Annotated in this window: 51 protein-coding genes (1 of these 51 cut by a window edge); 28 read left to right on the top strand and 23 right to left on the bottom strand. The window is 73.1% G+C overall.

The window, feature by feature from the left end; genetic code table 11:
* Positions 1-605: the 3' portion of a hypothetical protein gene (locus K2224_RS29710; RefSeq protein WP_260693558.1), read on the top strand. Its footprint begins 82 nt before the window's first position; only the last 605 of its 687 coding nucleotides appear in the window; its start codon lies beyond the left edge, outside the window; it ends in the stop codon at positions 603-605.
* A 199-nt stretch (positions 606-804) separates the two neighbouring features.
* A complete protein-coding gene (locus tag K2224_RS29715) occupies positions 805-1,494 on the top strand; it encodes a pyridoxamine 5'-phosphate oxidase family protein (RefSeq protein WP_221910282.1) in 690 nt (229 codons plus the stop codon).
* 171 nt (positions 1,495-1,665) lie between these two features.
* Here K2224_RS29715 and K2224_RS29720 read toward each other — a convergent pair whose 3' ends face one another.
* Positions 1,666-2,367 carry a TVP38/TMEM64 family protein gene (locus K2224_RS29720; protein ID WP_221910283.1) on the bottom strand — a complete coding sequence of 234 codons (702 nt, stop codon included), beginning with the start codon at positions 2,365-2,367 and terminating at the stop codon, positions 1,666-1,668.
* A 235-nt stretch (positions 2,368-2,602) separates the two neighbouring features.
* Here K2224_RS29720 and K2224_RS29725 point away from each other — a divergent pair, with 235 nt between their 5' ends.
* The 3 genes from K2224_RS29725 (at position 2,603) to K2224_RS29735 (ending at position 5,431) form a co-directional block, all read left to right on the top strand.
* Positions 2,603-2,758 carry a hypothetical protein gene (locus K2224_RS29725; RefSeq protein WP_221910284.1) on the top strand — a complete coding sequence of 52 codons (156 nt, stop codon included), beginning with the start codon at positions 2,603-2,605 and terminating at the stop codon, positions 2,756-2,758.
* Between the two features lie 160 nt (positions 2,759-2,918).
* The gene (tuf, locus tag K2224_RS29730) at positions 2,919-4,094 is read left to right on the top strand and encodes an elongation factor Tu (protein WP_221910285.1); all 1,176 of its coding nucleotides are present in this window, start codon (positions 2,919-2,921) and stop codon (positions 4,092-4,094) included.
* Positions 4,095-4,507: 413 nt separating this feature from the next.
* A complete protein-coding gene (locus K2224_RS29735; RefSeq protein ID WP_221910286.1) occupies positions 4,508-5,431 on the top strand; it encodes a spermidine synthase in 924 nt (307 codons plus the stop codon).
* 347 nt (positions 5,432-5,778) lie between these two features.
* On the opposite strand, the gene K2224_RS29740 is transcribed toward K2224_RS29735, so the two are convergent.
* A complete protein-coding gene (locus K2224_RS29740; protein ID WP_221910287.1) occupies positions 5,779-7,116 on the bottom strand; it encodes an MFS transporter in 1,338 nt (445 codons plus the stop codon).
* 328 nt (positions 7,117-7,444) lie between these two features.
* Here K2224_RS29740 and K2224_RS29745 point away from each other — a divergent pair, with 328 nt between their 5' ends.
* Positions 7,445-7,903 carry a DUF4442 domain-containing protein gene (locus K2224_RS29745; protein WP_221910288.1) on the top strand — a complete coding sequence of 153 codons (459 nt, stop codon included), beginning with the start codon at positions 7,445-7,447 and terminating at the stop codon, positions 7,901-7,903.
* A gap of 423 nt (positions 7,904-8,326) precedes the next feature.
* Entirely contained in the window at positions 8,327-8,989 is a 663-nt protein-coding gene (locus K2224_RS29750) for a DedA family protein (protein WP_221910289.1), read from the top strand.
* A 188-nt stretch (positions 8,990-9,177) separates the two neighbouring features.
* Here K2224_RS29750 and K2224_RS29755 read toward each other — a convergent pair whose 3' ends face one another.
* Positions 9,178-9,387 carry a hypothetical protein gene (locus tag K2224_RS29755; RefSeq protein ID WP_221910290.1) on the bottom strand — a complete coding sequence of 70 codons (210 nt, stop codon included), beginning with the start codon at positions 9,385-9,387 and terminating at the stop codon, positions 9,178-9,180.
* Between the two features lie 145 nt (positions 9,388-9,532).
* A complete protein-coding gene (locus K2224_RS29760; RefSeq protein WP_221910291.1) occupies positions 9,533-11,464 on the bottom strand; it encodes an AAA family ATPase in 1,932 nt (643 codons plus the stop codon).
* 294 nt (positions 11,465-11,758) lie between these two features.
* Between K2224_RS29760 and K2224_RS29765 the strand changes: the two genes are divergently transcribed.
* The 8 genes from K2224_RS29765 to K2224_RS29800 all read left to right on the top strand — a co-directional run bounded on the left by K2224_RS29765 (position 11,759) and on the right by K2224_RS29800 (position 19,588).
* Positions 11,759-12,772 carry an esterase family protein gene (locus K2224_RS29765; protein ID WP_221910292.1) on the top strand — a complete coding sequence of 338 codons (1,014 nt, stop codon included), beginning with the start codon at positions 11,759-11,761 and terminating at the stop codon, positions 12,770-12,772.
* A 712-nt stretch (positions 12,773-13,484) separates the two neighbouring features.
* Entirely contained in the window at positions 13,485-14,699 is a 1,215-nt protein-coding gene (locus K2224_RS29770) for a sensor histidine kinase KdpD (protein ID WP_221910293.1), read from the top strand.
* On the top strand, positions 14,696-15,109 hold the full coding sequence (locus K2224_RS29775) for a roadblock/LC7 domain-containing protein (protein WP_221910294.1): 414 nt from the start codon (positions 14,696-14,698) through the stop codon (positions 15,107-15,109). The genes K2224_RS29770 and K2224_RS29775 overlap by 4 nt, the downstream gene beginning before the upstream one ends.
* Complete coding sequence (locus K2224_RS29780; RefSeq protein ID WP_018543287.1) at positions 15,106-15,486, top strand: DUF742 domain-containing protein; 381 nt, start codon at positions 15,106-15,108, stop codon at positions 15,484-15,486. Before K2224_RS29775 ends, K2224_RS29780 begins: the two co-directional genes overlap by 4 nt.
* Positions 15,461-16,051, top strand: a complete 591-nt coding sequence (locus K2224_RS29785; protein WP_221910295.1) for an ATP/GTP-binding protein — start codon at positions 15,461-15,463, stop codon at positions 16,049-16,051. The genes K2224_RS29780 and K2224_RS29785 overlap by 26 nt, the downstream gene beginning before the upstream one ends.
* 10 nt (positions 16,052-16,061) lie before the next feature.
* Complete coding sequence (locus K2224_RS29790) at positions 16,062-17,426, top strand: cytochrome P450 (protein WP_221910296.1); 1,365 nt, start codon at positions 16,062-16,064, stop codon at positions 17,424-17,426.
* A gap of 237 nt (positions 17,427-17,663) precedes the next feature.
* Entirely contained in the window at positions 17,664-18,827 is a 1,164-nt protein-coding gene (locus K2224_RS29795) for a cytochrome P450 (RefSeq protein ID WP_260693560.1), read from the top strand.
* Positions 18,824-19,588 (top strand): enoyl-CoA hydratase/isomerase family protein, encoded by a 765-nt coding sequence (locus K2224_RS29800; RefSeq protein ID WP_221910298.1) that lies wholly within the window; start codon positions 18,824-18,826, stop codon positions 19,586-19,588. The genes K2224_RS29795 and K2224_RS29800 overlap by 4 nt, the downstream gene beginning before the upstream one ends.
* 74 nt (positions 19,589-19,662) lie before the next feature.
* On the opposite strand, the gene K2224_RS29805 is transcribed toward K2224_RS29800, so the two are convergent.
* On the bottom strand, positions 19,663-20,229 hold the full coding sequence (locus tag K2224_RS29805) for a gamma carbonic anhydrase family protein (protein WP_221910299.1): 567 nt from the start codon (positions 20,227-20,229) through the stop codon (positions 19,663-19,665).
* Between the two features lie 144 nt (positions 20,230-20,373).
* Here K2224_RS29805 and K2224_RS29810 point away from each other — a divergent pair, with 144 nt between their 5' ends.
* Positions 20,374-21,117: a DapH/DapD/GlmU-related protein gene (locus K2224_RS29810; protein ID WP_221910300.1), complete on the top strand. Its 744-nt coding sequence runs from the start codon at positions 20,374-20,376 to the stop codon at positions 21,115-21,117.
* Between the two features lie 58 nt (positions 21,118-21,175).
* Here K2224_RS29810 and K2224_RS29815 read toward each other — a convergent pair whose 3' ends face one another.
* Complete coding sequence (locus K2224_RS29815; protein ID WP_221910301.1) at positions 21,176-22,045, bottom strand: DMT family transporter; 870 nt, start codon at positions 22,043-22,045, stop codon at positions 21,176-21,178.
* Positions 22,046-22,162: 117 nt separating this feature from the next.
* Between K2224_RS29815 and K2224_RS29820 the strand changes: the two genes are divergently transcribed.
* Entirely contained in the window at positions 22,163-22,735 is a 573-nt protein-coding gene (locus tag K2224_RS29820) for a helix-turn-helix domain-containing protein (protein ID WP_221910302.1), read from the top strand.
* A 42-nt stretch (positions 22,736-22,777) separates the two neighbouring features.
* Here K2224_RS29820 and K2224_RS29825 read toward each other — a convergent pair whose 3' ends face one another.
* Positions 22,778-23,185: a CoA-binding protein gene (locus K2224_RS29825; protein WP_221910303.1), complete on the bottom strand. Its 408-nt coding sequence runs from the start codon at positions 23,183-23,185 to the stop codon at positions 22,778-22,780.
* 167 nt (positions 23,186-23,352) lie between these two features.
* Positions 23,353-24,126, bottom strand: coding sequence for a type VII secretion system-associated protein (locus K2224_RS29830; protein WP_221910304.1), 774 nt, complete (start codon positions 24,124-24,126; stop codon positions 23,353-23,355).
* 234 nt (positions 24,127-24,360) lie between these two features.
* Between K2224_RS29830 and K2224_RS29835 the strand changes: the two genes are divergently transcribed.
* Entirely contained in the window at positions 24,361-24,987 is a 627-nt protein-coding gene (locus K2224_RS29835; RefSeq protein WP_221910305.1) for a YigZ family protein, read from the top strand.
* 78 nt (positions 24,988-25,065) lie between these two features.
* Here K2224_RS29835 and K2224_RS29840 read toward each other — a convergent pair whose 3' ends face one another.
* Together K2224_RS29840 and K2224_RS29845 are read right to left on the bottom strand one after the other, a co-directional pair.
* Complete coding sequence (locus K2224_RS29840) at positions 25,066-25,410, bottom strand: hypothetical protein (protein WP_221910306.1); 345 nt, start codon at positions 25,408-25,410, stop codon at positions 25,066-25,068.
* A 59-nt stretch (positions 25,411-25,469) separates the two neighbouring features.
* Positions 25,470-26,444 carry an MBL fold metallo-hydrolase gene (locus K2224_RS29845; RefSeq protein WP_221910307.1) on the bottom strand — a complete coding sequence of 325 codons (975 nt, stop codon included), beginning with the start codon at positions 26,442-26,444 and terminating at the stop codon, positions 25,470-25,472.
* A gap of 295 nt (positions 26,445-26,739) precedes the next feature.
* On the opposite strand from K2224_RS29845, the gene K2224_RS29850 reads away from it, so the two are divergent.
* Positions 26,740-28,275, top strand: coding sequence for an APC family permease (locus tag K2224_RS29850; protein WP_221910308.1), 1,536 nt, complete (start codon positions 26,740-26,742; stop codon positions 28,273-28,275).
* 49 nt (positions 28,276-28,324) lie between these two features.
* On the opposite strand, the gene K2224_RS29855 is transcribed toward K2224_RS29850, so the two are convergent.
* Both K2224_RS29855 and K2224_RS29860 read right to left on the bottom strand, forming a co-directional pair.
* Positions 28,325-30,733 carry a glycoside hydrolase family 65 protein gene (locus K2224_RS29855; protein WP_221910309.1) on the bottom strand — a complete coding sequence of 803 codons (2,409 nt, stop codon included), beginning with the start codon at positions 30,731-30,733 and terminating at the stop codon, positions 28,325-28,327.
* A complete protein-coding gene (locus tag K2224_RS29860; RefSeq protein WP_221910310.1) occupies positions 30,730-31,494 on the bottom strand; it encodes an HAD family phosphatase in 765 nt (254 codons plus the stop codon). Before K2224_RS29860 ends, K2224_RS29855 begins: the two co-directional genes overlap by 4 nt.
* Positions 31,495-31,714: 220 nt before the next feature.
* Between K2224_RS29860 and K2224_RS29865 the strand changes: the two genes are divergently transcribed.
* Complete coding sequence (locus K2224_RS29865; protein WP_221910311.1) at positions 31,715-32,581, top strand: universal stress protein; 867 nt, start codon at positions 31,715-31,717, stop codon at positions 32,579-32,581.
* Between the two features lie 99 nt (positions 32,582-32,680).
* Here K2224_RS29865 and K2224_RS29870 read toward each other — a convergent pair whose 3' ends face one another.
* The 4 genes from K2224_RS29870 to K2224_RS29885 all read right to left on the bottom strand — a co-directional run bounded on the left by K2224_RS29870 (position 32,681) and on the right by K2224_RS29885 (position 36,568).
* A complete protein-coding gene (locus tag K2224_RS29870) occupies positions 32,681-34,042 on the bottom strand; it encodes a nicotinate phosphoribosyltransferase (protein WP_221910312.1) in 1,362 nt (453 codons plus the stop codon).
* 73 nt (positions 34,043-34,115) lie between these two features.
* On the bottom strand, positions 34,116-34,415 hold the full coding sequence (locus K2224_RS29875; RefSeq protein WP_221910313.1) for a DUF1876 domain-containing protein: 300 nt from the start codon (positions 34,413-34,415) through the stop codon (positions 34,116-34,118).
* Positions 34,416-34,560: 145 nt separating this feature from the next.
* On the bottom strand, positions 34,561-35,454 hold the full coding sequence (locus K2224_RS29880; protein ID WP_221910314.1) for a universal stress protein: 894 nt from the start codon (positions 35,452-35,454) through the stop codon (positions 34,561-34,563).
* A 148-nt stretch (positions 35,455-35,602) separates the two neighbouring features.
* The gene (locus tag K2224_RS29885) at positions 35,603-36,568 is read right to left on the bottom strand and encodes a LysR family transcriptional regulator (protein ID WP_221910315.1); all 966 of its coding nucleotides are present in this window, start codon (positions 36,566-36,568) and stop codon (positions 35,603-35,605) included.
* 187 nt (positions 36,569-36,755) lie between these two features.
* Here K2224_RS29885 and K2224_RS29890 point away from each other — a divergent pair, with 187 nt between their 5' ends.
* From K2224_RS29890 to K2224_RS29905, 4 genes are all read left to right on the top strand, one after another.
* Positions 36,756-38,126 carry an aminopeptidase P family protein gene (locus tag K2224_RS29890; RefSeq protein ID WP_221910316.1) on the top strand — a complete coding sequence of 457 codons (1,371 nt, stop codon included), beginning with the start codon at positions 36,756-36,758 and terminating at the stop codon, positions 38,124-38,126.
* A gap of 169 nt (positions 38,127-38,295) precedes the next feature.
* Positions 38,296-39,462 (top strand): exonuclease SbcCD subunit D, encoded by a 1,167-nt coding sequence (locus K2224_RS29895; protein ID WP_221910317.1) that lies wholly within the window; start codon positions 38,296-38,298, stop codon positions 39,460-39,462.
* A complete protein-coding gene (locus tag K2224_RS29900) occupies positions 39,459-42,596 on the top strand; it encodes an AAA family ATPase (RefSeq protein ID WP_221910318.1) in 3,138 nt (1,045 codons plus the stop codon). The genes K2224_RS29895 and K2224_RS29900 overlap by 4 nt, the downstream gene beginning before the upstream one ends.
* A 55-nt stretch (positions 42,597-42,651) precedes the next feature.
* Positions 42,652-43,425 carry an SDR family NAD(P)-dependent oxidoreductase gene (locus K2224_RS29905; protein WP_221910319.1) on the top strand — a complete coding sequence of 258 codons (774 nt, stop codon included), beginning with the start codon at positions 42,652-42,654 and terminating at the stop codon, positions 43,423-43,425.
* 246 nt (positions 43,426-43,671) lie between these two features.
* On the opposite strand, the gene K2224_RS29910 is transcribed toward K2224_RS29905, so the two are convergent.
* Entirely contained in the window at positions 43,672-44,643 is a 972-nt protein-coding gene (locus tag K2224_RS29910) for a ScbA/BarX family gamma-butyrolactone biosynthesis protein (RefSeq protein WP_221910320.1), read from the bottom strand.
* A 155-nt stretch (positions 44,644-44,798) separates the two neighbouring features.
* Here K2224_RS29910 and K2224_RS29915 point away from each other — a divergent pair, with 155 nt between their 5' ends.
* Entirely contained in the window at positions 44,799-45,476 is a 678-nt protein-coding gene (locus K2224_RS29915) for a ScbR family autoregulator-binding transcription factor (RefSeq protein WP_221910321.1), read from the top strand.
* A gap of 159 nt (positions 45,477-45,635) precedes the next feature.
* Here the strand turns inward: K2224_RS29915 and K2224_RS29920 are convergent, their stop codons facing one another.
* The 4 genes from K2224_RS29920 to K2224_RS29935 form a co-directional block, all read right to left on the bottom strand.
* Positions 45,636-46,082: an Lrp/AsnC family transcriptional regulator gene (locus tag K2224_RS29920; protein WP_221910322.1), complete on the bottom strand. Its 447-nt coding sequence runs from the start codon at positions 46,080-46,082 to the stop codon at positions 45,636-45,638.
* Between the two features lie 212 nt (positions 46,083-46,294).
* Positions 46,295-47,989, bottom strand: coding sequence for a DUF885 domain-containing protein (locus K2224_RS29925; RefSeq protein ID WP_221910323.1), 1,695 nt, complete (start codon positions 47,987-47,989; stop codon positions 46,295-46,297).
* A 103-nt stretch (positions 47,990-48,092) separates the two neighbouring features.
* Positions 48,093-49,496 carry a GNAT family N-acetyltransferase gene (locus K2224_RS29930; protein WP_221910324.1) on the bottom strand — a complete coding sequence of 468 codons (1,404 nt, stop codon included), beginning with the start codon at positions 49,494-49,496 and terminating at the stop codon, positions 48,093-48,095.
* 83 nt (positions 49,497-49,579) lie between these two features.
* Positions 49,580-51,283, bottom strand: a complete 1,704-nt coding sequence (locus K2224_RS29935) for an alkaline phosphatase (RefSeq protein WP_221910325.1) — start codon at positions 51,281-51,283, stop codon at positions 49,580-49,582.
* Positions 51,284-51,492: 209 nt separating this feature from the next.
* On the opposite strand from K2224_RS29935, the gene K2224_RS29940 reads away from it, so the two are divergent.
* Both K2224_RS29940 and K2224_RS29945 read left to right on the top strand, forming a co-directional pair.
* Positions 51,493-51,915, top strand: a complete 423-nt coding sequence (locus tag K2224_RS29940; RefSeq protein ID WP_221910326.1) for a VOC family protein — start codon at positions 51,493-51,495, stop codon at positions 51,913-51,915.
* A 122-nt stretch (positions 51,916-52,037) separates the two neighbouring features.
* Positions 52,038-52,937 carry an RNA polymerase sigma-70 factor gene (locus K2224_RS29945; protein WP_221910327.1) on the top strand — a complete coding sequence of 300 codons (900 nt, stop codon included), beginning with the start codon at positions 52,038-52,040 and terminating at the stop codon, positions 52,935-52,937.
* A 40-nt stretch (positions 52,938-52,977) separates the two neighbouring features.
* Here K2224_RS29945 and K2224_RS29950 read toward each other — a convergent pair whose 3' ends face one another.
* Positions 52,978-53,625, bottom strand: coding sequence for an aspartate/glutamate racemase family protein (locus K2224_RS29950; protein WP_221910328.1), 648 nt, complete (start codon positions 53,623-53,625; stop codon positions 52,978-52,980).
* Positions 53,626-53,922: 297 nt separating this feature from the next.
* Between K2224_RS29950 and K2224_RS29955 the strand changes: the two genes are divergently transcribed.
* Positions 53,923-54,669, top strand: a complete 747-nt coding sequence (locus K2224_RS29955) for a GntR family transcriptional regulator (RefSeq protein WP_221910329.1) — start codon at positions 53,923-53,925, stop codon at positions 54,667-54,669.
* Positions 54,670-54,772: 103 nt separating this feature from the next.
* On the opposite strand, the gene K2224_RS29960 is transcribed toward K2224_RS29955, so the two are convergent.
* Positions 54,773-55,933, bottom strand: coding sequence for an ROK family transcriptional regulator (locus K2224_RS29960; RefSeq protein ID WP_221910330.1), 1,161 nt, complete (start codon positions 55,931-55,933; stop codon positions 54,773-54,775).
* Positions 55,934-56,051: the final 118 nt, after the last annotated feature.

Genomic DNA, 56,051 nt, shown 5'->3' on the forward strand with positions numbered 1-56,051 from the left:
ACGACGCCCGCGCCGTGGCCGAGGAGCTCCTTTCCTCCGCCCCGCGCATGCCGCCCAAGGAACCGGAGGATCCGTCCCCGCCCATCGACTCCGCTTCCGACCCCTCCCTCTTGGCCGGCAGTCGCCAGGCCGGCCCGCCGGTCACCGGCATCGCACCGGAGCACTGGTCACCCGCCATGGACGCGGTCCTGATCGGCAGTTGGCAGACCGGCGTCGACCTGAGGGAGCTGGCCGTGGAATTCGGCCTCGACCTCTCGCGCCTGATGGCACGCGCCCAGCAGCTCTCCGCCCAAGGGCGCTTCTACCCCGGCCCCACCGAGACCTACGCGGGCCGGCACCGCCGTGGCCCCGGCGAAGGCCAGGAGTCCGAATACACCATCCCCGCCCAGCAGTCGGCGACATGGAACGGGGCGGCTGCCCAGCACATGGCGTCCGGCTGGCACACGGGAGCCATGCCCCCCACCGAACAACCCGTTACCGATGTCTCCTCCTTCACCTCCGACTGGGACAGTGCCCTCGCCCCCTGGGGCTCGATCGCTCCCTCCCACGAGGACCCCGCAGCGGCATCCCACCAGCCATGGGCTCAATATCACCTCAGCTCCTGAAGACTCCCACGGAATCAGTTGTCACGTAAGTCATTCGCAACGAATTCAGTGAACTATCTGGCCGGAATATTGTGAAGTCGTTACTCTGACGGGAAGTCCCGCTGGGCTGCCCGCTCGCGTACCCAGCCCGCCTCCCGGTCGTGCGCGACCGATCCCGCAGCACGGCAACCCCGAGCAGACAGGTAGACAGGCACCAGCCATGGCCACGTCCATACCCGCCCCCGGCCGCACCCTGACCGAAACCGACCGCACCCGACACCGCCGGCTCCGCCAGCAGGGCAGCCTCGACCGCGACGAACTCGACGCCATCCTGGCGGCCGGCTTCGTCTGCCACCTCGGAGTGACCGTCGACGGCGCCGTACGCGTCGTCCCGACCGTCTACGGCTCGGACGGCACGACCCTCTACTTCCACGGCTCGGTTGCCAGCCGCAGCCTCGTCTCCTCCCCGGGGGCCGACGTCTGCGTTACCGTCACCCACGTCGACGGCCTCGTGCTGGCCCGCTCGGTCTTCGAACACGGCGTCAACTACCGCAGCGCCATGATCTACGGCGTGCCCCGCCCCGTCACCGACGACGAGGAGAAACTGGCCGGACTGCGCTGCCTCACCGAACAGTCCGCCCCCGGCCAGTGGGAATACGCCCGACGGCCCAATCGCAAGGAACTGGCCGCCACCGCGCTGCTCGCCCTCTCCCTCGACGAGGCATCGGTGAAGATCAGGACCGGCGCCCCGGACGACGGCGACGGCCCGGACGCCGAACTCGGCCTGTGGGCCGGTGTCCTGCCCCTCCACACCGCATGGGGCACGCCGGAACCGGACCCCGTCCTCGACACGGAGACGCGGCTTCCGGCCCACATCGCGGCACGCGAGGGAACACCTGCCTCGTCGTAGCCCTGTGGCGCTACGGCCGTGCTGCCGTGAGCTGTACAGCGGTATGGGCCTGAGTCCGGGGGGCGGCCAGGCTGTGATCAGTTGTGATCGGCTGGGACTGCCTGGGAACGGTCCGGTCCGTAAGCGCCTCCGGACCTCACCCCGGGCGCGAGGATGACCCGTCCCTGACGATCAACCTCCGCGCAGCGCCTTCCGCTTGTACCAGGCGAAAGCCACCGCCATCAGCCCGCTGACCGCGATGAAGCCCATGGACAGCAGGAACGCAGGCGACGTGGGCGCCGACGCCCGGGCACCCGCCACTGCGTAGGCCGCCGTATTGGGGACGCTCCCCAGGGCCGTGGCCAACAGGAACGGGCACCAGCGCATACGGGACACGGCCGCGGAGTAGTTCGTGGCGGCGAACGGCAGCCCGGGGAGCAGCCGGATCGTCAGCATCGAACGGAACCCGTGCTCGCTCAACTGCCGGTCGGCAGCGGCCAGCCAACGGGCGCGCAGCAGCGGCCGCAGCGCGTCCTGCCCCAGCAGTCGACCGAGCCCGAAGGCCAACCCGGCCCCCAGAACCGTCCCGGCAAGCGCGGTGACCAGCCCCGACTGACTTCCGAAGAGCGCACCCGCGGCGATGTTCAGGACCGGCCGCGGGGCGAAGGCGGTGGTGCACACGCCGTACGCGAGGGCGAAGACCGCCAGCGCGGCCGGCCCCGTCAACTGGGCGGGCCAGTCGCCCGCCAGCAAACGCTGCGGGTGCCACAGCAGCATCGCGGCCGCGGCGCAGGCCAGCAGCAGAAACAGCAGGGCCAGCCGCGACCAGGGGGAGAACAACGCACGCGTGCAGCGCGCGGCGAGGCCGTCGGGCGTTGCGGCGGAGGCGGGCATCCGGGGAGCGTATCCGACGCGTGCGGCGCGTCGCCGGAATACGGGCCGCAACGCCGCAAACCGACACCGCGAACCAATACTTCGTCGGGGAGCCCGCACAGAGAGCCGACGCCTCCGGCCGACGCCTCCGACCGACACCGCCGACCGGGACGAGGCGCGGCGCGCGGCGGGGCGGAAAGACCCCACGCCCGTAATTCGTTCGACGCCGGGACGGCATCCCGGCACCATATGACGCATGTTCCGGCACACCTTCCTTTCGATGCCGTCCGCGGTCGCACCGACCGTCGCGGACGCGCCGAAGGCTGCCGCCGCATTCCTCGCCGCAGTCACCACTGCTCCCGTCGCCGCGGCCCTCCAGGCCGCCGTCGCGGCAGGCGGCGCGCGAAGCTGACCCTCTCCGGATCGTCCGGCGGACCCCGCAGGGGGAGGGTCGGGGCAGGCCAGGGGTCCCCACGGCGCCACATCGCCGTCATCACCGCGTTCCAGAATTCCCGCATTTCCGCGTTCCGGAATTCAGAATTCTCGAATGCATTCCTGCGAGGAAGCACACCATGCCCAAGACGGCATACGTCCGGACCAAGCCGCATCTGAACATCGGCACCATGGGCCACGTCGACCACGGCAAGACCACACTCACCGCCGCCATCACCAAGGTGCTCAGCGACCGGGGCAGCGGCACGTTCGTGCCGTTCGACCGCATCGACCGGGCTCCCGAGGAGGCCGCCCGCGGCATCACCATCAACATCGCGCACGTCGAGTACGAGACCGGGACCCGGCACTACGCCCACGTCGACATGCCCGGCCACGCCGACTTCATCAAGAACATGGTCACCGGCGCGAACCAGCTCGACGGCGCGATCCTCGTCGTCTCCGCGCTCGACGGGATCATGCCGCAGACCGCCGAACACGTCCTGCTCGCCAAGCAAGTCGGCGTCCGGCACATCGTCGTCGCGCTCAACAAGGCCGACGCGGGCGACCCCGAGCTCACCGACCTGGTGGAGCTGGAGGTGCGCGAACTGCTCACCGCCCACGGTTACGACGGAGAGCACCTGCCCGTCGTCCGGGTCTCCGGGCTCCGCGCCCTGGAGGGCGACCCGCGGTGGACGGAGGCGATCGGCGCCCTGCTGGACGCGGTGGACACCTTCGTCCCGGTGCCGGAACGCTATGTGGACGCGCCGTTCCTGCTGTCCGTGGAGAACGTCCTGACCATCACCGGACGCGGAACCGTCGTCACCGGAGCCGTCGAACGCGGCACGGTGCGCTGCGGCGACCAGGTGGCGGTGCTCGGCGCGGAGACGCTGACCACCGTCGTCACCGGGGTGGAGACCTTCGGCAAGCCGATGGAGTCCGCCGAGGCCGGGGACAGCGTTGCGTTGCTGCTGCGCGGGCTGCACCGCGAGCAGGTGCGCCGGGGCGATGTGGTCGCGGCGCCCGGCAGCGTCACGCCGCGACGGCGCTTCACGGCCGAGATGTACGTGCTCTCCACTGATGAGGGCGGTCGGCGCACGCCGTTGACCACCGGCTACCGGCCGCAGTTCTACCTCCGCACCGCGGACGTGGTCGGCGCCATCGACCTCGGCGAGCGGGCGGTCGCCCGTCCCGGCGAGACGGTGAGGATCACGGTCGAACTGGGCCGTGCGGTCCCGCTGGAGCCCGGCCTCGGCTTCGCCATCCGCGAGGGCGGCCGCACCGTCGGCGCAGGCACAATCCGCACCACGGAAGCCTGACCGCACACCGACCGACCGCCCGCTCGCCCGTTGACGACACCGATCGCGCGGCGACGATGCGGCCAGTTCTCGGACAACGCGGCCAGTTCTCGATCACCCCGAGAACTGGCCGCACGAGAACTGGCCGCACCGAACCACCACACACGGGCGCGCGACCACAGTTCGGCACACGATGGCTCCATGGCTCCATGGCCCCATGCCCCCTTGGACGGTCTGATCGCCCCATGGCCGATTGCCGAACGCGGGTATCCCATCGCCCGCCGAACCTGAAATCGGCTCCCCGTCCACCCGTCCACCCGTCCACGTGATCGGCTCCCGGTCCCCAGGGCGTGCCCTGCGCTGGGACATGGTGCACCCCGCCCGCCGCGGCGCCCGCCCGCCGCGGTGGCAGGCCCGCCCGTCACAATGGCAGCGTGCACCAAGAATCACCCGCCGCCGAGGGCCCGGTCCCCGCAGCCGAGGACCCGGTCCCCGTCACCCGCATCGTCGATCACGGGACCGCCAAACTCCTCCCGGACATCGACCGTCCTCGCGCATGGCTGCTCACCGTGGACGGCGCGCCGCAGTCGTACGTCGACCTCGACGACCCGACGCACCTGGAGTTCGAGTATGTCCGCCGGCTCGCACACGTCCTGGACGAGGCCGCGCCCGAGGGACAGCCGCTGGACGTGCTGCACCTGGGCGGTGGCGCGCTGACCCTGCCGCGATACGTGGCGGCGACCCGCCCGCGCTCCGGCCAGGACGTGATCGACTCCGACCGTGGCCTGCTCGACCTGGTTACGGAGCACCTGCCGCTCCCGGACGACTCCGAGCCGGACGATTGCGACCCGGACGATTGCGACTCCGGTATCACGCTGCACGCGCAGGACGCCCGAGCAGCGCTGGAGGCGGCGCCGGAGGCGGGCGTGGACGTGATCGTGGCGGACGTCTTCACAGGCTCACGGGTGCCTGCGCAACTGACCTCGATCGAGTACGCGCGCGCCGCCGCCCGCGCGCTGCGCCCCCGTGGCTGCTACGCCGCCAACCTGGCCGACAGTGCTCCGTTCGACTTCCTGCGCAGCCAACTCGCCAACTTCGCCGAGGTGTTCGCCCACCTCGCCCTGATCGCGGAACCGTCGGTGCTGCGAGGTCGCCGCTTCGGCAACGCCGTGCTGCTCGCCTCGCACACGGAGCTTCCGATCGCCGCCCTGGCCCGACGCGCTGCCGGCGACGCCTTCCCTGCTCGTGTGGAACACGGCTCGGCCCTGCGACGTCTGATCGCCGATGCGCGTCCCGTGCCCGATGGTCAGGCGCTCCCCTCTCCTACGCCTCCGGACGGTGCTTTCAGCGTCGGCTAGGCGGTTGGGGGTGGGTGGTCGGCTGGTGGCAGGTGGTTGGCGGTTGTGGCCGATCCAGCGGGTTGGTGGTTGGCTGCTGCTTGGGGGCGCTCGGTGTGAGGTCGGCCGCCCGCCCCTCGTCCTTTCCTGTCACCTCACCTCCTCTCGTCCTTCCTTTCCCTTGTTGCTCCGTTGTCTCTCGCTGTGTCTCTTCTTCCTGTGTGTCTTCTCTTCCTGTGTGTCTTCTTCGTCGGTGTCGGGACTGGGCAAGGGGCTGAGTGGTCGGGGCTGGGCGGGGCGGCGCCTGTGCCGGGGTGCCGCCTTCTGCCTTTGCCGGGGCCGCTTCCTTACTTCTTTTACGGCAACGATTACGGAGAGTTATTTGTTCCCTCCGTTGTGTGGCTGGTGTTTGGGCTGGTGGGGCCGGTCGGAGGAAGTGGTGGGGGAGGGGAGGTGGTGGGTGAGGCGGTGACGGTGGGTTTGGGCGGGCGGTGGGTGAGGTTGCGGACGTCGGGGACACAGAGGACGGCGGCGGTGAGGAGCACGATCAGGCAGGCGCTGGCCCATAGGGCGGCAGGGCGGCCGATGAGGTCCTGGGTGGGGCCGGCGAGTGCGGTGGTCACGGGGACCATCGCCAGCGAACCGAGCCAGTCGTAGGAGGAGACCCGGGAGAACTTCTCCTCGGGGATCTCCTGATGGAGGGCCACCATCCAGGTCACCGAGAAGACCTCGATCGACATCCCGGCGGCGAACAGGATCGCCGCGAGCCAGCCGACCGGTACCGGTATGGCGAGTGCGGCGGACGGGAGGGCGAACGGGAAGACGCAGAGGGTGCCGGTCAGCAGGAGGCGGCGCGGTTTGAGGCGGGTCATCAGGAGGGCGCCGATCGCGGTTCCGGCGCCGAAGGCGGCCAGTGCGAGGCCCCAGGGGCCGGCGCCGCCCAGGTGCTCCTCGGCGACCAGCGGCCCGTAGACCGACTGCACGGCGACGACCACCGCGTTGACGATGGAGAACTGCGCGACGATCGCCCACAGCCACGGCCGGGACACCACCTCCCGCCAGCCGTCCCGGAGGTCGTCGCGGATCCCGCCGCTGGGAGCGCGCTCCGGGATGCCGCTCACGTCGAGGAAGGCGCGCAGGGCCCCGGCGAGCGCGAAGGCGGCGGAGTCGATCGCCAGCACCCACCCCGGTCCGATGACCGCGACCAGGGCGCCGCCGAGTGCCGAACCGCCGATGCTCGCGCCGTTCACCGCGATCCGGAACACGGCGAAGGCCCGCCCCGCCTGCTCTCCGGAGACGCTCGCCAGCACCATGCCCTCGGAGGCCGGGGCGAAGAACGCCTGCCCGGTGCCGCCGATCGCCGCCAGCAGCGCCATCTGCCAGAGGTGCGCCGTGCCGGACAGGACCAGGAGTGCGAACAGGCCCTGGGAGAGGCAGTTGACGGTGTTCGCCGCGACCATCACCCGGTGCCGGGGGAGCCGGTCCGCGACCGCGCCTCCGACCAGCAGGAAGACGACGAGCGGCACCATACGGGCGGCGGAGACCAGCCCGACGTCGGTGGCCGAGCCGCCCGCGTCGAGAACCGCGAACGCGGTGGCGATCAGCGCACCGTTGCTGCCGAGTCCGGCGATGACGGTGGCGGCGCTGAGGAGGGCGAAGTTCTGGCCCGCCCAGGTTGGGCGGGCCGTCAGCAGGCGGGCCGCCATCAGTGGAGGCCCGGTCGGTTCGGTGCTTCCGGGGTGGGCGCTTCGGGGAACCACGCTCCCGGGGACGGTGCTCCGGGCAACGGTGCTCTCAGGGCCGGCGCTTTCAAGGGTGGACGTGTTCGTTGTGTTCCTGGGGTTGTCTCCAGTGGATCGGGGGTGCGGGAGGGGCGTCGGGTTCGGTTCCGTTGTGTCATGGGCGTTGACGATATGGGGGTGGGGGAGGTCAACACCTGGATTTCCGGCAGGGTTTGGGGAGCCGGGGGCGGAGGAGCGCAGAGAGCGTGGGCGGCCTCTTCACAGCTAAGCTACTGATAGGTAACATGGTGGCATGTCCTCAGAGTCCCTGCCGTCGATCGGCGACATGATGGCGGCATCCGTGCCGATGGTCCGCACCCTGAACCTCGAGTTCACCGAGACCACCCCCGAGCGCGCCGTGGTCCGCATGGCCGACCAGCCCGACTTCCACAACCACGTCGGCGGCCCGCACGCCGGCGCGATGTTCACGCTCGCGGAGTCGGCGAGCGGCGCGATCGTGATGACGGCCTTCGGTGATCAGCTCGGCCGTGCGGTGCCGCTCGCGGTGGGCGCCGAGATCGGCTACAAGAAGCTCGCCATGGGCCCGGTCACCGCCACCGCCGAGCTCGGCCGCCCGATATCCGAGGTCGTCGCCGAGCTGGACGCCGGCGGGCGCCCGGAGTTCCCGGTGAAGGTCGAGATCACCCGCGACAAGGACGGCGCGGTCACCGGCGAGATGACGATCGTGTGGACGCTGCGCCCCAACCAGTGATCCCGATCGGCGACTGCTGAGGGCCCAGAGGGCCGAGAGGGCCGCGACGGGTGAGCGCGGCTGCCTGCCCGTCCGTGCCTCCTGCCGGCCTCAGTCGTCTGTCCGGCATTGCCTGGCTGCCTCAACGGTTGCCTGGCAGGCCGCCAGTCCGGCCGCCTGTCGTGTCTGCCCGTCCGCACGGTTTCCGCTGTCGGGCGTTGCGGCGGGTGCCGATCGCTGATGAGGGGCGCCCCACCGGCGCGGGGCGCCCCGTGGCCGTGTCCGCTGCGGATACACCAGCGCGCGACCGGGAATCGTCGTCGGGATGACCCGATCGAGTACGCTTCCCAGGCGTGCCGATGCGGCGCGCCTGGGAACGACCGATCGGTGCCGGGGCACCGGGCAACGGCCCACGGGGGCCCAACATCAGCGGAGGAAGCGGCCTTGCACATCCAGGAATGGCTGGAGACGGTACCCGCCGTGAGTGTCTACCTCCTCGTGGGGTTGGTCATCGGGCTGGAGAGCCTGGGCATTCCGCTGCCCGGCGAGATCGTTCTCGTCAGCGCCTCGATCCTGGCCGCGACCCAGGACCACATCAATCCCTATGTGCTGGGTGCCTGCGCCTCCGCCGGCGCGATCATCGGTGACTCCATCGGCTACCTGATCGGTCGCAAGGGCGGCAAGCCGCTGCTGGCCTGGGCCGGCCGGAAGTTCCCCAAGCACTTCGGGCCGGATCATGTGGGCATGGCCGAGGCCAAGTTCGACAAGTGGGGCATGTGGGCCGTCTTCTTCGGCCGGTTCATCGCACTGCTGCGGATCTTCGCCGGTCCGCTCGCGGGCGTGCTGAAGATGCCGTACTGGAAGTTCCTGATCGCCAACGTCCTCGGCGGCATCATCTGGGCCGGCGGCACGACGGCGTTGATCTACACCGTCGGCCTCGTCGCCGAGCCCTGGCTCAAGCGCTTCTCCACGTGGGGCCTGGCCGCCGCGGTGCTGTTCGGTATCGGATCGTTCCTGCTCATGAAGCACCGGGCGAAGAAGGCCGCGGCGGCGCGCGAGGCGGCGGATCTGGAGAAGTCCCCGGTCGCTGCCACCCGGGCCGACTGAACCGGCCGGCGACACACGAACGAGCGCGGCGCCCCGGACGTCCTGCAATCCTGCGGACATCCGGGGCGCCGCGCTCGTTCGTGCCGTTTGGGGAGCAGGGCATGCGTCTGCCGGGTGCCGCCGGTGTACGTGTGTCTGCCTGCGGTGTACGTGCGCCTGTCTGTACGTGCGCTTGCCACCGGCCGTCGTTACGGCATCTGCCAGGTGTCCGGTCCGCCGGCGCGCCATTCGATGACACCGGTGTCGTGCCAGACGAAGCGTGTGGTGGGGAATCCGGCGCGGCGCAGGATCGCCGCCACGTCGCCGGGGCGCCGCGCGCGGCCCAGGTCCTGGCCGTGGAGCGTGACGCGGCGGCCGCCGGTGCACGGCGGATGCACGATCACGGGGGCGCGCTTCATACCTCCAGGGTGCGACGGACCGGGTGCCTCCGCATCCCGACCGCAGTCGCGGCGTCACGTACGGTGCCGGGCCCGGTGACACCTCAGGCCCCGCGCGCTCCGCTGTCGGCCGTCCGCATTCCCGGGGCCGCCGACAGCTCCGGCGTCACGGCTCCGCGCGCAGCCGTGAGAAGAACGGCTGGGCGCGGGAGTCGGAAGTGCCGCGTCGCCACCAGCGGACCTCGCCGCCGAGCATGCGGGCGGGGGCGTCGGCGCGGACGCCTCGGCGCAGGGCGGCCAGCATGGTGCGGGCGCCCACGATGAACAGCGGGTCGCCGACCAGCTTCTTGGCGACCAGCGCCTTGCGGCAGGCTCGGAGGGCGGCGGCCGGGTCGCCGTGGGCACGTTCGATGAGCGCGTGGGCGTAGAGGATCGTCGAGTGGAGCCAGAAGTCGCAGTCGGCGTGGCGGGATTCCCAGGCGCGGCGGGCCGAGGCCCGGGCGCGGCCGGCGTCGAGCGGGGCGAGCGCGATGGCCAGCAGCGCCCAGCTGTGGGCGGGCCCGGGGCCGAACCACGTGTCCCGGGAGGTGTGCCGGGCGGCCTCCTCCAGGCAGACCACGGCGGTCGTGGTGTCCTCGCGGTAGAGCGCCAGCACGGCGTGGGCGTGCGCGATACGGGCCAGGCCGTCGGTGTCCGCGTGCATCACGGCGGCCTTCCATGCCTGGGCGAGGAGGGGTTCCGCGTCGGCGGGGGCGTTCTCCTGGGCGGCGAGGTAGCCGGCCAGCCACAGGGCGCGGGCCCGCAGCGCGGTGTCTTCCTGGGCGAGGGCCAGCAGCCGGTCCAGGTGGGCGCGGCCCTCGCGGCGGAAGCCGCAGGCCGCCCACTGGAACCACAGTGAGACCGCGATCTCCAGGGCGCCGAGCGCGTCCTCGGCGTCCAGCGGGGGCCGGGTCAGCGCCGCGTCGAGGTGGTGCTGCTCGTCCTCGACGAGGCGGACCGCGAGCTGCTGGCCGGTGCCCTGCCAGGTGATCTGGGCCTCGGCGGCGAGGGCCGCGCACGCCTGCCGGAAGCGGCGCAGCGCCCCGGCCTCGTCGCCGGTCTCGCGCAGCCGGTCCCGGCCGAAGTCCCGGGCGGCGCGCGGCAGCCGGTAGCGGGGCGGCAGCCCGGTCCCGGAGCCGGAGGCGACGTCGGCGTCCCGTACGCATTCCAGGACGGAGGCGGCGCGCAGGCGCTCCAGCGCGGCGTCGACGGCGGATGCAGGAACGTCACTGCTGGTACAGACGCACCCCGCGAGCCAGGGGTCGAAGTCCCCGGGGAGGACCGAGAGGCGAGCCCAGACCCGGCGGTCGAGCGGGGAGCAGAGGGCGTAGCCGGCGGCGTGCGCGGCGTGCAACGAGGTGTGACGGGTGGTGAGGGAGGGGCCGAAGTAGTGCAGGGAGCCTTCCAGGTCCAGCCGGGCGGCCAGTTGGGACAAGGTCATCCGGTCCAGCTGCCGGGCGGCCAGACCGATGGCGAGCGGGCAGCCCTCCAGGGCCCGGCAGACCGCGACCAGCAGTTCCGGGGCGGCGGGACCGGTGCGCGCCGCCAGGAGTTCGACGGCCGGTCCGGCGATGCCCTCGCCGAGGGTCACCGGCAGCGGGGCGAGGGCGAGGACCCGTTCCCCGGGGAGTCCCAGCGGGCGGCGGGCGGTGGCGACGATCCGCAGGGCCGGTTCGGTCCGCAGCAGCCGCCGGACCAGCGCCGCGCAGGCGTCGAGCAGCGGGTCGCAGTCGTCGAGGAGCAGGATCATGCGCCGGGTGCGGCAGTGCCCGGCGAGGTCCTCGACGGTGCTCGGGGAGGGGAGGCCGGCGGTGCGGAGGAGGGCGCCGGGCAGGTCGTCCGCGGTCAGCCCGTCCCAGCAGGTGATCCGGAGGACGGCGCCGGGCCGGTCGGCGGTGTGTTCCTCCAGGACGGCCCGGGCCAGCAGGCTCTTGCCCACTCCGGCCGGTCCGGTCAGCGTGACCGGCGCGGCCTGGTCCAGCAGCCCGGCCAGCTGCTCGTGCTCGGCGGCCCGCCCCACTACGCCGGGCAGCGGCCCGTCATCGGCCCACGCGGTCATCGGTCATCCCCAACCACGGCACAGTGCCGCGCACTTCCCTAGGAGCGACCCACGATGCCAGAACCGGCCGCCGGGTAAACAGCGGACGGGGTTCACCGTTAGGGGGAAACCCGCTCGGCGGCTTTGACGTGGCGTTTCGTCTTGGTGCTGATACAGAACGGTAAACCCCAGGTCACGAAGGCGGGGGCGGCGTACGGCAGCCGGGGGACCGAACTTAGAGTGATGGCTTTCGACCGGTTTCGCGGTGGCACTGTGATGTCCCGCCGGCCCCAAGTGCCTGAGGAGATCGTTCCGATGAAGTCCGTGCGCGTCCGAGCTGCGGTGAGTGTGGTGGCCCTGGGGCTGCTGGCCGGGTGCGGCGGGCCGCAGCAGGACGTGGTGGACGCCTCGAACGTGCCGCGCCTGCGGGCCCACGCCGCGGACGCGCTCAACGGCCGGCCGCGGACCGTGATGCCGCAGGGGCCGCGCTCGGTGTTCACCCCGTACCGCACGACGGGCGACGACGGCACCCAGGTGGTGCACACCAGGTGGCACGGTCGGGCGTCCGGCTACACCGGCGACATCTGGGCCTGGGTGCCGCCGCAGTACAACCAGGCCAAGTACGCCCGGAGCGGCTTCCCGGTGCTGATCGCGCTGCCCGGGGCCTGGGGGTACCCGTCCAACTACTGGGCGGATGCGCCGTTCGCGCTGGAGGAGCGGCTCGCGGAGTGGTCCAAGGAGGGCAAGACGCTGCCGTTCATCCTCGTGATGCCGGTGCTCAACCCCCGCAAGACCTACTACGACGGCAGCGACATCCCGGGGCAGCCCAGGATGGGGAGCTGGCTGACCAGGGACGTGCCGGCGTTCGCCCGGGCCAACTTCCGTACGTATGCGTCGCGGGACGGCTGGGGCTTCATGGGCTCGTCGTCGGGCGGGTTCGCGGCGCTGAAGGCGGTGCTCAAGGAGCCGCAGCGGTTCAAGGCGGCGATCGTCAACGGTCCCGACACGGCTCCGGACTCGCCGCTGTGGAAGGGGCATCAGGCGGCGAAGCTCGCCAACGACCCGCGGCATCTGGCGCGGCAGTTGACGGCGCGCGGCGGACCGCAGGTCTACCTGGCCTTCGAGCTCGGCAGCAAGGAGGACGCGGTGCCCGACGTGAAGCGGTTCGTCAGCGGGTACACCGACGGGGCCCGTGGGCCGATCCACTCCACTCTCTTCGAAATACCGGATGGTGTGCACAGCGGGCACACCTACATCAAGCGGATGCCCGAGTCGCTGCACTGGATCAGCGAGCAGATGCAGGGGCCGGTGTCGGCGCCGTCGGTCTGACGGGTCGTCGGCCGGTCGGCCGCGGGCGGGCGGTGCGACGCCCGCCCGGTGGCGGTGGCCGGTGGGGAGCCGGCGGCGGGTATCGGACAATCTCGTGCTGCCGTCGGCCTCTGGTGTGCCGTGATCGACCGGCCGGGAACGGGGCCGCGCGTGGCCGAAAGGGCGCCGGACGCGGTCTGTTGACGCTGCCGAACGCCGGTCGGCGGCGTGGGGTACGGGGCCTCTTCCGGTGTGCGGTGGTGGGGTGACCGATCTGGGTGGCACCGGGTGCCACCGATCCGGCCTGCGGATTCGCGGTGCGTTGCGTTCGATACCGCGCAGTTCGGAGTGCTAGCGGGTCGTCAGGAAGCGGCTCGACTCCTTGCGTCCCGGAGCCGTGTCGGGAGCCAATGGCCCCATAGGGGGCCTTTGTTGAATCCTCGTCAGGTGCCAGAACGTTACGGATCGCTGTTGGACTTGAGTCGATGGCGTGATGCTAAGATCATCGCACTTGCCAACCGGGTAGTCACCTGCTATGGCAAATGGGAATTCCGCGCATTGGCCTGAGAAAATCGCCACCCCGGGGAGAGGTATGCCATTAACCGGGCCTTCAGAGGCTTTCTGGCAGGCGACTGTGCGCGGCCGATCGTCTATTGTCTGGGGCCGCGCGTGATCATCCACACGGCAGCCGGGCATACGGCACCTGGTGGCTTCGTCGTCCGAAGAGAGACCTATGACGCAATACTTCCAGGATCCAGCGCTGTGGGCCTTGGTCGCTGGTACACCTGTCGCCGCTACCGCGATTATTCGTGGCCGGAAGAAGATCTCGGAGCTGAGAAAAGAAAAGCTTGAGCTGAAACAGCACTACGCGCAGCTGGAGGAGCACTACGCGGAGGCCGTGGAGGAGGCCAAGGACCGCGCCGAGGAGTCCACCAAGAACACCCTGAAGACCGCGATGCGGACGCTCCAGGGTCTGGCGAGCGAGCAGCAGCTGGCGATCTCCAAGCTCCAGGACGCCTACGGCGAGCATAAGATCCTGCAGGATCTGCTCGATATCGACCACATGAACTCGCAGTTCGCGCGACGGGCCCAGTCCATCGCCGTGCTCTGCGACGGATGGCTCGGCCGGCGCCGTAACGACGCCTCGCTCTACGACGTGGTCCGCAGTGCAAAGGGCCGTATCCGCCACTTCACCCGCGTGGAGATCCGCTCGCAGAGCAATTTCGCCATCGTCAGCCGAGCAGTGGAACCGGTGGCGCTGGTCCTCGCCGAACTGCTGGACAACGCCACCAGCTATTCCGCGCCGGAAACGATGATCGAGATCAATATCCGCCCGGTACCCAAGGGCGTGTGCATCGTCGTGGACGACGCCGGTGTCGGCATGAACGAGGAGGAGAAAGCGAAGGCCGGCCAGCTGCTTTCCGGGGGTAATTCCGCGAGCGTTTCCAGCCTCGGAAATCCGCCGCAGTTCGGCTTCACCGTCATCGGTGTGCTGGCCGCCCGCTACGGCTTCACGGTCTCGGTCGACTCCACCTCGCCGTACGGCGGTGTGCGCGCGGTCGTCCTGCTCCCCGACGAGTTGCTCACGTCCCTGCACGAGCCCGAGGAGGGTCCTGCCGTGGCCGCGTCCGCCCCGTTGCCGCCCGAGAACCCTCCTGGCCGGCAGGGCTTTCCGGTGCCGGGGAGGCATCGGGCGCCGGCGCCGCCGCCGGGCTTCGACGCTCCGGACGCCGAAGCTCCGGGCGTTGCCGAGACGACCGCCGGCGGGCTGCCGAAGCGCCGCCGCCGCGGGGCGATATCGATCGTGCCGCCGGCGGGCGAGGGCACTCCCACTCCTCCGGCCCGCGACAGCGCTCAGACGGCGTCCGTCATGGGCGCTTTCCAGCGCGGTACGCAATCGGGCCGTCGTTCCACCCAAGCAAGCAGTGAAGGGCATGAGAATCCGTGAACTACGATCTGTCGTGGATGCTTGACAGTGCTCTGGAATTGCCTGAGGCGCAGCATGCGATCCTCGTCTCCGCCGACGGTCTGCTCATGGCCCGTTCGAAGGAGGTCGGTCGGGACCACGCCGACACGGTGGCCGCCGCGATGAGCGGTATGCAGTCGCTGAGCCGTACGGTCGCCGATTTCTGCAAGGGCGGCGGCCCCGCCGGGCGCCCGCAGTGGCGGCAGACGCTGGTGGAATTCGACCACGGCTGGGTCTTTCTCATATCGGCCGGTGAGGGTGCCTATCTCGCGGTCTCGGCCTCGCCCGATGTCGACATGGCGGAGATCACGTTCCGGATGCAGCAGTTGGTCGGCCAGCTCGGCAAGGCGTTGACCAGCCCGCCGCGCGAGAGGGCCGATATCCAACCATGACCACCGATGACGAGCCGGAGCTGGTACACGAGGCAGCGGAATTAGTACGGCCGTACGTCATCACCAACGGCCGGGACCTTGTCGACGACAGCACGTTCACGTTGCTGACACTGGTCACCGTCGCTCAGGATCCGCCCCGGACCCAACCGCTCGACCCGGAGAAACAGCGCCTGTTGGAGCTGTGCGCCGGGGGTTTTCTGTCGATCGCCGAGATAGCCGGGCACACCGGGCTGCCGGTGGGTGTCGCCAAGATTCTGGTGTGTGATCTCACGGAGGAGGGCCATCTCTATGTGCGCGCGCCCATCCCCAGCGCTCAGCTTGTCGAACGGCAAATCCTGGAGGAGGTGCTGAATGGGCTCCAGGCTCGCTTTGGATGACGGTGTGTACCTGCGGAATTCGGTGCAGACCGCGGCGAAGATCCTGGTTGTCGGGCACTTCGCGGTGGGGAAGACCACGTTCATCGGAACCATGTCGGAGATTCCGCCGCTGCGCACCGAAGAGGTGATGACGCAGGCCAGCGCGGGCATCGACGATCTGCGGGCGGTGCCGGGGAAGACCACGACGACGGTCGCCATGGACTTCGGGCGGCTGACGCTGAGCGAACGGCTGGTGCTCTATCTGTTCGGAACTCCCGGCCAGCAGCGCTTCGTTCAGGTGTGGGAGGACATGACGCGTGGGGCGCTGGGGGCGCTGATCCTGGTGGATCCGCAGCGTCTCGAGGAGTCCTTTCCTGTCATGGACCTGGTGGAACACTACGGCATCCCCTACGCCATCGCCGTGAACCGCTTCGACGGGACTCCGGAGCATGCGCTCGACGAGATCCGGGAGGCGCTCGACCTCCTTCCGGAGACACCGGTCGTCAACTGCGATGCGCGTGACCAGAAATCGTCGGCGGATTGTCTGATCACGCTGGTTCGCTATCTGCAGTCCCGCCTCAACTAGGAGTGCCCCCATGCAATCTCATCCGGATTTCCAGACTCCGCCGCCGGGTTGCCCCGCACATGCCGACGGCATGAGAACGTCCCTGCACGGCCCGGAATTCGCCGCCGCGCCGCACGCCGTCTACGAGCGCCTTCGGCAGTACGGCCCGAGCGCACCGGTCGAACTCGCTCCCGGCGTGGAGGCCGAACTCGTCACGGACTACGCGACGGCGCTGCAGGTGCTGCAGAACCCGGACGTCTTCGCCCGCGACTCCCGCCGCTGGCGCGCGCTCAACGAGGGCCGGGTACCGCTCGACAGCCCGGTGCTGCCGATGATGATGTACCGGCCGAACGCCCTCTTCTCCGACGGCGCCGAGCACATGCGGCTGCGGCAGTCGGTCACCGCGAGTCTGGCCAGGGTGGACACCCACCGGGTCGGCCGCCATGTCGGCCGGGTCGCCACGTACCTCGTCGGCCAGTTCAGCAGCCGAGGCCGGGCCGACCTGGTCGCCGACTACGCCCAGCTCCTGCCGCTGCTGGTCTTCAACGACCTCTTCGGTTGCCCGGAGGAGATAGGCGACCGCCTCGTCTTCGGGATATCGGGGATCTTCGACGGGGTCGAGGCGGAGAAGGCCAACGAGGTCCTGACCGAGGCGCTGATGGAGCTGGTCTCCCTCAAGCGGCGCTCGCCGGGGGACGATGTGACCTCCTGGCTGACACAGCATCCGTCCGGACTCTCCGACGAGGAGATGATCCACCAACTCGTCACGCTGATCGCGGCGGGCACCGAGCCCACCCAGAACATCATCACCAGCGCCCTCCTGCTGCTGCTCTCCGACGAGCGGTACGCCGGGGACCACAACTCGGCCGGCCTGCTGGTCGACGACGCCATCAACGACGTGCTGTGGAACAGCGCTCCGATCGCCAACTACGGTGTGCACTACCCCGTGCGCGACGTGGAGATCGGCGGGGCCAAGCTTGCCGCGGGGGACCCCGTGGTGATCAGCTTCGCGGCCGCCAACACCGACCCGGCGCTGTCCACGGGCCGTCAGATGCTCAGCAAGCGCGCTCATCTGGCCTGGGGCGCCGGCCCGCACGCCTGCCCGGCGAAGGACCCCGCGACCCTGGTCGCCAACCTCGCCATCGAGAAGCTGCTCAATTCCCTGCCGGACATCGAACTCGCTTTGCCGGCGGAGAGTTTGACCTGGCGTCCCGGCCCATTCCACCGTGCGCTCGAAGTGCTGCCCGCGCGTTTTACCCCGGTCCAGCCGGAGCGGCGTTCGTCCGATGCCTCCGCATGGGGTCAGGGCGCGCCCGAGAATGCCCCGGCGCCGGGGCAGAGTGGGACGCAAAAGGGCAAGTGGTGGAGTTCGTTCCTGTCCTGGTGGAAGGTGTGATCTTTACGACAGACCCTATGCGGGCGCGGTGCGTAAACGTTCAAGCAGGTGGGTAGTCAGGGCTGGTCCATCGGTTCTGGTGTCTTGAACGAAGGAGTTACCGCGGTGGAGCCCGGCATAGTTTCCCTGCCCACGTCCCCGGCTGTCGATCGGCGTTCCGTGGCAAGGCTTTTCTCCCGTCTGCGCACCCCTGACGGGCAGGCCAATCCCTTGCCGCACTACGCGGAGATCCGGTCGATGGGGGACGTTGTTCCGGCGCCCTGGGGTGGCTATCTCGTCAATTCCTATGGCCTGTGCGACCGGATCCTGCGGAGCAAGTCCTGGCTGGTGCCGGACAGTTCATGGCGCGCCCGGCAGGGTCGGGGGCCGCGCTGGACGGCACCCTCCGCACAGGAAATGGCCGGGATGCTGCCCGGGCTCAACCCGCCGCACCACACCCGTGTGCGGCGGTCGGCGGGCAAGTTTTTCGACCGTCGTTCGCTGGCTGATATCCAAAAATCCGTCGAGCGTCTCACCGAAGAACTCCTCGATGAACTCGAGGTGCAACTGAAAGACGGTGAAGCGGATTTCGGTGCCATTGTCAGCGACCAGCTGCCGGTGCTGACGATAGGGGAATGGCTCCGACTGCCGACCGCCGACCATCCCTTGCTGCGGTCCCTCACCCATGACCAGGTATTCGCCCAGGAGCTGCTTCCCACGGCCAGTCAGCTAGCCCTCTCGGACGCTGCTACCGAGATTCTGCGCGAGTATTTCACCGCCCTGGTCAAGGAACGCCGCAAGACTCCGGGGGACGACCCGGTCTCGGGCTGGATCAGGACCTGGGACCACCTCGAAAGGGACCGGGACAAAGCCGACGAGGCCGTCTACCGGCTGGTGCTGTTCGTGGTGCTGGCGGCGCTGGAGACCACCGCGAACCTGCTCTCCACCGCGGTGTGGCTGATCACTTCGCACCCCCGCCAGATGGGCTGGCTCCGTGCGCAACCGGAGAACATCCCCGCGGCCGTCGAGGAGGTCCTGCGCTACGACTCCCCGACGCACGTGGTGAGCCGGGTCGCGGGCGAGGACACCGTGCTCGCCGGCGTGCCCGTCCACAAGGACCAACTGGTGCACTGCATGGTCGGGGTGGCCAACCACGACCCGGCACAGCACGTGGACCCCCACCTCTTCGACGCCCGGCGCAGGGCCGGCCACCTCAGCTTCAGCAGCGGTATCCACTACTGCCTCGGCTCCGCGCTGGCCCGGCTGGAGGCGCACACGCTGTTGACGGCCGTTCTCGGACGCTTCCCCGGACTGCGGCCGAGCCGGACGCCCGAATGGGCGCCGCGGGTGGCCTTCCGGCGGCTGCTCACCCTGCCCGTCACCCAGGCAGTGCGCCGGAGTGAGGTAGGAATGCGGACATGATCGAAGACTTCAAGTCCCTCGTCGTCCGGACCGAGGGACCCGTGCTGACGGTCCGGTTGAACAGCCCGGAGACCGGCAACGCGCTCTCGGAGACGATGCTCGACGAACTCCTCACCGTACTGGGGGCGATACCGCACCAACCCGGCATACGCGTGGTGATCCTCTCCGGCGCCGGAGCCGACTTCTGTCTGGGAGCCGATCGCCGGGAGTTCGCCGAGTCGCTCGCCGCCGACCCCACCGGCGCGGGCGTGCGCGTCGTGGGCACCAAGGCGCGGCAGGTGTGCGACGCGCTCGCCACCACCGAGGCCGTCACCGTCGCCCGCCTGCACGGCGGCGTGATCGGTGCGGGGATCGGGCTGGCGCTCTTCTGCGATCTGCGGGCCGGGGCGGACAACTGCCGCTTCCGGCTGCCGGAGGCGGCGCTGGGGGTACCGCCCGCCTGGGGCGGGGTGCTGCCGCGGCTCATGCACGAGGCCGGTGCCGCCAAGGTCCGCGAACTGATCCTCACCGCGGACACCTTCGACGCCGCCACCGCCCAGCGGATGTCGATCCTCCACCAGGTCGTCCCCGAGGCCGAGCTGGACGCCGCGGTCGCCCGATGGATCAAGCCGCTGGTGCGGCGGTCGCCCACGGCGTTGCGGACCGCCAAGCTCATGATGAACGCCTACGGGAACGCGCACCGGCTGGCGGACGCCACGCTCTTCGACGCGGAGCTGCTGTCGTCCGCGCTGAGCGCCGGCCATCGGGCACGACGGGACTGACCCCGCCCGGAACGGGGGACGCGGACCCGTCGGTGCGGCCCTGACCAGGCCGCACCGTTGCGCATCCGGAGCCGTCAGCCCGTGGGCTCCCCGGCCCCCGCGCCGTCCGTGGCGAGCGGGACCGCCGCGCGGTGGCGGTCGGCCAGCTCCACGTACACCGCGGCGTTCAGCTTGATGGACTCCCGCTCCTCCGCGGTCAGTTCCCGCCTGACCTTGGCCGGCACCCCGGCGACCAGCGAGCCCGGCGGCACCCGCATCCCCTGCGGTACCAGTGCCTGGGCCGCGATCAGCGAACCCGCCCCGATATGGGCCCCGTTCAGCACCGTCGCGCCCATCCCGACCAGTACGTCGTCCTCGACGGTGCAGCCGTGCAGGACGGCGTTGTGGCCGACCGAGACCCGTTCGCCGACCGTCACCGGGAAGCCGGGGTCGCCGTGCACCGTGCAGTTGTCCTGGATGTTGCTGTCGGCGCCCAGGAGGACGGGACCGCTGTCGGCGCGCAGCACGGCGTGGTACCAGACGCTGGCCCCCGCGGCCAGGGTGACGTCGCCGACGACGACGGAGGTGGGCGCGGTGTACGCCCCGGGGTCGATGCGCGGCGCCGCGCCGCCCACCGAAGCGATCAGTGCCCGTTCTGCCATCTGCGCATCTCCTCGCCCGTTGGGTGCCGCGCCACCAGCACCGTAGACGACCGCCGTGCGGGGTGGGCGGCGTGGCCGGGGGTGGGGTGAAGATCACAGCCCGGCGCGCGGCCGGTGGTCGGGCGCGCTGAGTACGGTGTGCGGGTGCCGATAAACCAGAACGTGTTCTCGTCCCTGACGGCCTGGCGGCGCCGGGCGGTGTCCCGCGCCGTCCACCGCGGGGCGCGCTGGATGCGGGAGACCGGGGCAGTCACGGCCGAGCGCCCGGGCCCGTACCGCTTCCGCCGGATCGGCACCGGCACCCGGCTGGCGTTCCCGCAGGGGACGGTCTTCGGCGACCCCTGGATCGAGTTGGGCGCGCACTGCATCGTCGGCCAGGACGTCACGCTCACCGCGGGCATGATGCCCGATCTGGACCTGGGACCGGAGCCGATTCTGACGCTGGGCGACGGCGTGGTGCTGGGCCGGGGCAGCCATGTGATCGCGGACGTCCGGCTGACCGTCGGCGACGACTGCTTCTTCGGGCCCGGCGTCTACGTCACCACCACCAACCACAGTTACGACGACCCCGAGACGCCGATCGGCAAGCAGTGGCCGCGCAGCGAGCCGGTCACCATCGGGCCGGGCGGCTGGATCGGCACCGGGGCGGTCATCCTCCCGGGCGCGCGGCTGGGGCGGAACGTGGTGGTCGCGGCCGGGGCGGTGGTGCGCGGCGAGGTCCCCGACCACGCGGTGGTGGCCGGGGCACCGGCCAGGATCGTCCGCCGCTGGGAACCGGGCACGGGCTGGCAGCCGCCGCTGCGCACGCCGGCGCCGGTGCCGATCCCCGAGGGCGTGACGCCGGAACAGCTGTTGGCGCTGGGGGAGTGGGAGAAGGCGGACGGTTAGGGCGAGTTGGCCGCCCGGTGTCCCTTGCTCGGGTGCTCGGGTGTTCTCGTGGGATTCGTCATCCGTGGGAGGCCAGGAGGATGGAGCCGACCAGGGCGAGGGAGGCCCCGGCGGTCTGGACGGCGCGCAGGCGTTCCTTGAGGACGCCGAGGGCGGCGAGCGCGGTGACGACCGGGTACAAGGAGGCCAGCACCGCGGCCATGGTGACGGGGCCGTGCTGGGCGGCGACGGCGTAGGTGCCGTTGGCGGCGACATCGGCGATGCCGACGAAGGCGAGCGCGGGGAGCGAGCCGCGCAGGGCGGGCAGGCCGCCCTCGGGCAGGGCCGGGGTGCCGCGCCGGACCGTGACGTACAGGGCCGCGCCGCCGACCGCCACATTGCACAACCGCTGGACGAAGAGCGCCAGGAAGAGACCGGTGACGGTGCTGGACGCCTCGGCTATCAGGGCCATCACCGCGCCGAAGCCGAGTGCCGAGACGACGGTGAGCACGATCGTCCGGCGCTCGACGCTCGCCCCGCCGAGCCGGGGGCCGCCGGCCAGCAGTATGCCGACCACGGCGACGACCATGCCGGCGGCTTGCAGGAGGCCCGGCCGTTCGCCCGCGAGGACGCCGACGCCGAGCGGGACGAGGACGGTGCCGAGCGAGCCGAGCGGGGAGACCACGCCCATCGGGCCGAGCGCCAGGGCGCGGTAGAAGCAGAGCATCGCGGCGGGGCCGACGACGCCGGCGGCGACCGCGAACCACAGCTGCGGGCCGGCCTCCCGCCAGCCGCCGGTGGCCAGCACGATGCCGCCCAGTGCCAGGGCGGCCAGGGTCTGCGAGACCACCACGACGGTCAGGGCGTGCAGGCGCCGGGTGAGCAATCCGCCGCCGAAGTCGGCGAGCCCCCACAGGAGGCTGGTGGCCAGGGCGAAGGCCGCGGTCATGGAGGAACCTCGCAGTACAGTGAACCGGACGCTGAAGTACAGCACACCGTAGTGCAATAAATTGAACCGCGGTAGCGAATATATTGTCCTGCCGCTACGACCCGACTTGGACGGACCGTGACGGACCTCGACCAGCTCACGCAGGCGCTCGCCCGCAACCTCAAGCGCTGGCGCACCGAGCGCGGCTACACCCTCGACGCGCTGGCGGCCCGGGCCGGCGTCAGCCGCGGCATGATCATCCAGATCGAGCAGGCCCGGACCAACCCCAGCGTGGGCACCACCGTCAAGATCGCCGACGCGCTCGGCGTCAGCATCACCACGCTCCTCGACTACGAACAGGGCCCGCAGGTACGGGTCGTTGGCCCCGGCGAGGCGGTCCGGATGTGGTCCACGGAGGCCGGCAGCCACACCTCGCTCCTGGTGGGTGGCGAGGCCCCGGGGCCGTTCGAGATGTGGGACTGGCGGCTGATGCCGGGCGACGAGAGCGCCTCCGACCCGCATCCGCCCGGCACCGTCGAGCTGCTGCACGTCCGGTCCGGCACCCTCACCCTGCTCGTCGACGGCGCCCCGCACGAGGTGGTCGCCGGGGCCTCGGCGACCTTCGAGGCCAAGGTCCCGCACGGCTACCGCAACGACGGCCGGGAACCGGTGGAGATGACCATGTCGGTGATCATTCCGCCGCCCCGCTGAGCCGATCGGCCGACCGCGGCGGCCGGCCGACGGAGCGGCCGCTCAGCCCAGGCGGGGTATCTCGATCGCCGGGCAGCGGTCCATCACCATGTCGAGGCCGGCGGCGCGGGTGCGCCGGGCGGCCGCGTCGTCGATGACGCCGAGCTGGAACCAGACCGCCCGGGCACCGACGGCGACCGCTTCGTCGGCGACGGCGCCGGCCAGCTCGCTGCGGACGAAGACGTCCACCACGTCGATCTTGAACGGGACGGCGGCCAGCGACGGATACCCCTGCTCCCCGTGCACGGTCTCGGCTCTGGGGTGCACGGGGACGATCCGCTTGCCGTGGCGCCGGAGCACCCCGGCGACGCCGTACGCGGCGCGTTGCTCGTTGGCGGACAGTCCCACGACCGCCCAGGTGTCCCCGAGTTCGGTGAGGATCCTGCGGATGGTGGCCTGGTCGGCGTGCATGCCGTCTCCCGTCGTCCGTGGTCGTGCTCGGCGCTCCGTGCCCGGTCACCTCGGGTAACGGCCGGCGGGGCCCGAACATTCCTCGCTCGCCGCCGGGATGACGGGTTGTCCGGGCAGCAAGACGCCCCGCCCGAAGGGGAAGACGGGCGGGGCGGGTTCGGGGGCGGTCAGCCGGTGCCGCGGGCCAGGCCGGCGGCGACGACATCGCCGGAGGCCGCGGAACGGGCCGGCTTGCCGATCGCGCGGCCACCGGCGACCGGTTCGGGCGCGCCGGCACCCGTGCCCGGCCACCGCGCCGCGGCGGCGGCCGGCTCCCGGGCGGGCTGCGCGGCACCGCCCGCGGCGGCCAGCGCCGCACGCAGCGGCTCGGCCTCCACGACCATGCTCACCGGCCCGGAGGGGTTGACGTAGAGGGCGTGGCCCGGCGGCAGTTGCTCGACCAGTTCGGCCGCCGGCCGCTGGTCGTAGAGCAGCCGCCCGGCCGACTCCAGATGGGCGGCGGCGGTGTAGACGGGCACGACGGGGGCGCCCTCGGGGGAGGCCGCGGTCAGGGGCTCGCCGCCGTCGGTGACCAGGAAGGAGACCTCCGCGCCGGCCAGCTCCTCGTAGACCGCGCTCTCCGGGCCGTACCCGGTGGCGGACAGCTGCACCGCGCGGTCCACCGGGTCAGTGGGGTCCGCCCAGTCCAGCATCTGCGGCGACGGCCGGTACTCCGGGTTGTCCCGCCACTCCGCGATCGCGCCGTCCGGGCCGGACCGCCACTGGCCGATCACCGCCCACAGCGGGGGCTCATCCTTGCCCGACCAGGTCAGGTCCACCATGGCCAGCCAGTGGTCGGGGGCCTCACGGGCGGCTTCGACGACCTCCGGCGGCGGCACCGGCATCTCTTCGCCGGTCACCGGAGTGCCGGCCGTCATCGCCGCCAGTGTGCTGTCGTCCATCGAGCCCTCCGCCGAGCCGCCGTTCCGTTCCCGCCGGCCGTGCCTCCGTACGACGGGTCCCGCTGCGCCCACAGTGCCCATGGGGGCGGCGGTCGTCTCCCCGACGCACCGTACGGACGGCCCGGGTACGCCGGGTGGCGGTGCGGGGTGCGCCCGTACGGCGGACACCGCAGCGCGGCGTGGGGCGCCGGGTGCCCGGACCACCTCCGTGGAGCGGGCGCATAGGCTGGTCGGATGCAGGACCAGTACCGGACGCCGGCCCGCGAGGGTGTCCACGAGATCGAGATCAGCAAGTCCCGCTTCCTCTGCGCGCTCGCGCCGGTCGCGACGGAGGAGGAGGCGCAGGACTTCATCGCGCGTGTCCGGCGGGAGCACCCCACCGCGCGGCACCACTGTTTCGCGTACGTCCTCGGGGCCGACGGCGGGGTCCAGAAGGCCAGCGACGACGGCGAACCGGGCGGTACCGCCGGGGTACCGATGCTGCAGATGCTGGTGCGGCGTGAGGTGCGCTATGTGGTCGCCGTGGTCACGCGGTACTTCGGCGGCATCAAGCTGGGGGCCGGCGGCCTGATCCGCGCCTACGGGGGCGTGGTCGGCGAGGCGCTGGACGCGCTGGGCACCGTCACCCGGCAGCGGTTCCGGCTGGCGACGATCACCGTGGACCACCAGCGCGCGGGCCGGCTGGAGAACGATCTGCGCACCACAGGGCGAGCGGTGCGCGAGGTGGCCTACGGGGCCGAGGTCCGCATCGAGGTGGGGCTGCCGGAGGCGGAGGTGGACGGGTTCCGCGCCTGGCTCGCGGACACCACGGCCGGGACGGCCCGGTTGGAACTCGGCGGGGAGGCGTACGGGGAGGTGTAGGCGGAACGGACACCGGCTTCACTGGCGGGAGCCGACAGCGTCACCGTGACCTCGGTCTGCCGGGGGCCAGACCCTGCGTCACGCCGAATTCAGGGCGTCGGCCCGATTCTTCAAGTCCGCTGCGATGTCGTCCCAGTCGGGGCCGTGCGCCAACAGGCTGTGTGCCGCGTCCCGCAACAGCGCGGGATCGTTCGGCCTTTGCAGGAGCACGAGCCGATACGCCAGGTTCCGAACCCACACCGGGAGATGTCCGTCGACCAACTGCGGGCACAGCTCCCGCAGCATGGCCAGGATCGCATCCGCATCGGCGAAGGTCAGTTCCTCGATGAAGTAGCGCTCCTCGTGCTCCTTCGTGCACTCCGGTGCGGGGCGGTGCTCGTCTCCGTAAAGACACCGGGCGTGTTCTACCAGGGTGCTGTGCATGCCGGACAGCCTACGCAACCGGGATTCGCCGGCGGCTCCCAGCGCGCGGGCCGGTCGTCTCAGGGCGTCAAGGCTGCCATTCCCTCGACCACCGCCCAGGTTCCCGACGGGACGCCGTCGATGCCGGCTTCTGTATAGGCGGCGGCGGTCTGGGTGAAGAGCCGCTCGGGGTGGGCCCACGTGCCGGCGTGGTCCGTTTTGATCAGGCGGGCCGCGTCGGCGAGCGGCATTCCGCGCTGTGCGTACGAGGTCGCGGCATCGGCCACCGCCTGGAGCCGGTCCCGGACGGCGGCGACGCCGGCACGGTCGAGCAGCGTTCCATGCCCCGGCACGAACGTCTCGGCGCCGGTGTCCAACAGCGTTTGGCAAGCGCGGATGCAGCCGCTGACGGATCCCGACCACACGATGGTGTGGCCACCGGAGAAGAGTGCGTCACCGGCGAACACCACCCGGTGGTCGGGTACGTGCACGGCGACATCGCCCGCACTGTGACCGGCGCCCAGGTCGATCAACTCCACCACGACGCCGCCGATTTTGATCTCCTCGTGCCCCTCGAAGGTGCGCGTGGGCGGTATCACCGTCACGTCGGAGAAGTCGAAGTGCCCGAAGTGCTCGACCACGTACGCCTGCGCCTTGCCCTCGGCGGGTGACCGGCACAGTTGCGTGAGCTGATCCGGACCCATCTCGTGGCAGCCGCCGGCGGCGCCGGCCGCAGAAGTGATGATCTCCGCCTGGGGGAGAAGCTGATTCCCCCACGTGTGGTCGCCGTTCTGGTGAGTGGAGACGACCGTGCCCACGGCGTCGAGCGGGCATACGTCCTCGACCGCGGTGAGAAGCTGCCGCGTGGCACCCAAGGTGAACTGCGTGTCCACCAGCAGTGCCTGGCCCTGGGAGGCGATCAGCCCGGCGTTGCTGTAACCCCAGGCGTCGCTGTCCTGCATCCACGCCCACGTCACGTCGGACAACCGGCGGAGGGCAGGGGCAGGGGCGGGCGAGGCGCTGTGGATGTCGGGTGTGCTCATGGGTGTGCTCATGGTGTTCCTCGGGAGGTCGGCTGCCGCCAGTCGATCGGCACGCGCGTCCCCGGTGCCTGGATGCCCCGGGCGCGTCCGACCCGTACGTGCTCCTTCCAGTAGTACCAGGCGCTTCTTCGAGGCGGGCGAGGCCGTCCGCCACCGAGCGACAAGATCACGGATGTCGCCGATCGAGGGCGGGGGCAGGGGCGGTTTCGGACCGTACCGGTGCGTGATGGGTGGCGGCGTGTCAGCCTGGGCGGGCGGCGGAGTGGTCGCGATCGGCGTGGGTGCCAGTCGGGGAAGGGGCTGAGGTATGCCGGACCTTCTGGGGGAGCGGGTGGGGTTCGTCCGCCGGATCGGGTTGTGGCAGGCCACCGCTATCAACATGAGTCAGATGTGCGGCATCGGGCCGTTCGTGACGATCCCGTTGATGGTGAGCGCGTTCGGTGGGCCGCAGGCGGTGGTCGGGTTCGTGGCGGGTGCGGTGCTGGCGTTGGCGGACGGGCTGGTGTGGGCGGAGTTGGGGGCGTCGCTGCCGGGGGCGGGCGGCAGTTATGTGTATCTGCGGCAGGCGTTCCAGTACCGGACGGGGAAGCTGATGCCGTTTCTGTTCGTGTGGACGGCGATGCTGTTCATTCCGCTCGGGATGTCCACCGGGGTCATCGGCTTCGTGCAGTACCTCGGCTATCTGTGGCCGGGGATGGGCCAGGGGCAGGGGGACGCGGTCGGGCTGGCCGTCACCGTCGGCGTCGTGGCGTTGCTGTGGGGCCGGGTGGAGCGGATCGCCCGGCTCGCCGTCGTGCTGTGGACGGTGATGATCGCCGCCGTCGGGCTGGTGATCGTCGCGGCGTTCACGCACTTCAGTCCGGAGCGGGCCTTCACCTACCCCGCGCACGCCGTGGACCTGACGGCAGGTCATTTCTGGGTCGGATTCGCCGGCGGGCTCACCATCGGCATCTACGACTACCTCGGTTACAACACCACCGCCTACATGGGAGCCGAGATCAGACGGCCGGGCCGCACCCTGCCGCGGGCCATCCTGTTCTCCATCCTCGGCATCATGGCGATCTACCTGATGCTCCAGATCGGCACCCTGGGGGTCGTCGACTGGCGCGAGATGCTCGACCCGCACAGCACGGCCGGCTCCTCGGTCGCCTCCGCCGTCCTGGAGCGCACCTGGGGCCGGACCGCCGCCGACGTCGTCACGGTGCTGATCCTCGTCACCGCCGTCACCTCAGTCCTGACCGGTCTGCTCGGCGGCTCACGAGTCCCCTGCGACGCCGCCCGGGACCGCGTCTTCTTCCGCCCGTACGGGGCGCTGCACCCCCGCCACCGCTTCCCCGTCCTGGCGCTGCTGACCATGGGGGGCATCATGGCGGCCGGCTTCCTCCTGGGCCGGCACACCGACCTGGCGACCGTCATCCAGCTGCTGACGACGGTGATGGTGCTGGTGCAGGCGCTGGCCCAGATCGCGGCCGTCACCGTGCTGCGGCGCCGGCAGCCTGGGCTGCGCCGGCCCTACCGGATGTGGCTGTACCCGCTGCCGAGCCTGGTCGCGCTGGTCGGCTGGCTGGTGATCTACGGCTACGCGGACCGCAACGCGCCGGGCCGGCACCCCATCGAATGGTCGTTGGCGTGGGTCGGGGCGGGGGTGGTGGCGTTCCTGGTGTGGGCCCGGCGCGAGCGCGAGTGGCCGTTCGGGCCGAAGCGGATCAGTGAGGAGTATCTGGGCGGAGCCGATCCGGATGTGGAGGGGGAGACGGACCCGGATGCGGATTCTCCTTCGGGCCCGGGTGCCGGCGCGGGGGGTGTCGGCGGGGCGGTGCCGCCGGTTGTTCAGCCGGACTGACGACCGGGCAGGCTGATGAGACATCAAGTTACGTTGTAACAGGGCTACTTCAGGTGTCGGGCCAGGTGATGGTGCGGGTCGTGCCCGGGGCGACGGTGAAGGGGCGGCCGCGCAGCCGGACGCGGATCGCGGCGTGTTCCGAGTCCGGCACCGTGATCCGTACCACGTGGTCGGCGCGGATCCGCAGGTCGATGTCCCGGTGCCGGCGGTAGCGGATCCGCACGCCGAACTCGGAGAGTTGGGGGAGGGGCGCCGGGTCCAGCCACAGGGCGTGGTCCCGGGTCTCCAGACCGGTCATCCCGCGCTGCACGAAGTCGAGGGTGCCGGCCATCGCGCCCAGGTGGATGCCCTCCGCGGTGGTGCCGCCCTGGACGTCCGCGACATCGCCGGTGAGGGCCTCCGCGCAGTACGTCCAGGCGTCGTCCCGGCGTACCCGGGCCAGCACCCAGGCATGGACCACGGAGCTGAGCGTCGAGCCGTGGCTGGTGCGCCGCAGGTAGTGGTCGACGGTCGCCCGCCAGGTGTCGTCGTCGAGCCGGTAGCCCAACTGCTCGAAGAGGCCGGTCAGTTCGGCGGGCGGGAAGAGGTAGCCGAGCATCAGCACGTCGGCCTGCTTGGACGCCTGGTAGCGGTTGACGGTGTCGCCCTCCGCCTCCAGGATCCGGTCCAGCCGGCGGATGTCGCCGTAGCGGGCGCGGTAGCCCGCCCAGTCGAGCTCGGCCAGTCGCTCGTAGCCCGCGAACTGGCTGATCAGGCCCGCGTGGAAGGGGACGTGCAGGCGGTGCGCGACGTCGTCCCAGTGCTGCCGCTCGTCGTGCGAGAGCGCCAGTCGCTCGAACAGCGCCCGCCGCCGCGCCTCCGGCAGCCTGCGGCACAGGTCGAGGGCCCGCGCCAGCACCCAGGCGGCGGTGACGTTGGTGTAGGCGTTGTCGTCCAGACCGGGCCGGTCGGCGCCCGGATACGCGTCGTGGTACTCGTCCGGGCCGACCACCCCGCGGATGCGGTAGCGGGCGAGCGCCGGGTCCCACCGTGCGCTCGCCGCCCAGAAGCGGGCGATCTCCAGCAGCATCTCGGCGCCCCTGGTGTGCAGGAACGCGGTGTCGCCGCTGGCCTGCCAGTAGCGCCACACGTTGTAGGCGATCGCCGAACCCACGTGGTGCTGGAGGTGGGAGTGGTCCGGCAGCCAGCGGCCCGAGCGGGGGTTGAGGTGCAGCCGCTGGGTCTCCTCGCGGCCGTCGCTGCCGCTCTGCCACGGGTACATCGCGCCCGTCCGGCCCGCCTCGCGCGCCGCCCGGCGGGCCGCCGGCAGCCGCCGGTGGCGGTAGTCCAGCAGGGCCCGGGACACCTCCGGGAAGCGCAGGTTGAGAAACGGCAGCACGAACAGCTCGTCCCAGAAGACGTGCCCCCGGTACGCCTCGCCGTGCAGGCCGCGGGCCGGTACGCCCACGTCCAGCCGCGCGGTGTGCGGGGAGACCACCTGCAGTACGTGGAAGACGTGCAGCCGCAGGATCCGGCCGGCCTCGCCCGGGACGTCCAGCCGCACCTGCCGCCACAGGTGCTGCCAGGCACGGTGGTGCGAGGCCAGCAGCCGGGGGACGGCCGGGGCGCGGCGGACCGCCTCCAGGGCGGCCGGGAGCGGTGCCGCGCGGGCCAGGTCGCGGGAGGTGTGCAGGGCCACCGTCTTGTCGACGGTCGCCGGGGAGCCGGGCCGGAGGGGGACGGTGAGCAGCCGGTGGGCCGCGCGGGGCGCGAGGGCGGTGCGGGCGGTGCCGCCGCGCGGCGCGGCCCGGGTGCGGGCGGCCAGGGCGATCGTGACTCCGGAGGTGACGGTGCGGCACCGGAGCCAGAGGACGCCGTCGTCCTCCGCACCGGTCTCCCGGTCGGTGAGGTGGGTGTCGGCCAGGTCGCGGTAGCGGGCCACCCCGCTGTTGCGGACGTCGCCGTCCAGCCCCGCTGCCACCTCCACCTCCCCGGACCAGCCCTCGGCGGTGAACACCGCGCGCTGGACGGCGAGATCGGGCTCGCCCATGTGCACCAGACGGCGTTCGGTGACGGTCAGCCGCCGCCCCGCGGGGTCCTCGTAGGACGACCAGCGGGTCAGGGTGCCGCGGCGCAGGTCCAGCGTGCGGCGGTGGCCGGTGAGCTGGGGGTGGTCGGGGGAGAGCCAGGGGCCCGGCTCCGCGGCGTCCGCGGGGCGGATGCGGTAGCGCAGCGGCAGCCAGTCGGGCAGGTTGACCAGGTCCTCGTTCTCCACCCGGAGGCCGCCGACGACGGAGGTCAGCCGGTTGTAGACGCCGGCGGCGTAGGTGCCCGGGTAGTGGGCGGGGCCGCACGGCGTCTCCGGGGCGGCGCCGCGGGTGGCGAACCGGCCGTTGCCGAGCGTGCACAGCGCCTCCCGCAGCCGCTCGTCCTCGGGGACGTACCCCTCGTACGTCCAGGTCCAGGCCGGCGCCGTCATCGGGCCGCCCCGGGGGCCAGCAGGTCGCCGGGGTCGGTGACCACCACGTCGGCGCCGCGGCGGCGCAGCTCGGCCGCGTGCCCCGGGGCGCCGCTCCGGTCGACGCCGACGACCAGGCCGAAGCCGCCGCGGCGGCCCGCCTCGACGCCGGCCGCGGCGTCCTCCAGCACGGCCGCCTCCCGGGGCGGGACGGCCAGCCGCCGGGCCGCCTCGGCGAAGAGCGCCGGGTCCGGCTTGCCCGGCAGGCCCAGTCGCGCGGCCTCGTTGCCGTCCACCACCGCCCCGAACAGCCCCAGCAGCCCGGCCCGGGACAGCAGCTCGGTGGCGTGCCGGGACGCGGACGCCGCGGCACAGCCGACGCCCTCGCCGCGCAGCGCGTGCAGCAGTCGCACACTGCCCGGCCACACGGGCGCCCCCCGCTCCCGCAGCAGCGCGGTGTAGACCTCGTCCTTGCGGGCCGCGACCGCCGCCACGGTGCCGGTGCCGGGCGGGTCGCCGGGGGCGCCGGGCGGCAGCGCCAGGCCCCGGGAGGCCAGGAACGCGGCGGCGCCGTCCAGCCGGGACCGGCCGTCGACATGGCGGAGGTAGTCGTCCACCGGGTCGAAGGGCCGCTGCCCGCCGGCGGCCGCCAGGCAGGCGTCGAACGCCTCCCGCCAGGCCGCGGCGTGCAGCCCCGCGGTGTCGGTGAGCACACCGTCGGTGTCGAAGACCACGGCCCGCACCGGGCGCAGACACGCGGCCAGCGGTGACGCGGCGGACATGACGGGTCCCTTCGGCAGCCTTGGTCGGCAACTCGTCCCTCCATGGCACCACGACATCCGTGCCGGGGCCGCTCGTGATCGCCCGCGCCCCTGGCGGGCCCCGGCCGCCGGGGCACACGATGGAAGGGGCCGAGGGGCGCGACCGGTCGCCGCGGTGCGGGCCCGGCCCGGCGGCCGCCCGGCACGGCCACGGCCCGAGCGACGGAAGGCGGTGGGGACGATGGAACTCCCCCTGGTCGTAGGCGTGGACGGATCGGACGCCGGGCTGCGCGCCCTGGACTGGGCGGTGGACGAGGCGGTGCGCCACGGCCTGCCGCTGCGCCTGGTGTACGCGTCCCGGTGGGAGCGGTACGAGGGGGTGGCGCCGCGGGAGGACGCCCCCGAGGAGCAGGCGATGGCCGACCGGGTCGTGGCGTCCGCCGCGGACCGCGCCGCCCGCCGCAACCCCGAGGTCGAGGTCTCGGTGCAGGTGCTGGCCGACGACCCGGTCGCCGCGCTGCTCCGCGAGGCGCCCTACGCCACCGCGGTGGTCCTCGGCTGCAAGGGGCGCGGGGAGTTCGCCGATCTGCTGCTGGGGTCGGTCAGCCTGTCGGTGGCGGCCCGCGCCCGGCACCCGGTGGTGGTGGTCCGCGGCGACCGGGCCGGGCTGGAGAGCGGCCACGACCGGGTGCTGCTCGGCGTCGGCGACAGCGCCCAGGGGGCCGCGGCCGTCCGGTTCGCCTTCCGGGAGGCGGAGGCCCGGGGCTGCGTCCTCGACGCGGTGCGCGCCTGGCGCTGCCCCGCCTACGAGACCGGCGACCGCGCACACCGGGCCGCGGGGCCCGAGCACCACTACGAGCAGCAGGCGTCGGCGCTGGTCGACGCGGTGGTGGCGGAGGAGGCCGAGGCACACCCGACGGTGCACGTCCGGCGCACCACCGTGGAGGGGCCGGCGCACAAGGTGCTGGTCCGGCGGTCCGCGGCCGCGGATCTGCTGGTGCTCGGCGCCCGGCAGCGGCACGGCCACTTCGGGCTGCAGCTGGGCCGGGTCGGGCACGCCGCGCTGCACCACGCGGCCTGCCCGGTCGCGGTGGTCCCGCGGGGCTGAGGGCCGCCGGTCGCGGCTGGGGCCGGGCCGGGTCCGGCCGCAGCCGGCCGCATGCGGCGGTGCCCGGGTGCGTCACGCCGCGTCGGGGCGCGCAGGCCCTCAGGCGTAGTGCTCGTACGGTGCCAGCACCGCCCGCTCGATCCGGCGCCGGACGTGCTCCGCCAGGGTGGCCAGCGGTGTGGAGACCGACGGGGGCACCGGTACCGGCGACCGGATGGCGCGGGCCGCCGCCGGCAGTTCCGCGAGGTCCGCCGTGAGCCGGGCCCGGGCGTCCGCCAGCGGGGTCCGCGGCGCGCAGCGCACCCCGTCGCGCATCAGCGTCTCCAGCAGCGGCACGCTGCCGGCCGGCGCCGGCTCCTCGGCCAGCCCGATCACATCGCGGCAGCCCGGGTGCCGGAAGACCTGCTTCCGGCCGGGCGCGGTGATCTTCGCCGACGACAGCTTCATCACCGGCCGCCCGTCGTACGCCACGAGCTTGTACGCCGAGTCGAGATACGGCGCGTCGGCGCTCACCCCGACCCGGGTGCCCACCGCGTACACGTCGATCGGCGCCCCCGCCCGCACCAGGTCGTCGATCGCGAACTCGTCCAGCCCGCCGCTGGCCACGATCCGCACCCCCGGCAGCTCCGCCCGGTCCAGCATCGCCCGGGCGCGCACCGCCAGCGCCCCCAGGTCGCCGCTGTCCAGCCGGATCGACGCCCCCTCGGCGCGGTCCAGGGCGTGCAGCACCCGGGCCGCGGCGGCCACCCCGGAGTCGACGTCGTAGGTGTCCACCAGGAGCGTCACCGGCCCCGGATGGGTCCGCAGGAAGGCGGTGAACGCGGCCTCCTCGTCCTCGAACGCCTCGATGTACGAGTGCGCCATGGTGCCCACCGCCGGCAGGCGTTCGGCGTGCGCCGCCGCGACGTTGCTGGTCCCCGCGAAGCCCGCCATCGCCGCTAGCCGCGCGGTGCGGAAGCCCGCCTCCGTGCCGTGCGTGCGCCGCAGCGAGAAGTCCACCACCGGCCGTCCGCGGGCGGCCAGGACGCACCGTGCGCACTTGGCGGCGACGGCGGTCTGGTGGCTGAGCTGGTTCAGTACGAAGGTCTCGACGAGCTGGGCCTGCGGCAGCGGCGCGGTGATCTCCAGCAGCGGCTCGCCGGCCAGCACCACCCGGCCCTCCGGCACCGCCCGGACCTCGCCGGCGAAGCGCAGCCCCAGCAGCGGCGCCAGCTCCGCGACGGGCCGGTGCAGCGCCTGGGCGAACACCTCGACGTCCTCGGGCCCGATCCGGAAACGGGAGAGGTGGTCGAGCACGGACTCCACCCCGGCGGCGACCAGGAAGCCCCGGCCCGCGGGGAGCTCCCGGACGAAGCAGCTGAAGGTGGCCGGCCGGGTCATGCCCTCGCGCAGGTACGACAGGGCCATGGTCACCTCGTACAGGTCGGTCGTGGTCGGACCGGCCGTCGTCGCGTCCGGCATCACCGGCTCCTTCCCGGTGCGGGGTAGCTCGCCGGGCCGGGGGTGCGGTCGGCCCGCCGGCCCGCGGGCGGTCTCAGGCCAGCTCGTCCGCCCAGCCGTAGAGGGTGCGCCGCTCGTGCCCCGGTGGCGCGGCGCCGGCGCCCGCCAGGTCGTGGTCCGCCAGCCGGATCAGCTGCCCGGCGAGGTCCTTCATGGCCCGGCCGGCCGCCAGCTCGTCCCCGATCACCGGGACGTCGGGGTCCTCGGGATTGCAACGGGCCCGGCCGTGCCCGGTGAGCGACCGCGTCCCGGTGTTCAGTTCCACCCGGGCCCGGGTGGTGCCGTCCTCCTCGGTGACGGTCAGCCGGACCGGCCACTCGGTGGTGTTCGCCATGGCTCACCTCCGCGGTGTCCAGGGGCCGCGCCGGCGGGGGCCGCTCGTCGTCCCGGTCCGCTCGTCGTCCCCTGCCACCCATTGTTGGAAGAATCCGCCCGGCCCGCCTGTCCGTGCGGGGTGATCCGGTGCGGCGGGCGGCGGCTCACTCGTGCGGCACGAGCGCGACCGGGCACGGCGCGTGGTGCACGACCGCCTGTACGACGTGGCCGATCCGCGGCGCGGGGAAACGCAGCTTGTGCCGCCGGCCGACGACCAGCAGCGCGGCGTCCGTGGCGTCCCGCAGCGCCGCCCGCACCGGGCTCTCCAGCTCGACCCGGGTGTCCACCTCGACCTCCGGGAACTTCTCCCGCCAGGGCCGGAGCGCCTCCGCCAGCTCCTGCCGGGCGTCCGCGACCGCCTGCTGCGCGGCGATCGGCTCGACCCCGCCGCCGCGGTTGTACGCGTGCGCCGGCAGGTGCCGGCCGTGCACGATGCGCAGCGGGGCGCCCCGCCGGGCCGCGCTCCCGAAGGCGAACGCCAGCAGCGCCTCGCAGGGCTCGTGCAGGCTCAGCGCGGCCGTCACCGGGGCGCCGGGGGCCTGTGCCGCGGCGCCCAAAGGGGCCCGGACCAGAACCGTGGGTGTCCGGGTGTGCGCCACCACTTGGAGGCCGAGCTCGCTGATGGTGTAGCGCGCCACCACGCCGATGTCCCGTGACCCCAGGACCAGCAGCGACGACTGGCCGGCCGCCTCCTTCAAGGCGGACAGCGGGTCGTCGGCGACCAGGGCCTCCTCCACCGGGAGGTCGGGGTGGCGGTCCCGGACGGCGTCCCGGGCTTCGTCGACGATCCGGTGCGGCCAGTAGTTCCGCTCGTCCCGGCCGTCCGGCGCGGGTAGCGGACCCGGCGTCGGCCCGGCCCCGGGTTCGGGCCCCAGCAGCACCCAGGCGTGCAGCAGCCGCAGCCTGGCCCGCCGCAGCTCCGCCTCGTGCGCCGCCCACAGTGCGGCGGCGGTCGCCTCGGGCGTCCCGTCGACACCCGCGGTGATCACGTCCTGCATGACCTCACCTCGTTCCCGGTCCGCTCGCCGCCGACGGGCGCGGCGGCGAGCCGCACCTCCAGTCTCCGACGGACCGGCCGCCGGCACCGGGCGGGAGGCACCGGGAGGGTGGCCCGGCGGCGGTTCGCCGGCGGTCCGGGCCGGTGGTTCAGGCCGGCGGAGGCGGTTCCTCCGGATGTTGCCGCCGCCAGCGTTCGTGGGCCGGACTGCCGGGGCGGGCGTCGAGATGGGCGGCGCGCACCCGCCGCAGGACCGCCGCCCCGTGCCGGGCGAGCGGGCCGTCGCGGTGCCAGGCCAGCAGATGCCGGTACCACAGCGGGTTCCCGGCCAGCGGACGGACCGCGACCCCGGGCACCTCGATGAACGTGGCCTGGCACAGGCTCACCGCCAGCCCCGCCCGGACGATCTCGACCAGCTGCCGCCCCTCGGCCTCGTAGGGGATCCGCAGCGCGCGGCCGGTCCGGGCACAGACCGACGACCAGTGCTCGCGGGTGCGGTCGCCGTCCATCCGGGGCGCCGCCCAGTCCTCCTCGGCGAGCCGGTCCAGGGCCACCTCCGCCGCGTCCGCCAGCGGATGCTCCGCCGGCAGCAGTGCGAAGAGCGGCTCGGTGACGAGCGGGTGCAGCAGCACCCCGTCGGGGGCCGGCGGCTCCTGGCCGGGGTGGGCGCCGAGGACGGCGACCTCCAGACGACCGGCGCCGAGGTCGTCCAGCAGCGGCCCGGATGCGTGCTGCCCGCGCGCCGTCACCTCCGTGCCCGGCAGCAACTCCCGTAAGGAAAGCAGGAGATGGCCGAGGAACGGAGTGCCGACCGAGCCGACGCGGAGGCGGGTGGGGGCCACGGCGCTGCGCGCGGCCCGCTCGGTGTCGGCGAGGAGCTGGTCCACGCCCGGGAGGATGGCGTGGGCCCGGGCCAGCACCAGTTCGCCCAGCGCGGTGGGCGCCGAGCCGGCCCGCCGGCGGTCGAACAGCGTCCCGCCCAGGAGGTTCTCGATCCGCCGCAGCTGGGCGCTCAGGCCCGGCTGGGTCATCCGCAGCGCCGCCGCGGCCCGGGTGAGGCTGCCGGCCTCGGCGATCGCGCACACCACGCGCAGATGCCTTATCTCCAGATCCATGCGCGGATGTTATGGACCGCCGGGAGGTTCCCGACAGGGCGTGCCGTCCCGCAGGCTCTTGTGGCGCCCGGCACCCCGTGCCGGGGAGGTGCCCCCACCCTGCCGCCGCGCCGGCCCTCGGTGCGCGCCGAAGGCCGGCCCGGCGGCGGAACGTCCCACCGCACGCCCCACCGAGGAGGAGGAACCCATGACCGTAGCCCGCCCCACCGCCTGGCGCACCGTCAGTCACGATCTGCCCGTCTCGCCGGAGCTCGAACGGTTCCTGGCGGACGGCTGGGCGCCCACGCCGCTGCCCGACGGGATCCGGCTGCCCGCCGCCGACCGCACCCCCGCCCGCCGCCGGCGACTGTCCGCCCGCTTCCCCGGCGAACGGCTGCTCGTCCCCGCCGGGGACCTCACCGTCCGCTCCAACGACTGCGACCACCGCTTCCGGCCGCACAGCGCCTACGCCTGGCTCACCGGCCTGACCGGCGAGGACCAGGCCGGCCATGTGCTGGTCCTGGAGCCCGACGGGCCGCAGGGGCACGAGGCGGTGCTGTACCTGCGCCCCCGTTCACCGCGCAACGACGGCGGCTTCTACCGGGACCGCCGGCACGGCGAGTTCTGGGTCGGCCGCCGCCCCGACCTCGCCGAGGCCGGGCGGATGACCGGTCTGCGCTGTGCCCACCTCGACGGACTCGGCGCGCTCCCCCCGGGCCGCAGCGCCGCGACCGACACCGAACTCGCCACCGTCCTCGACGAGTTGCGGCTGGTCAAGGACGCCTGGGAGACCGACCAGCTGCAACTCGCCGTCGACCACACCACCACCGGCTTCGAGGACGTGGTCCGCGCTCTGCCGCGGGCCCTCGCCCACCCGCGCGGCGAGCGCTGGATCGAGGGCGTCTTCGGTCTGCGCGCCCGCGCCGAGGGCAACGGCACCGGCTACGAGACCATCGCCGCCGTCGGCGCGCACGCCTGCGTACTGCACTGGATCCGCAACGACGGCCCGCTGGACGCCCGGCAACTGCTGCTCCTGGACGCCGGCGTGGAGACCGACACCCTCTACACCGCCGACATCACCCGCACCCTGCCGCTGTCCGGGCGCTTCTCCCCGGTGCAGCGCCAGGTGTACGACGTGGTGCTGGCCGCCCAGGAGGCGGGCATCGCGGCCCTGAAACCGGGCGCGCGGTTCCGCGACTTCCATCGCGCGGCGATGCGGGTGATCGCCGAGGGCCTCACCGACTGGGGCGTCCTGAAGACCCCCGAGGGGGACCTCCACCGCCGCTACACCCTGTGCAGCAGCGGCCACATGCTGGGCCTGGACGTCCACGACTGCGCCCGGGCGCGCGCCGCGGCCTATCTGGACGGGGTGCTGGAGGAGGGACAGGTGCTGACCGTCGAGCCCGGCCTCTACCTCCAGCCCGACGACGAGACGCTCCCGCCCGCGCTGCGCGGCATCGGCGTACGGATCGAGGACGACCTGGTGATCACCGCCGACGGGGCCCGACTGCTGTCGGGCGCCCTGCCGCGGACACCGGAGGCGGTGGAGAGCTGGATGGGGGAGCTGCTGGCGGGGTGAGCCCCCCGGATGAGCCCCCGGCGCGGCCCGGGGCCGTCCAGGAGGCCGATGCGGGTCCAGGCGCCGGCAGCCGCTAGCGTGGTCGGCTGCGGATGACGCCGCCCGGGCGGACCCGGGCCGGCGACGGTGCGGAAGGAGCGGAGAACATGCAGGTCGGAGCGGTGCCCCGGTGAGATTCCTGCATACCTCCGACTGGCACCTGGGCCGGTCCTTCCACCGTGTGAACCTCCTGGCCGCCCAGCGCGCGTTCCTCGACCACCTCGTCGAGACGGTCCGCACCCGGGACATCGAGGCGGTGCTGGTCGCCGGCGACGTCTACGACCGCGCGGTGCCGCCGCTGGCCGCCGTCGAGCTCTTCGACGAGGCCCTGCACCGGCTGGCCGCGCTCGGCGTACCCACCGTCATGATCTCCGGCAACCACGACTCCGCCCGCCGCCTCGGCGTCGGTTCCGGGCTGATGCGCCGGGCCGGCATCCATCTGCACACCGACCCGGCCGACTGCGCCGCCCCCGTCGTCCTGGAGGACGGGCACGGGCCGGTCGCCTGCTACGGGCTGCCGTACCTCGAACCGGCCATGGTCCGCGACACCCTCGGCGCCCCGCGCGCCGACCACGCCGCGGTGCTCGGCGCGGCCATGGACCGGGTCCGCGCCGACCTCGCCGACCGGCCCGCCGGCACCCGCTCGGTGGTGCTGGCACACGCCTTCGTCACCGGCGGCGCCGCCAGCGACAGCGAGCGCGACATCACCGTCGGCGGCGTCGCCTCGGTCCCCGCCGCGGTCTTCGACGGCGTCGACTACGCGGCCCTGGGCCATCTGCACGGCTGCCAGACCCTCACCGAGCGGATCCGCTACTCCGGCTCGCCGCTCGCCTACTCCTTCTCCGAGGCCGCCCACCGCAAGTCGTCCTGGCTGATCGACCTCGACGCGGCCGGCGGCGTGACGGCGGAGCGGGTGGACTGCCCGGTGCCCCGCCCGCTGGCCCGGATCCGCGGCCCGCTGGAACAGCTGCTGGACGACCCCGCGCTGGCCCGGCACGAGGACTCCTGGGTCGAGGCCACGCTCACCGACAGCTCCCGCCCGGCCGAGCCGATGGCCCGCCTGGCCAAGCGCTTCCCGCACACCCTCGCCCTGGTCTTCGACCCCGACGAGGCCCCGGCCCGCCCCGCCGCCTCCTACGCCCAGCGGCTGCGCGGCCGCAGCGACCAGGAGATCGCCGAGGACTTCGTCGCCCACGTCCGCGCCGGCCGCGGCGCCGACGACGCCGAACGCGCCGAGCTCCGGTCGGCCATCGACGAGGTGCGGACCACCGGCGCCGCCGAGGAGGTGGCCCGATGAGGCTGCACCGGCTGACCCTCACCGCCTTCGGCCCGTTCGCCGGCAGCCACACCGTCGACTTCGACCGGCTCGCCCGCGACGGCCTGTTCCTGCTGCACGGCCCGACCGGCGCGGGCAAGACCTCCGTCCTGGACGCGGTCTGCTTCGCGCTCTACGGCTCGGTGCCCGGCGCCCGGCAGGGCGGCCAGGCCCTCCGCAGCGACCTGGCCGACCCCACCACCCCCACCGAGGTGGTCCTCGAACTGACCGTCGCCGGGCGCCGGTTGGAGATCACCCGGCTGCCCGAGCAGCCCCGCCCCAAGAAGCGCGGCACCGGCACGACGAAGGAGAAGGCGCTCAGCCGCCTGCGGGAGTTCGCGCCCGCCGCCGACGGCCGCCCGGACGCGGGGAAGTGGCGTGCGCTCAGCCGCTCCCACCAGGAGATCGGCGAGGAGATCGGGCAGCTGCTCGGCATGAGCAAGGAGCAGTTCTGCCAGGTGGTGTTGCTGCCCCAGGGCGACTTCGCGCGCTTTCTGCGGGCGGACGCGGAGGCCCGGGCCCGGCTGCTCGGCCGGCTCTTCGACACCCGGCGGTTCGCCGCGCTGGAGGACCAGCTCACCGCCCGCCGCAGGGCCGCCGCCGACCGGGTCGCGGCCGGCGACGAACGGCTGCTCGCACTGGCCCACCGGATCGCCCAGGCCGCCGGCGACACCCCGGACCTGGCCGACCCGTCCGTCCCGGCGCTGTCCGCCCGGGCCGCCGTGCCCGCCCAGGCCGGGCCGGCCGGCCGCGGCGCCCGTACGCCCCGCGGCACCGCACCGACCCGTCCGGCGGACCCGGACGGCGCCGCACCCGGCCCCGGCGAGCCCGGCTTCGCCGACGCGGTCCTCGCCCGGGCCGCCGTCGCCCGCACCGGCGCCCGCGAGCGCCTGGACCTCGCCCGGGCAGCGGTCACCGCCGCCGAGACCGCCGAACGGGCCGCGGCCGGGCGGCTGGAGGAGACCCGCGAACGCGACCGGCTGCAGCGACGCCACGCCGACGCCCGGCAGCGCGCCGACCGGCTCGCCGCCCGCGCCGACGAACGCGACCGGCTGCGCACCCGGCTGGAGCGGGCCCGGGCCGCCGCCGAGGTGGCCCCCGTCCTCGACCTCCGGGACGCCGCCTGGCGCGAGCAGACCGCCGCCCAGGACGCCGAACGCCGCCACCGCGCGCCGCTGCCAGCCGCCCTCGCCGACGCCGAGGGTGCCGAACTCGCCGCGCAGGAGCGGGAGTTGCGTTCCCTCCTCGGTTCCCTCGGGGCCGCCCGCAGGGCCGAACGGCGCGCCGCCGACCTCGACCGGGAGCGCGCCGACCTCGACCGCGAGGCCCGCGCGGACGAACAGACCCTGCTGGACACCGCCGAGTGGCTGGCCGGCTGGGACGCCGCCCGCGAGACCCTCCGGCGCCGCATCGACGACGCCCAGGAAGCCGTCCGGCGCGCCGAACAACTCGCCGCGCAGCTCGCCCCGGCTGCCGAACGGCTCGCCGCCGCCCGCCGCCGCGACCGCCTCGCCGCCGAACTCGCCGAGGCCGAAGGGCGGTTGCTGGCCGCCCGGGAGCGCGCGGCGGCCGCCCACGAGCACTGGCTGGACCTCCGGGACCAGCGGCTGCGCGGCATCGCCGCGGAACTCGCCGCCGACCTGACCGACGGTCGGCCCTGCGCGGTGTGCGGGTCCACCGCCCACCCGGACCCGGCGCGGGCCGGCGCCGGCCACGTCGACCGGGCGGCCGAGGAGGCGGCCCAGGCCGCCCACCGCCGCGCCGAGGACGTCCGGCAGCAGGCGGAGGACCGCCGCCAGTCCCTCAAGGAGTCCCTGGCCGCCGCCACCGCCGCGGCCGGCGCCACCCCCGCCACTGAACTCGCCGACCAGGTCGGGCAGTTGACGAAGGAGGCGGAGGGCGCCCACACCGCCGGCGCCCGGCTGCACGCCGTACGCGAGGAACTGGCCCGTGCCGAGCGCGAGTACGAGCGCCGCCGCGACGACCGCCAGCGGGCCGAACGCCGGGCCGCCGCCCGCACCTCCCATCGCGAGGCCCTGGACCGCGAACGGGCCGCCCTGGAGGCCGAGTTGGCCGAGGCCCGCGGCGACTGCGCGAGCGTCGCCGACCGGGCGGCCCGGCTGGAGGCACAGGCCGCCGGGCTCGCCGCCGCGGCCGAGGCGTCCCGCACCGCCGCCGCCTGCGCCGAGCGCCTGAAGGAGGCCGACGCCCGGCTCTCCGACGCCTCCTACCGCGCCGGCTTCGCCACCCCGCAGGACGCCGCCGACGCCGTCCTCCCGGACGCCGAACGCCGAACGCTCCAGCAGCGCCACGACGACTGGCAGGCCGAGGCCGCCGCCCTCGCCGCCGAACTGGACCGCCCCGAACTCCGCGCCGCCGCGGCGCTGCCCGCCGCCGACCCGGACGCCGCCCGCACCGCCCACCAGGCCGCCGCGGCCCGGCTGCGCACCGCCACCACGGCCCTCGCCACCGCGCGGGAACGCTGCGCCGCCCTCGACCGGCTCTCCGCCGACGCCGCCGCCGACGCCCGCGAACTGGCCCCGCTGCGCGCCGCCTACGACCGCATCGCCCGCCTTGCCACGCTCGCCGCCGGCACCTCCGCCGAGAACGAGCGCCGGATGCGGCTGGAGTCCTACGTCCTGGCCGCCCGCCTCGAACAGGTCGCGGCCGCCGCCACCGCCCGGCTGCACCGGATGTCCGCCGGCCGCTACACCCTCGTCCACTCCGACGAACGGGCCGGCGGCGCCCGCCGCTCCGGCCTCGGCCTGCACGTCGTCGACGCCTGGACCGGCCGGGAGCGGGACACCGCGAGCCTCTCCGGCGGCGAGACCTTCTTCGCCTCGCTCGCCCTGGCCCTCGGCCTCGCCGACGTCGTCACCGACGAGGCGGGCGGCACCCGGCTGGACACCCTGTTCATCGACGAGGGCTTCGGCAGCCTCGACGAGCAGACCCTCGACGAGGTCCTCGACGTCCTCGACGGCCTGCGCGAACGCGACCGCAGCGTCGGCCTGGTCAGCCATGTCGCCGACCTCAGGACCCGCATTCCCGCCCAACTGGAGGTCGTCAAGGACCGCACGGGCTCCAGCGTCCGCCACCGGCTGCCGGCCGGCGCCTGACCGCAGGACCGGACGCCCTCGGTCGTCCGCACGAGCCGGATGGCACAATCCCGCCATGACTCAAAAGAACGGCCTGCTGTCCGGCAAGGTTTCCCTGATTACGGGAGCGAGCAGCGGGATAGGCGCGGCAACCGCCAAGGTTTTCGCCGCAGAAGGTGCGACGGTGGTGCTCGCGGCCCGTCGCGTCGACCGTCTCGATGCGCTCGTGACGGAAATTCGGAAAACCGGCGCCGAGGCGTCGTACACGGCCATGGACGTGTCCCGGGACGAGGACGTGAAACGTGCCGTCGAATTCACCGTGGAGAAGTACGGGCGCCTGGATCTGGCGTTCAACAACGCGGGCATCGGCTGTGATCAGGAACCCATGCACCTGATGCGGCAGAACGCTTTCGACGAAATCATGGAAATCAACGTCGGTGGTGTCTGGCATTGCCTGCAACACCAGATTTCCGCGATGCTGCGGTGCGGTGCGGGCGGAGCAATCGTCAACAACAGCAGTGTCGGTGGCCTGCAGGCAATTCCCGCCGGCGCCCCCTACGTGGCCTCCAAGCACGCCGTCATCGGGCTGACCAGGGCGGCGGCCGCCGAATACGCACAGCGCGGTATCCGCGTCAACGCCGTGGCGCCCGGCACGACCCGTACCGAGATCATTGCCGGCTGGTTCGAACGGAATCCCGGACTGGAGGAGCAGCTGCACCAGGCGACTCCTCAGTCCCGTACCGCCGAGCCCGAGGAAATCGCCCAGGCGGTCGCGTGGTTGTGCAGTGACCGGTCCTCTTTTGTCACGGGGACGGTGATGCCCGTGGACGGCGGTTACACCCTGGTGTGACGCCCGGGCGCGGAAGAAGCCCGCTTGCGGTATGCCGTGGCCGGAGACTGTTGCGTACCGCGAGCGGACCGCTGATCTTTTTCACGGCCGTCTTCGGGCCGCCGAAAGGCAGTTCGACGGGCGGGAATTCGCCGGTTCTCCGGTGCGCGCGGACGCATGGCAGGGTTCCGGCGGTGGCCGGGCCTGGACCGGCTGTCTCTTTCGGGCAGCCGGTCACCGGACTCCGCGGCGGTCGCCGGACGTCGATCAGTTGCCGGAGCTGGTGAGAACGGCGGTGAATGCCGTCTCGCCGTTGTGATGTCCGGTCACGCGCACCGCGGTTGAGCCCTCGGCCTCGGCGGCGACCGGGTGCGCCTCGATCCAGCATGGGCTGTCGAACTCGACGTAGCGGTCGAAGACGGTCTCGACGGCCGATGCCCGGAAGTTCCCTGGTGAAGTCACCAAACGGGCGGCCTGCTGGGCGGCCTCGATCAGGACGAGGCCGGGAACGTGGTCGACGGGGTGGTCGTACAGCGCCGTGTTGCGGAAGTCGTTGCGCAGCAGCCACCGGTCGGCGTGCTCCGTGGGGGCGAGCACCACCTCGACGTCGGCGGTGCAGTCCACCTGAGCCGGCGCGACGGGAGCGGACAGCGGCGGCTGGTCACTCACCGCCTCGGCGTGGTCGCCCCGGAGCCGGCGGTAGACCGCCGGCGGGATCCATTCGAAGCCGGTGGCCGCCGTGCCGATTTGCTGTCCTTCGCAGTGGATGGTCATGGTCATGTGCAGACCGTTGATGGAGCGGCCGCGCGACTTGGTCGGCTCGCAGAGAACTTGAACAATCAGGCTGGCCGGTTTGTTTTTGGCGCGCAAGAAATCCATGTCGAAGGAGAAGTCGAAGGTGCGCAGCAGGATCGCGTGCGCCAGTGGAGCCCCGAACTCCGCGTGTGCGAGCAGCAGTCCGGCCTGCCGCACCATCTGGCCCGCCTGCATGGACTCGCTCCGGAACCCGTGTCCCGGCTCCCCGTTGCCCGGTGCCGGCCATTGGGCCGTCACCCGGTAGTTCATGTCGCCGGAGCGCTGCCAGTCGGTGACCAATACGGAATTGTCGTGCCGGAGATGGACGAAACTGTTGAGCACACGTGCGCTTTGTTCCGCGCTCTGCGGAGCGGGGAGCGGCAAGTCCCCGTGCGGTGCGATAGAACTTTCCTCGTGGTCGAGCCTGAGCAATGGCTTGGACATAGGACCCCCTCGGTTGACTCGAGCAACAGCCCTTCGGCTGGCTGATGATAAGTTACGTACTAACCGGTTTGATTTTCAATGCAGAGGTACACCACCACAGAGCATTTGCTCAAGCGGGGAGGCCAGCCGCATGTGGTAGCGAGGGAGGCTTCGTCATGGCAAGGCAGGCACGGGCGATACAGACGCGCCGGCAGATCCTGGAAGCGGCGGGCCTGGTCTTCGACCAGCTCGGATACGAATCCGCGACCATCACCGAGATCCTCGCGCGGGCGGGCGTGACCAAGGGCGCCCTGTACTTCCACTTCGACTCCAAGGAAGAGCTGGCCCGAGGCGTGCTCGCCGAGGCCGTCACCACCGAGGGCGTCATCCCGCAGGACTCCAAACTTCAGGAGTGCGTGGACCTGGGGCTGGTGCTCGCGCACCGGGTGCCGCGAGAACCCATGCTGAGTGCCGCCATCCGCCTGTCGGCCGACCAGAAGGCCCGCACCATGTTCGGCACCTCCTGGACGGCCTGGGCGACCCTCATGGCGGAGTACCTGGCCCAGGCCAAGGCGCAGGGCGAACTTTTACCGCACGTCGTTCCCGAGCAGACCGCGATGATCATCGTCGCGTCATGGACCGGCGTGGAGATCGTGACCTCCGATCTCGACGACGGGGAGTCCCTCGAAGAACGCATCTCCAGGCTCTACGATCACCTGCTGCCCAGCATCGCCGTGCCGGGTGTGCTGGCCAGGCTGGACACCTCGCCGGACCGCGGCGCCCGGATCTGGCAGGCGCACCAGGAGCTCGGTATGGAAACGGGCGGAAGCGCCGATGCGCGGGTGTGTGTCTGAAGCGGCGCGCTCGGGCCGGCGGTCCGCGGCTCGATCGGCAGGCGCGGACTTCCCCACCCGGCGGGAGCCCGTCGAGAACCGCACTGGTTCCAGTGCCCGGAACCGGGTGGCGGACGGGGCCGAGCGGGGGCCGTACGCCGGGCGGCCGGGCCCGGGGGCTCAGGTGCGGACCGGGCGCCGGGGGACCGGTGAGGAGTACACGACGCTGGTGGACACCTCGCCGAGCGCGCCGATCCGGCCGGACACCTCCTCCAAGTGCTTCATCGACCGCGCCGCGACCTTGATGAACAGGCAGTTCTCGCCCGTGACGTGGTGTGCCTCCAGGATCTCCGGGGTGTCCGCCGCCAGGTCCCGGAAGGGCCGGCCGTCCCCGCCGGAGTGCCGCAGCCGGACGAACGCCAGGACCGGCAGCCCGACCCGCTCCGGGTCGATCACCGCCGCGTAGCCGGAGATCACGCCGGACTCCTCCAGGCGCCGCACCCGCGCGGACACCGCGCTCGGCGACATGTTCACCGCCCGCGCCAGCTCGGCGCGGCCCATCCGCCCGTCGTGCTGCAGGACGTCGAGGATGCGCCGGTCGGCGTCATCAGGGGAGTATCCGGTCATCCCCGCTGTCTAGCAGGGGAGTCACCGGCAGAGCAAGGGTCTCCGGGGCGCCGATCGGCCCGGCGCCGACGGCCGGTCCCGGCCCTCCGGCGTCCGTCCGGCCGGGTCCGCGCGTCCCGCGCCGCTGCGTGGAGCGGCGTCGGGCCCACGGAGCGCCGCGGCCGGCCACCACGGGATCGCGACGGCCGGCCGCGGGAGCGCGGGCGCCCCGGTCAGAGCGCCGAGAGTTCGGTTAGCAGGTCGTCCAGGCCGAGCGAGCCCTGGGACAGGGCCGCCATGTGCCATGCCTTCAGGTCGAAGTCCGCGCCGTGCCGGGCGCGGGCGGCCTCCCGGCCCTGGAGCCAGACGCGCTCGCCGAGCTTGTAGCCGATCGCCTGGCCGGCCATGCCCTGGTAGCGGATGATCTCGCTCTCGACGAAGTCGGCCGGGCGGCTGCTGTGCGCGGCCATGAACGCGTGCGCCAGCTGCGGCGTCCAGCGCTCGCCCGGGTGGAACGGGGAGTCGGCCGGGATCTCCAGCTCCAGGTGCATGCCGATGTCGATGACGACCCGGACCGCCCGCATCATCTGGGCGTCCAGATAGCCCAGCCGCCGCTCCGGCGTGGTCAGGAAGCCCAGCTCGTCCATGAGGCGCTCGGCGTACAGCGCCCAGCCCTCCACGTTGGCGCTGACCATGCCGACCGAGGTCTGGTAGCGCGACAGCCGGTCGGCGACGTGCGCCCACTGCGCGAGCTGGAGGTGATGGCCGGGCACCCCCTCGTGGTACCAGGTGGAGACCAGGTCGTAGGCCGGGAAGCGGGTCTGGCCCATGGTCGGCAGCCAGGTGCGCCCGGGGCGGGAGAAGTCCAGCGAGGGCTGGGTGTAGTACGGGGCGGCGGCGCTTCCGGGCGGGGCGATCCTGGACTCCACCCGGCGGACCCGCTCGGCGAGGTCGAAGTGGGTGCCGTCCAGCGTGTCGATGGCCTCGTCCATCAGCGACTGGAGCCACTGCCGGGTCTCCTCGACGCCCTCGACCGCCTCGCCGTGCTCGTCGCACCAGGCCAGCGCCTCCCACGGGGTCCGGGCGCCGGGCAGCACCTTCTCGGCCTCGGCCTGCATCTCGCCCAGCAGCCGGTGGAACTCCGACCAGCCGTAGGCGTACGCCTCCTCCGGGTCGATGTCGGCGCCGTTGTAGTAGCGGGCGAGCCGGGCGTACCGCTCGCGGCCGACCACGTCCGGCGCGCCCTCGATCGCCGGGGCGTAGACGTCGCGGAACCAGTCGCGCAGCTCCACCAGGGCGCCGTTGGCGGCCTCGGCGGCCGCGTCCAGCTCGGCGCGCAGCGACGCCGGGCCGGCAGCGGCGAACTCGGCGAACCAGCCGCGGTCGGTGCCGATCCACTCGCCCAACTGGCCGATGACGGTGGCCACCTGGAGCGGCCCGCCGGGAAGGCCCTGCTCCAGACCGGCCTGGAGGGCGGCGCGATAGCCGGCCAGCGCGGCCGGCACGGCGCGCAGCCGCCGGGCGATCGCCGCCCAGTCCTCCTCGGTGTCGGCGGGGGTGAGGATGAGCGCCTCGCGTACGTGGTGCAGCGGAGAGCTGAGGTTGCTGACGGTGCGCAGCCCCTCGCCGGCGTCGTGGACGGCGAGTTCGGCGGTGAGCCGTTCGCGCAGCAGCCGCGCGCAGACCTGCTCGGCGGGGCTGTCCGCGCCCGGCCGGGCCTCGGCCTCGGTGAGCCTGTCCAGGGTCGTACGGGCGAGCTGCGCCACCGCTTCCTGGCCCTCGGGCGAGAAGTCGGGGAGCCTGCCGGAGCTCTCGGGGACGCCGAGGAACGTGCCGGTGATCGGGTCCAGTTCGACGAGGGCGTCGACATAGGCGTCGGCGACCTGGCGGGGCAGCGGACCGCCCGCGGGAGTAGTGGTGTTGGACATGCGGGCCATCCTCGTACGGATCGGCCCGCCGCGTCACCATCATTCCGTCGGACGGGCCTGTCGCGGCCGGTACCGCTCTCCTCCCGGCACCGGCCGCACCGGCTCAGCCGCGCCGGGAGCCGTCCCGAAGGCGCAGCTGCGGATCGTCCGCACGACGGGCGGGGAGGCCGCCGGGGCGCGCGGTGATCACCAGCGTGCCCTCCTCGATCTGGTAGTCCAGCGGGAGTCCCAGACCGCGCATCGCCGCCACCATCCCGGTGTTGGACGCTTTGGTGATGGCGTAGATGCTCTCGCAGCCGGTCTCGGCGGCCATCGCGACCAGCCGCCGCAGCAGCTCCGCGCCGATGCCGCGCTGCTGCCAGGCGTCCTCGACCAGCAGTGCCACCTCGGTCTCGTCGCCGTCCCACAGCAGGTGGCCGAGGGCCACCAGCCGCCCGGAGGCGGTCTCCACGGCCAGCGTGCGGCCGAACCGCGGGCTCAGCAGATGTCCGAGATAGCGGTCGGCGTCCCCGACCGGGCCGTGGTAGCGCTGCGCCAGCGTGCCCGTCGAGCAGCGCTCGTGCATGGCCCGGGCGGCGGCCAGATCGCCGGTGTCGGCGCGGCGGACGGTGATCTCGTTGCCCTCCGGCAGCGTGAGCACGTCGCGCCGCGGCGGTATTCGCTGGCCGAGCCGGGCGTCCAGCTCGACCAGCGCCCGCACCCGGGCGAACTCGGTGGGGGTGAACGGCAACTGCGGCCGTTCGATGGTGAGCGAGCCCCCGGAAGGGTCGCGGAACTTCATGGTGTGCTCCTCCAACACGCCCTCTGTGGGCACTTCTTCGGCCTGCGGCTGGCCGGTGAGCGACCGGGCGGGCACCGAGTGGATGGTGCAGCGGCCCAGCAACTGACGCAGCGCCAGCGGGAGTTCGGCGGAATCCAGCGCCGTGCGGGTGGCCAGGCCCAGCATCCGGGTCGGCGCGTCGGCGAGGTCGTGCGCGTCGGCCCGCTCCAGCCAGGCGTCGGTGCCGCCGGCGCCGGCGATCGTGTCGGTCAGCTCCGCGGGCGCCAGGCCGGCCGGGGCGCGCAGCAGGAACTCGTCGACCGTCCCCGCGGACAGCGGGTGGGTCTGCAGGCTGAGGATGTCCACCCGCAGCGCGGCCAGCGCCGTGCACAGGACGGCGAGGCTGCCCGGCTCGTCGCGGACCGTGGTCCGCATCCGCCACAGCGCCGTCCCCGGGGCGCCGGCCTCGGCGGCGGGCCCGGCCGGCGCCGAGGTGGCGCCGGCGGCCGCGGGATCCGTCGGTGGTGGGGCCTTCTCCTGGCGGCGTGCCCACCATCCCCGGAAGCCGGCCCCGGCCAGCAGGGCCAGCGCGGCGACGGACAGCAGCACCCGGCCCGACGGGCCCGGGACCAGGGCGTCGACGGCGGCGTCGGCCACCGCCACGGCCGTGAACAGGGCGGCGAGTACGACGGCGGCCTGGCGCCGGTCGGGGCGCCGGGCGGAACGGACGGAGGTCACTTCAGTCATGCGGACAGCCTTGCCGACAGGTGTTGCCTGGTCGCCAACACCTTGTGTCGGATGGGTAAAAGGCGCATTGGGCACATTGGCCCCTACTGTCCTACCCGTCCCGGTTGCAGCGTTTTGGTGAACAACACCTCGCCTCCCTCCTGACGCAGTCGCACCGTCAACTCCCCGCTTCCCCCGTCGATATCGACCTCGCCGAAATACTGCGGACTCTCCGCCGGGGAGACGTTCGCACGGTCCGGTGCCTTGATGAACGGCTGAGCCGGCCCGAATGTTCCATCGAGCTTCACGGCCGGGAACCCGCCCGCGGACAGCGGCCCGGACACGAACTCCCAGAACGGCTCGAAGTCCTTGAACGCCGCCCGCTCGGGCGCGTAGTGCTGCGCCGAGGTGTAGTGCACGTCCGCCGTCAGCCACAGGGTGCCGGTGATCCGCCGGTGCTTGATGTGCCGCAGCAGCTCGGCGATCTGCAGCTCCCGCCCCAGCGGCGCGCCCGGGTCGCCCTGCGCCACCGCCTCGAAGTCCGCCGGGCCGTCCGTGACGACCAGCCCCAGCGGCATGTCCGCGGCGATCACCTTCCACACCGCCCGCGACCGCGACAGCTCCCGCTTGAGCCAGCGCAGCTGCTCGGCGCCCAGGATGCCCTGCGGGTCCGCGGTCTGCCGGTCGGGGGAGTTGGCGTTGCGGTAACGGCGCATGTCTAGCACGAAGACGTCCAGCAGCGGCCCGTGCCGCAGCACGCGGTACACCCGTCCGCCCCCGCTGCCGGCGTCCCCCGGGCGGGCGGTTCCCCCACCGTCCGGCCGGAGCGTCCGGACCGGGAAGTACTCCCCGAACGCGCGCAGCGCCCGCGCCGAGAGCACGTCGACGTCCTTGACGCGGTACCGGTCGTCGTCCAACAGCTGGCCCGGGTACCAGTTGTTGTGCACCTCGTGGTCGTCCCACTGGATGATCGTCGGCACCTGGGCGTTGAACCGGCGCAGGTTCTCGTCCAGCAGGTTGTAGCGGAACGCACCCCGGAACTCCGCCAGCGTCTCGGCGACCTTGGACTTCTCCTCCGTCGTCACGTTCCGCCAGATCCGGCCGTCGGGCAGCGTCACCCGCTCCGTGATCGGGTTGTCGGCGTAGATGTTGTCGCCGCTGCACAGGAAGAAGTCCGGGTCCCGGCGCTGCATGTCCTCGTAGACGCGGTAGCCGCCTCGTTGGGGGTTGATGCCCCAGCCCTGCCCGGCCAGGTCCCCCGACCACAGGAATCTCACGCTCTCCCGGCGCCCGCCACCGCCCCGGCCGGACTCTCCCCCAGACTCCGTCCGGGGGGACCCCCATCGCGAGGCCCCTGATGCATTGCGCCGCTCGGGCGCGGTGCGGAACGTGCCGGCCGCCGGCTCGCCCGTGTGCTCCGGGTGGTCGGGGTCGGCCAGCAGCACCCGGTAGTGGATCTGCTCCCCGGCCGGCAGTCCGTGCAGCGCGGTCACGCCGGTGAAGTCCGTGCCGGGCCCCAGCAACGGCCCCTGCCACGTACGGGCGTTGCGGAACGACTCGGTGGCCGCGGTCTGCACCACCATCCGGGCCGGCCGGTCGGACCGCACCCACACCAGGCCGGACGACGCGGTCACGTCTCCGGCCTGCACTCCCCAGGAGGCGCGGGGCCGTCCGCCGCGCACCAGTGCCGGCGCGGCCACCGCCGGCGCGGCCCCGGCCACCGCGGGCAGCGCCAGCGCCGCGGACCCCGCCGCCGCGCCCTGAAGGAGCGACCGCCGCCCGAATTCGCCGCCGGAACTCCGCACCATCTCGTACCTCCGTGCTGCACCCGATCTGGTCACGTCCCCGTTCGTATCGCCACCCGGTGCCCTGCGGGCGAACTCCCGGTGAACTCCGACCGCATGACTCCGGATCGGACCAGCGTCGCAGGACCATCGACCGATGGCCAGGCACCGCACCCAACCCCTACGGTCCGATAACGCGCCGCCGCCCGGCGGCCCTACGGAAGGCGACACCCATGCCCGGCCTCGGCACCGCATCCCTCCGCCTCGCCCGCCCGTCCCGCGACCTGGCCGCCGCCGGCCGTTTCTGGCGGGACGGGCTGGGCCTGCGCGAGCTCCACCGCCACACCTCCGAGGCCGGCGAGCACTCCCTCCTGATGCTCGGCCTGCCGGACGCCACCTGGCACCTGGAGCTGACCCTCGACCCCACGGGCGCGCTCCACCCGACACCCACCCCGGACGACCTGCTCGTCCTCTATCTGGCCGGGCCCGTCCCCGACGACCTCGTCGCCCGGCTGGAGCGCTGCGGCGGCACCCGCGTCCCCGCCCACAACCCCTACTGGGACGAGTGGGGCGTCACCGTCGAGGACCCGGACGGCTACCGCCTCGTCCTGTCCACCCGCGACTGGAACAACGCCCGGGCCCTGGCCACCTCTTGAGGCCCTGCGCGCCCGCCCGTACACCGAAGCCTGCGCGGCCCGACCCCGCCGCCCGCCAGGGGAACGCCCGCCCGGCGGCAATCGCGCTGGACAACGCGCGCACCGGCCGCTGGGATGGGACGGTGCCGACCGATCCCGCCGCCGACGCCACCGAAGTCTTCGAAGCCCACCGCCCGTTGCTCCACGGCGTGGCCTACCGCATGCTCGGCCGGGTGGCCGACGCCGAGGACGTCGTCCAGGACGCCTGGCTGCGCTGGTCCGCCGCCGACCGGGCCGAGGTGCGCGAACCGCGCGCCTATCTCGTCCGGGTCACCACCCGGCTGGCCGTCGACCGGCTCCGCCAGGTGCAGTCGCGCCGCGAGTCCTACGTCGGGCCCTGGCTGCCGGAACCGCTCGTCACCGACGTCCTGGCCCCCGGCCGGCCCGCCCCGGACGGCGCGGAGCAGGCGGCGCTCGCCGAGACCGTCACCTTCGCCTTCCTCGTCGTCATGGAGGCGCTCTCCCCGTTGGAGCGCGCGGTGTTCGTGCTGCGCGAGGCGTTCGGCTACCCGTACGCGGAGATCGCCACCGTACTGGAGCGCAGCGAGGCCGCGGTGCGCCAACTGGCCGGGCGGGCCCGCCGCCATGTGGAGGAGGGCCGGCCGCGGTTCGACGTCGACCCGGACCGGCAGCGGGAGTTGACCGTACGGTTCCTGTCCGCCGCCGCCGGCGGCGACCTCGCCGGGCTGCTCGACCTCCTCGCGACGGACGCCCGGCTGGTCGGGGACAGCGGCGGCAAGGCCAAGGCCCCGCTGCGGATCATCGACGCGCCGGACAAGATCGCCCGGTTCCTCATCGGCGTCGTCCGGATCTCCCCGGCGGACCTGGAACTGAGCTTCCTGGAGATCAACGGCGGTATCGCCCTGCTCACCCGCCTCGGCGGCACCCCGGACTCGGTCTTCCAACTCGCCATCCGGGACGGCCGGATCGAGACGGTCTACGTCCTCCGCAACCCCGACAAACTGGCGTCACTGGCCCACTAGGGCGCTTCTGACGGATCTCCGCGGCGTCCACGGAGATCCGTCAGAAGCGCCCTAGCCGGGCGGCGGCCCGCAGGCCGCTCCGTGGGCTCGCCAGCACCGGAACCCCGTCGTCCGCGAAGCGCTCGGCGGCCGGGGCCATGGACGCCTGCGCCAGGACGAGCACGTCGGCCCCGCCGGCCTCCCGCACCCGCCGCACCTCGTCGACGACCGCCGCCAGGCTGCCCTCCTGGTCCCCGGCCGTGAACCGCTCCCAGGCGTCCGGCACGAGCACGGTGCGCACGCGCGCCGTCCGCCCGGCGCGGCGGGCCTCGTCGGCGATCAGCTCCGTGGTGGGCGCCAGGGTGCTCTCCACCGAGGCGAGGACCGCGATCCGGGGGCCGGTGGCGACGGCCTCCGCGGCCATCGGCCGGTCGACCCGCAACACCGGCACGCCCAGCGCCGGTCCGGCCGTCTCGGCCACCGTGCCCAGCGTCGAGCAGGTGCACAGCACCGCCCCGGCCCCGGCGCGCACCAACGCGCCCAGCTCCCCGGCGACCTCCTCCGCGACCGCGTCGGGCCCCGACTCCCTTGCCGCGGCCAGGAGTTCCGGCCGCACCAGATGCCGCAGCGGAAGCCCGGGGGCGTCCGTGTCGCGCAGCGCGTCGAAGACGGGGACATGGACCGGCGAGGTGTGCAGCAGAGCGAGCATCCCAGGAGGGTAGCGCCCGTTCAGGAGCCGGGTGACGGACGGGTGAAGCCTCGGTGAGCGGGCGGAATCGATGGGCGAATTGGTCTTGACCAAGGGTGGGGGCAGTCATATCGTCGGGATACTGCAACAACCTTTAATAAAGAAGCGCTCAATATTCGGTGCGCGTGCGGGCCGGCCGACGGCAGCGGTCCGTGTGCGGACCCGAGGGCGCGGCGACCCGAGCGCGGGCCGTCACATTCGGGGCCCGCACGCGGGCCGTACGTCACCGGGTCCGGATGCGGGCCCGCGGCTTTGGGGGTGGGGACCACGCAGCTCGAAACGGCTCCGGAGCCCAAGTACTGGCATCTGAGGACCGTGCTCAGCGACGCGCTGGACACCGAGTTCGCGGTCGGCGAGGTGCTGCCCAACGAGCGGGAACTGGCGGCCCGTTTCGGCGTCGCCCGGGCCACGCTCCGGCAGGCGCTCGAACAGCTGGAGCTGGAGGGCAGACTCCAGCGTCGCCGCGGTGTCGGCACCACCGTCGCACCGCCGCGGGTAGGCGTCGCCGTCGCCCCCGCCCGGCACACCTGGCCCGGCGCCGTCGGCGACGACTGGCAGCCGGTGGCCGCCGGCGAGTCGGACACGGTGCCGTCGGCGGTGGCCCGTCTGCTGGAGACCGTCCCCGGCGAGGCGGTCCACATCGTGCGCCGCAGCCGGGTCTCGGCGGGCCGGCCGGTCGCCGCCGAGCTGCTCTATGTCCGGGCCGACGCGGTTCCCGGCCCCGCCGTGGCGGCCGTCGCCGACCCGGCCGCCCGGGCCCGCGCCGTGCTGCAGGCCCTCCAGGAGCTCGATCTGGACGGCCAGGAGCGCACCGTCGAGCTGGGCTCGGCCCGCGCCGAGGACGCCAAGCAGCTGGACCGGCTGCCCGGTTCTCCCGTCCTCGTCGTCACCACGCGCTATGTCTCCCAGGGCCGGGCCACCGCCGTCGCGGTCTCCACCTACCGCGCCGACACCTGCCGGCTCACCTTCGGTGAGCGCGAGGCGGAACCCGTGCTCGCCGGCTGACGGGCCTCGCTGTATGTGCGGTGCCGCCCTGCGCGGTTCCGCACGGCGTCGCCCCTGTTCTTCCGCGCTTCGCGGTGCGGGGCCCGGTACCGGGGCGCGCGGTTCAGTGCCGTCGCCCCGTCACCGTCCCTTCCACGGCGAAGAGTTCGCCCTCCACGTGGTCCAGCGCCAGCCGTAGCGCCCCGGTGGCGATCGCGGCCGGTCCCAGCCGCGACAGCACGACCTCCGGCGGGCGCAGGCAGTAGCGCGCCAACTCCCGGCGCAGCGGCCCGAGAACGCCCGCCAGCCCCGATGCCCAGCCGCCGATCACCACCAGCTCCGGATCCAGGGCCAGCACCAGCGCCGCAACATCGTGCACCAGCCGTCGGAGGAAGCGGTCCACTGCCTCCCGCGCCTGCCCGTCCCCGTCCCGGGCCGCCGCGAACACCGCCGCCACCTGCGCCTCGTCCAGCGGGTGCAGTGGCTCCCCGGTCGTGGACAGCAGCGTCTCCGGCGTGGCCTCCCGGCCCAGCAGGTGCAGCGCGCCGATCTCCCCGGCCGCGCCGCCGAAGCCGCGGTGCAGTCGCCCGCCGATCAGCGATCCGGCCCCGGGACTCAGTCCGGCCAGCACGAACACCACGTCGTCGGAGTCGGTGGCCGCGCCCTGCCAGTGCTCGGCCACCGCCGCCGCGTTGGCGTCGTTCTCCACCAGGACCGGGCAGCGGAACGAGCGCCGCAGCCGCTCGCCGAGCGGCAGTCCCGTCCAGCCGGGGAGCGCGGTGCCCAGCCGGACGGTGCCGTCCGCCTCCATGATGCCCGGGCCGGCCACTCCGACCGCCCGCAGCGAACTGCGGGCCACGCCCGCGTGCCGCAGCAGGTCGGCCACCATGGTCCGCACCCGCTCCAGCCGCTCCTCGGCCGGCGCGGTCTCCGCCACCGCGCGCTGTGCCGACTCCCGCACCCGCCCACTGAGGTCGGACAGCAGTGCCGCGACGCGGTGCGGTCCGATCTCGATGCCCAGCAGATGACCGGCCTCGGTGCGGAAGCGGAACCGGCGGGCCGGACGGCCCTGCCGCCGCGCCTCGCCCTCCTCGGCGGGCACCTCGGCCACCAGTCCGGTCTCGACGAGCCCCTCGATCACGCCCTCGACCGTCGGCCGGGACAGTCCGGTCACCTGGACGAGGTCGGTGAGCGTGGGGGAGTCCGCGGCGCGCAGCGCGTGCAGCACCACCGCGGAGTTGATCCGTCGCAGCAGGGAGGGGTCCCCGCCGGTGAGCCGACCCAACGTCCGTCTCCTCGCCTCGCGTGTCTGGCGGATCGTAGCCGGTCAGCGGGTGTGCGGCGAGCCCTGAGAGCCCCGTGGGCGCCGGATGCCGGGCGGTCCGCGGGGGCCGAAGCGGAAC

The sequence above is a fragment of the Streptomyces sp. BHT-5-2 genome (assembly GCF_019774615.1).
GTDB lineage: Bacteria > Actinomycetota > Actinomycetes > Streptomycetales > Streptomycetaceae > Streptomyces.

Bases quoted from the DNA above. Each gene is read 5' to 3' on its own strand.
- K2224_RS29855 (WP_221910309.1), bottom strand. From the start codon at position 30,733: ATGACGGCGCCGGCCTGGACCTGGACGTACGAGGGGTACGTCCCCGAG.
- K2224_RS29740 (WP_221910287.1), bottom strand. From the start codon at position 7,116: ATGGCGGCCCGCCTGCTGACGGCCCGCCCAACCTGGGCGGGCCAGAAC.
- K2224_RS29715 (WP_221910282.1), top strand. From the start codon at position 805: ATGGCCACGTCCATACCCGCCCCCGGCCGCACCCTGACCGAAACCGAC.
- K2224_RS29905 (WP_221910319.1), top strand. From the start codon at position 42,652: ATGACTCAAAAGAACGGCCTGCTGTCCGGCAAGGTTTCCCTGATTACG.
- K2224_RS29950 (WP_221910328.1), bottom strand. From the start codon at position 53,625: ATGCTCGCTCTGCTGCACACCTCGCCGGTCCATGTCCCCGTCTTCGAC.
- K2224_RS29860 (WP_221910310.1), bottom strand. From the start codon at position 31,494: ATGTCCGCCGCGTCACCGCTGGCCGCGTGTCTGCGCCCGGTGCGGGCC.
- K2224_RS29755 (WP_221910290.1), bottom strand. From the start codon at position 9,387: ATGAAGCGCGCCCCCGTGATCGTGCATCCGCCGTGCACCGGCGGCCGC.
- K2224_RS29770 (WP_221910293.1), top strand. From the start codon at position 13,485: ATGACGCAATACTTCCAGGATCCAGCGCTGTGGGCCTTGGTCGCTGGT.
- K2224_RS29745 (WP_221910288.1), top strand. From the start codon at position 7,445: ATGTCCTCAGAGTCCCTGCCGTCGATCGGCGACATGATGGCGGCATCC.
- K2224_RS29870 (WP_221910312.1), bottom strand. From the start codon at position 34,042: ATGCCGGACGCGACGACGGCCGGTCCGACCACGACCGACCTGTACGAG.
- K2224_RS29915 (WP_221910321.1), top strand. From the start codon at position 44,799: ATGGCAAGGCAGGCACGGGCGATACAGACGCGCCGGCAGATCCTGGAA.
- K2224_RS29815 (WP_221910301.1), bottom strand. From the start codon at position 22,045: ATGACCGCGGCCTTCGCCCTGGCCACCAGCCTCCTGTGGGGGCTCGCC.
- K2224_RS29900 (WP_221910318.1), top strand. From the start codon at position 39,459: ATGAGGCTGCACCGGCTGACCCTCACCGCCTTCGGCCCGTTCGCCGGC.
- K2224_RS29785 (WP_221910295.1), top strand. From the start codon at position 15,461: ATGGGCTCCAGGCTCGCTTTGGATGACGGTGTGTACCTGCGGAATTCG.
- K2224_RS29940 (WP_221910326.1), top strand. From the start codon at position 51,493: ATGCCCGGCCTCGGCACCGCATCCCTCCGCCTCGCCCGCCCGTCCCGC.
- K2224_RS29760 (WP_221910291.1), bottom strand. From the start codon at position 11,464: ATGACCGCGTGGGCCGATGACGGGCCGCTGCCCGGCGTAGTGGGGCGG.
- K2224_RS29805 (WP_221910299.1), bottom strand. From the start codon at position 20,229: ATGGCAGAACGGGCACTGATCGCTTCGGTGGGCGGCGCGGCGCCGCGC.
- K2224_RS29780 (WP_018543287.1), top strand. From the start codon at position 15,106: ATGACCACCGATGACGAGCCGGAGCTGGTACACGAGGCAGCGGAATTA.
- K2224_RS29725 (WP_221910284.1), top strand. From the start codon at position 2,603: ATGTTCCGGCACACCTTCCTTTCGATGCCGTCCGCGGTCGCACCGACC.
- K2224_RS29925 (WP_221910323.1), bottom strand. From the start codon at position 47,989: ATGTCCAACACCACTACTCCCGCGGGCGGTCCGCTGCCCCGCCAGGTC.
- K2224_RS29845 (WP_221910307.1), bottom strand. From the start codon at position 26,444: ATGAGCACACCCATGAGCACACCCGACATCCACAGCGCCTCGCCCGCC.
- K2224_RS29850 (WP_221910308.1), top strand. From the start codon at position 26,740: ATGCCGGACCTTCTGGGGGAGCGGGTGGGGTTCGTCCGCCGGATCGGG.
- K2224_RS29795 (WP_260693560.1), top strand. From the start codon at position 17,664: ATGGGGGACGTTGTTCCGGCGCCCTGGGGTGGCTATCTCGTCAATTCC.
- K2224_RS29890 (WP_221910316.1), top strand. From the start codon at position 36,756: ATGACCGTAGCCCGCCCCACCGCCTGGCGCACCGTCAGTCACGATCTG.
- K2224_RS29840 (WP_221910306.1), bottom strand. From the start codon at position 25,410: ATGCACAGCACCCTGGTAGAACACGCCCGGTGTCTTTACGGAGACGAG.
- tuf (WP_221910285.1), top strand. From the start codon at position 2,919: ATGCCCAAGACGGCATACGTCCGGACCAAGCCGCATCTGAACATCGGC.
- K2224_RS29885 (WP_221910315.1), bottom strand. From the start codon at position 36,568: ATGGATCTGGAGATAAGGCATCTGCGCGTGGTGTGCGCGATCGCCGAG.
- K2224_RS29935 (WP_221910325.1), bottom strand. From the start codon at position 51,283: ATGGTGCGGAGTTCCGGCGGCGAATTCGGGCGGCGGTCGCTCCTTCAG.
- K2224_RS29765 (WP_221910292.1), top strand. From the start codon at position 11,759: ATGAAGTCCGTGCGCGTCCGAGCTGCGGTGAGTGTGGTGGCCCTGGGG.
- K2224_RS29790 (WP_221910296.1), top strand. From the start codon at position 16,062: ATGCAATCTCATCCGGATTTCCAGACTCCGCCGCCGGGTTGCCCCGCA.
- K2224_RS29880 (WP_221910314.1), bottom strand. From the start codon at position 35,454: ATGCAGGACGTGATCACCGCGGGTGTCGACGGGACGCCCGAGGCGACC.
- K2224_RS29800 (WP_221910298.1), top strand. From the start codon at position 18,824: ATGATCGAAGACTTCAAGTCCCTCGTCGTCCGGACCGAGGGACCCGTG.
- K2224_RS29920 (WP_221910322.1), bottom strand. From the start codon at position 46,082: ATGACCGGATACTCCCCTGATGACGCCGACCGGCGCATCCTCGACGTC.
- K2224_RS29930 (WP_221910324.1), bottom strand. From the start codon at position 49,496: ATGACTGAAGTGACCTCCGTCCGTTCCGCCCGGCGCCCCGACCGGCGC.
- K2224_RS29830 (WP_221910304.1), bottom strand. From the start codon at position 24,126: ATGGACGACAGCACACTGGCGGCGATGACGGCCGGCACTCCGGTGACC.
- K2224_RS29835 (WP_221910305.1), top strand. From the start codon at position 24,361: ATGCAGGACCAGTACCGGACGCCGGCCCGCGAGGGTGTCCACGAGATC.
- K2224_RS29720 (WP_221910283.1), bottom strand. From the start codon at position 2,367: ATGCCCGCCTCCGCCGCAACGCCCGACGGCCTCGCCGCGCGCTGCACG.
- K2224_RS29825 (WP_221910303.1), bottom strand. From the start codon at position 23,185: ATGCACGCCGACCAGGCCACCATCCGCAGGATCCTCACCGAACTCGGG.
- K2224_RS29910 (WP_221910320.1), bottom strand. From the start codon at position 44,643: ATGTCCAAGCCATTGCTCAGGCTCGACCACGAGGAAAGTTCTATCGCA.
- K2224_RS29875 (WP_221910313.1), bottom strand. From the start codon at position 34,415: ATGGCGAACACCACCGAGTGGCCGGTCCGGCTGACCGTCACCGAGGAG.
- K2224_RS29865 (WP_221910311.1), top strand. From the start codon at position 31,715: ATGGAACTCCCCCTGGTCGTAGGCGTGGACGGATCGGACGCCGGGCTG.